The sequence below is a fragment of the Variovorax boronicumulans genome (assembly GCF_019352895.1).
GTDB lineage: Bacteria > Pseudomonadota > Gammaproteobacteria > Burkholderiales > Burkholderiaceae_C > Variovorax > Variovorax boronicumulans_A.
Window position 1 is genome coordinate 56445 of record NZ_JAAAFX010000009.1, and the last position, 56115, is coordinate 112559.

Sequence of the window (56115 nt, forward strand, 5' to 3'; positions counted from 1 at the left end):
GCCCGAGCAGGCCGTGCCCATCGCCAACCGCATGGTGGGCGACGGCGTGCGCGCCGTGGTGTCGGCCGGCTTCTCCGGCCCCTCGCGCGCGGCCGCGCCGGTGTTCCAGAAGGCAAAGATTCCCTACATCGCCTCGATCGCCTTCGCGCCCGAGATCACGCGCACCGGCAACTACATGTTCCGCGTGACCAGCGTGGGCGAGGTGCAGGGCCGCGCCGCCGCCAAGCTGGTGGGCGAGGTGCTGCGCAAGAAGCGCACCGTGCTGCTGACCATCAAGACCGACTTCGGCAAGACCCTGGCCGCGGGCTTCAAGGAGGCTGCGCCCAAGTTCGGCGTGCAGCTGCTCAAGGAGTATGAATACGCGCCCAGCGACCGCCAGTTCGGCCCGCTGATCGCGAGCATCAAGGCCGACAACCCCGAGGTCATCTACGCCACCGGCTTCTACTTCACCGCCGGTCCGCTGGTCGCGCAGCTGCGCAGCGCGGGCATCACGGCCGACGTGGTGGGCGCCGAGTCGCTGAGCTCGCAGCAGTACATCGACATCGCGGGCCAGGCCGCCGAAGGCACGGTCATCACCAACGTGATCGACTGGGGCTCGCAGCTGCCCGAGATCGCCGACTTCCTCAAGGCCTACGAGAAGGCGACGAACAGCAAGGCCGAGGCCGCCGCCACGTCGACCCATGCGGCCGTGACCACGCTGGCCGCCGCGATCCGCAAGGCCAAATCGGACGAGCCCGAGAAGATCCGCGCCGCGCTGGAAACCACCGACGTGATGACCGCCATCGGCCGCATCAGCTTCAACAAGCTGCACGAGGTGAAGAAGAACTTCCCGCTGAGCATCGTGCGCAACGGCAAGTGGGAACGCTTCGGCGTGATCGACGACGCCGCGCTGCTGGCGCCGCCCGAGCAATGAGCCTGTTCCTCAACCTCTCGTCGCAGGGGCTGATCAACGGCGCGGTCTACGCGCTGATCGCGATCGGCCTGGCGATGGTGTTCGGGCTGCTGCGCATCCTGCACATCGCGCATGCGGGGCTGTTCGCGCTCGGCGGCTACCTGGGGCTGGTGATCACCAACGCCACCGGCAGCTTCGCGCTCGGGCTGGTGCTGTCGATGGCGCTGGTCGCCATCTGCGGCGTGCTGATGTACCGCCTGTGCTACGAGCCCATCCTCGACCAGCCGCCCTACGTGCCGCTGATCGCCTCGGTCGGCATGTTCCTCGCCATCGAGGAGCTGCTGCGGCTGGTGTTCGGCGACCACGGCCTGTCGTACCACGTGCCGCCGCTGGCCGGTGCCATCGACGTGGGCAGCATGCGCATCAAGTACGCCGAGATCGCGGTGGTGGTGATGGCCTGCGTGCTGCTGGGCGGGCTGGCGCTGTTCGCCACCCGCACGCGCATCGGCATGGCCTGGCGCGCGACCGTCAGCGAGCCGCGCATGGCGGCCTCGTGCGGCGTGAGCCTGCGCCAGGTGCGCTACCTGAACTTCGCCATCGGCTCGGCCTTCGCCGCCGCCGCGGGCGTGATGGTGGGCGTGCTCAACAACCTGGTCGAGCCCTCGATGGGCGCAGTGCCCAGCTACAAGGCGCTGGCCATCATCGTGCTGGGCGGCCTGGGCAACATGGGCGGCACCCTGGTCGCGGCGCTGCTGCTGGGCCTGGTCGAAGCCTTCGGCGCGACCTACCTCTCGAACTACCTCGACCGCGACAGCATCGCGTTCGCGGCCATGCTGTGCGTGCTGCTGATCAAGCCCGAGGGCCTGTTCTCCGGGCCCGCACGCGCCACCGGCGGGCTCGCCAAGACACTGCAATTGAAGGGAGCGGCCAAGTGGGTGCTTACGAAACGTCCATCCTGACGCTGGTGGCGATCAACGTGATCCTCGCGCTGAGCCTGAACCTGATCTCCGGCCTCTGCGGCCAGGTGAGCCTGGGCCACGCCGCCTTCTTCGGCGTCGGCGCCTATGCCACGGCGCTGCTGGCCAAGGCCGGCTTCGGCCTCTGGCTCACGCTGCCGCTGGCGCTGCTGGCGGCGGGGGTCTTCGGGCTGGTCGTGGGCTTCTGCAGCCTGCGGGTGCGCGACGACTTCCTGGCCATCGCGACCATGGCGGCGGGCTTCCTGTTCCTCGGCGTGGTGCGCACCAGCGATGCGCTGGGCGGCGAGCTCGGCATCTCGCAGATCCCCGAGACTGCGCTGGGCGACTTCTTCCCCTACTTCGTGGTGCTGTGCGCCGTGGCCGCGGGCCTGTTCTGCGCCTGGGTCAAGAAGAGCTGGCTGGGCTATGCCTTCGAGGCCGTGGCCGCCGACGAGACGGCCGCGCGCAGCCTGGGCATCGACACGCCGCGCTTCAAGCTGGCGGCCTTCGCGCTCGGCACCGCGCTGGCCGGCGTGGCCGGCTGCCTCTATGCCTACTACCTGGGCACGGTGGGCGCCGAGGCCTTCGGCTTCCCGGTGTCGGTGATGATCCTTGCGATGGTGGTGATCGGCGGCATGGGCTCGATCTGGGGCAGCGTGCTGGCCGCGACCCTGCTCACGCTGATGCCCGAATGGTTCCGCTTCATCAACGACTACAAGCTGCTGGTCTTCGGCCTGCTGCTGTTCATGATGATGCGTTTCGTGCCCGGCGGCCTGTTCCCGCTGGTGCTGCGGCAGGCCGCACGGCTGCGCGGAGGGAAGGCGGCATGAGCACGACGCTTCCTCTTCAAGCCAGGGCCAGCGGCGAGCTGCTGGTGATCGACGACGTGGGCGTGCGCTTCGGCGGCATCGTCGCGGTCGACGGCGTGTCCTTCGAGGTGCGCGACGGCGAACTGCTGGGCCTGCTGGGCCCCAACGGCGCGGGCAAGACCACACTGCTGCGGCTGATCTCCGGCGTGGTCGATCCGACCGCGGGCGCGGTGCGCTTTCGCGGCGAGACGCTCAACGGCCTCAATGCCGCCAAGCGGGCGCAGCGCGGCATCGCGCTGTCGCACCAGATCGTGCGGCCCTTCCGCAACATGACGCTGCTGGAGAACGTGGTGCTCGCGGCCGGCTCGGCCATCACCCGCACGCCCTGGCGCGCGCTGGCCACGCTCGACCGCCGCCCGCTGCGCGACGAAGCGATGCGCTACCTCGAGATGGTGGGCATCGCCGCGCTGGCCGACAAGCTGCCCACCGCGCAGCCGCTGGGCGTGCTCAAGCGGCTCGAGGTGGCGCGCGCGCTGGCCACGCGGCCGCAACTGCTGCTGCTGGACGAGCCGCTGGCCGGGCTGGGCCACGGCGAGGCGCTGCGCCTGGCCGACCTGATCCGCTCGCTCAACCAGGGCGGCGTGACCATCGTGCTGATCGAGCACAACCTGGCCGAGGTGATGCGGATCTGTCCGCGCATCGTGGTGCTGAACAACGGCCGGAAGATGGCCGACGGGCCCGCGGCCGAGGTCATGGCCGACCCGGCCGTGATCGAGGCCTACCTGGGCGAAGGAGCCGCACTTGCTGAACATTGACAACCTCTCCTGCGGCTACGGCTCGGCCGTGGTGCTGCACGGGCTGAACCTGCAGGTCAACGCGTCCGAGGTGGTCGCGCTGATCGGCCCCAACGGCGCGGGCAAGACCTCGACGCTGCAATGCATCGCGGGCCATGTGCGCGCGCAGTCGGGCACGGTGCGCTTCAATGGCAAGGACCTGGCGCCGCTGCCGCCGCAGAAGCGCGTGCTCGAAGGCATCGCGCTGTCGCCCGAGGGCCGCAAGCTGTTCGGCGACATGACGGTGCGCGAGAACCTGGTGGTGGGCGGCTACAGCCGGCCGCGCGAGGCCACCGCGCGCAACATCGAACGCGTGCTCGACCTGTTCCCCCGCCTGGGCGAGCGCTTCGATTCGCTGGGCCGCACGCTGTCGGGCGGCGAGCAGCAGATGGTGGCGATCGGCCGCGCGCTGATGGCCGAGCCCAAACTGCTCTTGATCGACGAACTGTCGCTGGGCCTGATGCCCAAGAACGTCGACATCTGCTACCAGGCGCTGCAGAAGCTGCGCGGCGAGGGCATCGCGGTGCTGCTGGTCGAGCAGAACCTGTCGAAGGCGCTGGCTTTCTCCGACCGCGCCTATGTGCTGGATTCGGGCCGCCTCGTGTGGTCGGGCACCTCGGAGGCCGCGCGCGCGCGGCGCGACCTGGTCGAGTCCATCCTGGGCCACGCCGCCAGCGCGGACCCCGCACCTGCATCCCACGAGGAACTGACTTCATGACGACGAACCACGCCATCGATGCGCTCTACGTGCGCTACCAGGTCCGCGACCTGGCCGTGATGGAGAGCTTCCTGCGCGACTTCGGCATGGTGCCGGCCGCGGCCGGCGACGGCCATCGCCTGTTCATGCGCGGCACCGGCGAGGCGCCCTTCGTCTACGAGGCGGTGCGGGGGGACGACAACCGCTTCCTGGGCGCGGGCTTCAGCGTGGCCGATGTCGCCACGCTCGAGCGGCTCGCGGCCCTGCCGGGCTCGGGCCCGGTCGAGTCCGCGGCCGAGGTGCCCGGCGGCGGCCAGCGGGTGCGCATGCGCATGCCCGACGGCTTCGAGATCGACGCGGTGCACGGTGCCACGCCCGCCGCGCCGCTGCCGGTGCGCGACGTGATCCCGCTCAACACGGTGCAGGCCAAGCCGCGCGTGAACACCGCCGTGCGCATCGCGCGCCAGATCTCGCCGGTCAAGCGCCTGGGGCACTTCGTGCTGCACGTGAGCGACCACCAGGGCTCGGTGGCCTGGCTGCAGCAGCGCTTCGGGCTGATCGCCTCGGACTACCTGGCGATTCCCGACGCCCCGGCGCAGCCCATCGGCACCTTCCTGCGCGTGGACCACGGCGACGCGCTGGTCGACCACCACTGCATGCTGGTGCTGGGCACCGACCGGCCCGGCGTGCACCACTGCTCCTTCGAGGTGAGCGACCTCGATGCGGTGATGTCCGCGCACGACTTCCTGCTGGAGCGCGGCTACACGCTGGACTGCGGCGTGGGCCGGCACCTGCTGGGCAGCCAGATCTTCGACTACTGGCGCGACCCCTTCGGCTTCCGCATCGAGCACTACACCGACGGCGACGTGGTCAACGGCACGCACGTGCCCACCATCTTCGCCGGCACCGCCGACCAGACCACGCAGTGGGGCGCCAAGCCGCCCGCCGATTTCTTCGAGTGATCCGCCCGGATCCTTTCGCAACCGAGCCACACACAACACACACATGGCCATTCAACAAATCATCAGCCCCGAGGTCACGGAGCCCGCACCGGGCACCTGGTCGAACTGCCTGCGCGTGGGCGACACGGTCTACATCGCGGGCCTCACCGCACGCGACAAGCATCTCGCGCCGACCGGCGGCGGCGAGTACGCCCAGGCAAGGCTGATCTTCGAACGCATCCAGCACCTGGTCACCGCCGCCGGCGGGTCCATGCAGGACGTGGTCAAGATCAACATGTACCTGACCCGCATCGAGCACCGCGAAGAGGTCTGGCGCGCGCGCCGCGAGTTCTTCCAGGGCGCATTCCCGGTCGCCACGCTGGTCGAGGTGAGTTCGCTGGCGCAGCCCGAGATCCTGGTCGAGATCGAGGCGGTCGCGGTGCTCAATCAAGGCGGCCGCCCGGCCCAGCAGGTGGGAGGTGGCGCATGACCGGCTTCGTCCTGCCCGCACCCGCGATCACCTCGGTGCCGGTGGCCGGTGGCCGCGGCGCCTTCCCGGTGCGGCGCGTCTACTGCGTCGGGCGCAACTATGCGGACCACGCGCTCGAGATGGGCGTGGACCCGCGCGCCGAGCCGCCCTTCTTCTTCTGCAAGCCCACCGACACCGTGGTGTCGAACCCCACGGGCGCGGTGCCCGTGCCGTATCCGCCGCAGACGCAGAACCTGCACCACGAGGTCGAGCTGGTGGTGGCGATCGGCAAGGGCGGCGCGAACATCGCCGTCGAGGATGCGGCCTCGCACATCTGGGGCCACGCGATCGGCATCGACATGACGCGGCGCGACCTGCAGCTGGCGATGCGCAAGAGCGGCAAGTCCTGGGAGATCGGCAAGACCTTCGAGCGCTGCGCGCCGGTCGGCCCGATCGTGCCGCTGGACCAGACCGGCGAGCTCACGCAGGGCGCGATCGCGCTCACGGTGAACGGCGCGCCGCGCCAGGCCAGCGACCTGTCGAAGCTGATCTGGTCGACGCGCGAGATCATCGCCGCGCTGTCGCGCTACTTCACGCTGGCGCCCGGCGACCTGATCTTCACCGGCACGCCCGAAGGCGTGGGCGCCGTGGTCGAGGGCGACCTGCTGGAGGCCAGCGTCGCCGGCCTGGGCACGCTGCAGGTGCGCATCGCGGCGCCGGCCGAAGGGGCGCAGCCATGAGCGCCTCGCCTTACACCCTGAGCGCCGACACCCGGGCCAAGCTGGTGCAGGTCGGCAGCGCCAACGTGGCGAACGCGCTGCTCAAGCGCGGCTTTCGCAACGTCTACCTGCTGGGCCTGCACCCGCTCTCGCCCGAGCAGCCGCAACTGGTGGGCCCGGCCTACACGCTGCGCTTCATGCCGGCGCGCGAGGACATCGACACCATGGCCAACTACGGCCGCAACGACAACCTGCACCGGCGCGCGGTGGAGGAGTGCCCGGTCGACCATGTGCTGGTGATCGACACCGGCGGCTGCGTGCGCTCGGCCGCGGCCGGCGACCTGATGGCCGCGCGCATGCGCCAGCGCGGCGTGGCCGGCGTGGTCACCGACGGCGGCTACCGCGACACGCCCGCGATCCGCAAGACCGGCCTGCCGGCCTACCAGCGCCAGTCGGCGCCGCCGGCCACTCCCATCGCCATGCACCCGGTCGAGCTCAACGGCCCGGTGGGTTGCGCGGGCGTGGCGATCTACCCCGGCGACGTGCTGGTGGGCGATGGCGAAGGCGTGGTGGTGATCCCGCAGCACCTGGTCGAGGAGGTCGCGGCCGAGGCGCTGGACGCGGTCGAGTATGAGGCCTTCGCCGAGCAGCAGATCGCCGGCGGCCGCTCGATCTTCGGACTGTTTCCGGCGACCCCGGAAAGCCGCAAGGAATACGACGGCTGGGTCGCGGCCGGCCGTCCCCCCCTGGAGCACACGCCATGAACCCGGTCCCGAACGAAGCCCTGATGAAGACACTGGAGCTGCTGATCCGCACGCAGGATCTCGACGCCGCGCAGTGGATCGACTTTCCCGCGTACGGCTTTCGCCAGTACTTCCTGTGGAAGAACGCCGAGACCGGCGCCAGCATCGCACTGCTCGAGTACGAGAAGGGCGGGCGCATCCCGGTCAAGCACTCGCATGCGTCCAACCAGTTCATGTACTGCCTCGAAGGCCGCTACGAGTACACCGACAGCCAGCTCACGCTGACCGCGGGCTCGTTCTACATGAACCCCAAGGACCATCCCCACGGCCCCACGCTGGCGCACGAACGCAGCGTGCTGATCGAGATCTACGACGGGCCGCACTACTACGAGAAGCCCGTGTTCCACACCGATGAAAGCATCGGCGCTTTCCTGTCCAAGTCCTGAGTTTTCGCATCCAGAGTCCTCCCATGTTCGACACCCAAGAAGTCCTTTCCGAATTCCACATCCAGCCGGTCCACGGCGGCGCCTGCACCGGCACCGGCGGCTGGAGCGCCACCGAGGGCCGCAAGGCCTTCGAGGCGGTCAACCCTGCCGACGGCACCGTCACGGCCCGCGTGGCCGGCGCCACCGCGCAGGACTACGAGGCCGTGATGGCCGCGGCCGTGGCCACCCACCAGCGCTGGCGCATGGTGCCCGCGCCCCGGCGCGGCGAGCTGGTCGCGCGCATCGGCGAACTCGCGGCCCAGCACCACGAGGGCCTGGCGGCGGTGGTGGCGCTCGACACCGGCAAGTCGCTGATGGAAGCCCGCAGCGAGGTGCGCGAACTGATCGATATGGCGGCGCTCGCGGCCGGCCAGTCGCGCATGCTCTACGGCTTCACGCAGCAGTCGCAGCGCGCCAAGCACCGCATGTACGACCAGTGGCTGCCGCTGGGCGTGGTGGGCGTGATCTCGGCCTACAACTTCCCGGCTGCGGTCTGGGCGCAGAACGGTTTCCTCGCGGCCATCGGCGGCAACACCGTGGTCTGGAAGCCCAGCCCCAAGGTGCCGCTGACCGCGCTGGCGCTGCAGCACCTCTCGAACCAGGCGATGCAGGAGCTGGGCTTCGAAGGCGTGTTCACGCTCTTCATCCCCGACGACAACGCCGTGGCCGAGCGCCTGGTGGCCGACCCGCGCGTGGCGCTGATCTCCTTCACCGGCTCGAGCGGCGTGGGCCGCAAGGTGGCGAACATCGTGGGCGCGGCGCTGGGCCGACGCTACATGCTCGAGTGCTCGGGCAACAACGGCTGCATCGTCGACGAGACGGCCGATCTCAAGCTGGCCGCGCGCAGCATCACCTTCGGCGCGGTCGGCACCACCGGCCAGCGCTGCACCAGCACGCGCCGCGTGATCGTGCAGCGCACGGTGGCCGACGAACTGGTGCAGCTGCTCAAGCAGTCCTTCGCGCAGATCAAGGTCGGCGACCCGCGCGAGCCCGGCACCGTGATCGGCCCGCTGGTCGACGCACCGGCCATCGGCCACTACGAGGACGCGATCGCGCAGGCGGTGGCGCTGGGCGGCCAGGTGGTCTACGGCGGCAGGCGCATCGACCGGCCGGGCCACTACGTCGAGCCCACGCTGATCACGCAGACGCAGCCCGAGTGGCCCTGCGTGCAGCACGAGACCTTCGCGCCCATCGTCTACGTGATGACCTACGACACGCTCGAGGAAGCGATCACGATCCACAACGGCGTGCCGCAGGGCCTGGCCTCGGGCATCCACAGCTCGAACCTGGGCAACATCGAACTGTTCCTGTCGGCGCAGGGCAGCGACTGCGGCATCGCCAAGGTGAACATGGGCACCACCGGCGCCGACATCGGCGCGGCCTTCGGCGGCGAGAAGGAAACCGGCGGCGGCCGCACCGCGGGCTCCGATGCCTGGAAGGGCTACATGCGGCGCCAGAGCGTGTGCATCAATTGGGGCGGCGAGTCGCCCTGGGACCAGCGCATCGCACTGTAGGGGTCAGGGCTTCAGGGCGCCGTGCGCGGCGCCCCCAGGATCGCCGAGACCTTGTCGGCGGCGTTCTTCAGGGCGTCGACCGTCGCAGGGTTCGCCTGGGCCGGCAGGAAATGGATCGAGCCCACGATGGCCAGCGCGCCGAAGAGCTCGCCGCCGCTGTGGAAGATCGGTGCGGCCAGCGCGTTCACGCCCATGAACACCTCTTCGGGCGCCTCGGCCCAGCGGCGCTTGCGCACGATGTCGATCTCCGCGCGCAGGCGGTCCGCATCGACGATCGTGTGCGGCGTGGCGGCGGCCAGCGGATGCGTCAGCAGGCGCTCCAGCAGCGCCGGCGCGCCGAAGGCCAGCACGATCTTGCCCTGCGCCACGGTGTGCAGCTTGTACTCGGTGCCCGAGCTCAGCAGGATCTCGAGCTGGCTGTGCCCGCGCACCAGGTCGAGCACCACCACGTGGTTGTCGGTGAAGGTGGTGATGACGATGGTCTGCCCCACCTGGTCGCGCAGCTCCTCCATGACCGGGCGCGCGAGGCTGACCACATCGAACTGCCGCACCAGCTTCTGGCCCAGCAGGAACAGCCGCCAGCCCACGCTGTAGCGGCTGCTGCGGGCGTTCTGGATCACATAGCCCTCCTGGCGCAGCGAACTCAGGTGCCGGTGCACGCGTGCCTTGGGCATGCCGAGCCGCTCGGCCAGCTGCGTCACGCCCAGCTCGGCATTGGCCTCGGCCATCACCTCGAGGATGCGCAGCGAGATGACGGAGGTCGACGAGCTGTTGCCGTCCTGCGGCCCTTCCTCCCGGGTCCCTTCGTCCGTTCCGGTGAGGGGGGCGGTGGGGGCGGCGGGCAGGGAAGAGGGGTTCGATGGCATAGGAAAGGTCAGTCGTGTCGTGGGGCGCCGGGGCGCTCGAGCCGCAGGAAGCGCTCTGCATACACATGGTACTTCTGGGTGTTGGGCTGGCCGGCGTCTTCCGGCCGCACGAAGCGGATCGAGCTGCGCCCGCGGCAGGCCTGCGGGAGGATAAAGCAGCGGATGAAGGTGGTCGCGCTGTCCTGGGTCGTGGGCGCCAGCACCGGCGCATGGCCCAGCTCGAACCAGGCGTCGCCGGGCCCGTGGACCTGCGTCGTCCCCTGGGTCTCGATGGTGATCTCGCCGTCGAGGCAGCAGCGGATGCCCGGCCCCTGGTGGACGTGGGTCAGCGCCACGCCGCCGGGCGGAAAGGCCACGCGGTCGCAGCGCATGAGCCAGTCGAAGCCGCTGTCCAGCTCGATCGCCTGCTCCAGCTTGCAGACCGAGCGCGTCGCCGGTGCGGAACGCAGGGTGCCCGCTTGCGCCGCGTCGTGCGGCACCAGTTCCCAACGCCAGAGCACCACCTCCGACTCGCCGGCCAGCAGCGCGAGCGCGTCGTCGCCGACCCAGGCCGTGTCGTGCACCACATGCTGCGCGCCGGTGGCGAACTCGACGGCGAGCTGGCCTTCGACCACATAGATCGCCCGCGAGAGGGCGGGCAGGTAGACCGGGGCGTGGCGGGCGGGGATGCGGTCTTCCAGAAGGCGCAGCTTGAATCGATGCATGGGAACTCCAAGGTTTGAAGCCTGTAGTATCGATAAACGATACACGCATGTCTATTAGTGGTTAATACTGAGACGAAATCTCTTGGTGATCCATAAGATTCGTTCTTCGATACGAATGTATCTTTCATGAAGACGCGTGGCCGCAGCGTTTGCGGCCCTCCAGGAGACCTCCCATGAGCATGGCGACCGCCGGCACCGACCCGGCAACGACGACAACCCCGAACGCGCGCTGGTACGTGGGGCGCACCAAGGCGCAGTGGCAGACCTTCGGCTCCGCCTATGTGGGCTGGATGCTGGACATCATGGATCTGATGCTGTTCGCGATGATGATCAAGTACATCAGCGCCGACCTGGCCTTCGACAAGGGCGTGGCGGGGCTGATCGCCTCGATGACGCTGCTGGCCACCGCGGTCGGCGGCCTGGTCTTCGGATTCCTGGCGGACCGCCTGGGCCGCACCCGCTCGATGGTGCTGAGCATCCTGTGCTATTCGCTCGGCACCGCGTTGTGCGGCTTCTCGCAGACCGTGACGCAGCTGCTGATCTTCCGTTTCATCCTCGGCCTCGGGGTGGGCGGCGAGTGGTCGGCGGGCGCGACGCTGATCACCGAGACCTGGCCGGCCGAGCACCGCGGCAAGGTGATGGCCTGGGTGCAGAGCGCGTTCGCGCTGGGCTACGCGCTGGCGGCGCTGATCGCGGCGCTGGTGCTGCCTTACTTCGGCTGGCGCTGGGCCTTCGCGGTCGGCCTGCTGCCGGCGATGTTCGCGTTCTGGGTGCGGCGCCACACGCCGGAATCCTCGATCTGGCTGGAACAGAAGCGACGCCTGTCCGTGGGCGAGACCTTCTCGGTGCTGTTCGGGAACCACCTGCGGCCCACGCTCGTGTGCCTGGCATTTACCTCGGCGGCGATGTGCGGCTACTGGGGCCTGTTCACCTGGGTGCCGACCTACCTCGCGACGCCGGTGGCGCAGGGCGGGCCGGGCTTCGACCTGCTCAAGTCGACCACCTGGATCGTCGTGATGCAGGCCGGCGCGGCCCTGGGTTTCATCGTGTTCGGCTACTTCGCCGACGCCATCGGCCGCCGGCGCTCGTTCATCCTGTTCTTCCTGGCCTCGGCGGTCGCGGTACCGCTCTACGTGGCGATCACGTCGCCGACGCTGCTGCTGCTGTTCGGCCCGGTCGTGGCCTTCTTCGGCACCGGCTTCTACAGCGGCTTCGCGCCGACCTTCGCCGAGCTGTTCCCGACGCAGGTCCGCGCCACGGCGCAGGGCTTCATCTACAACACCGGCCGCGCCACCAGCGCGCTGGCCCCCGCCGCGGTCGGCTTCCTCTCGCAGGGCAACGGCGTGAGCAGCGCGCTGGCCGCCACGGCCGGCTTCTTCGCCCTGGCCGCGGTGATCGTGTTCTTCTTCGTGCCCGAGACCAGGAGCGAGGCGCTGCGCTGAGGCGCAGGGTCCGAACCGAAGGCCGGCGCCTCGGCGCTGATCGACTTCCCGGCCTGAGTTCTGGTGAGGCCCGGCCTCAACCCTCTTCTTCGTACCAGCGGTCCTTGCCCAGCATCACGCGGTGATGCCCCTGGCCGGCCGGCATCATCGGGAAGCAGTTCTCCTGCGCCGCCACCTGCACGTCGAGGAAGAAGGGGCCGTCGTGGGCCATGCATTCGGCCAGTGCCGCATCGAGCTCGGCCGGGTCGGCGACGCGCCGCGCGCCCCAGCCGAAGGCGCGCGCCAGCGCCACGAAATCGGGCAGCGCCTCGTTCCAGCTGTGGCTCAGCCGGTTGCCGTGGTTGAGCTCCTGCCACTGGCGCACCATGCCCATGTAGCCGTTGTTCGACAGCACCAGCTTGACCGGCGCGCGGTGCTGCATCGCGGTCGACAGCTCCTGGATGTTCATCAGCACCGAGGCGTCGCCGCTCACGCAGACCGCGAGCGCGGCCGGGTGCGCGACCTGCGCGCCGATGATCGCCGGCAGGCCGTAGCCCATGGTGCCGGCGCCGCCCGAGGTGAGCCAGCGACGCGGGCGGTCGAAGCGCAGGTACTGCGCGGCCCACATCTGGTGCTGGCCGACGTCGGTCGAGACGATCGCATCGCGCCCGCCCACGGCCTGCTGCAGCGAGCGCATGAGCTGCTGCGGCAGGATCACGTCGGTGCGCGGCGCGAAGTCCAGGCAGCGCTTCGCACGCCAGCGCTCGACGCGCTGCCACCAGGGCGCGAGCCGCTCGGCCGGCAGATCCTGCAGCACGGGCAGGACCCGCAGCGCCTCGAGCACGGCGGCGCAGTCGCCGACCATCGCCACGTCGACCTTCACCACCTTGTTGATGCTGGCCGGGTCGATGTCGATGTGGATCTTGCGTGCGTGCGGGCAGAACTCGTCGAGCTTGCCGGTCACGCGGTCGTCGAAGCGCGCGCCCACGCAGACCACCAGGTCGGCGTCGTGCATGGTCAGGTTGGCCTCGAGCGTGCCGTGCATGCCCAGCATGCCAACGAAGCGCGGGTCGGACGCGGGGAACGCGCCCAGGCCCATCAGCGTCAGCGTGCAGGGCGCGTTGAGCTGGCGCACCAGCAGCGTGAAGGCCTCGCAGGCCGCGGGCCCGGAGTTGATCAGCCCGCCGCCGCCGTAGAACACCGGCCGGCGCGCGCTGGCGAGCAGGTCGGCCGCGCGCTGCAGGCTGCCGGGTGGCGGTGTCGAAGGGGCCGCACGCGACAGGCGGCGCGGCATGGCTTCAGGCTCGCCGCCGCGCAGGCGCGCGGACTGCACGTCCTTGGGCACGTCGAGCAGCACCGGGCCGGGCCGGCCGCCGGTGGCGATCGCGAAGGCGCGGCGCACCGCGGCCGGGATCGCGTCGGCCTCGCGCGGCTGGAAGTTCCACTTGGTCACGGGCCGGGTCATGCCCAGCGCGTCGCTCTCCTGGAAGGCGTCGGTGCCGATGGACGCCGTCGCGACCTGGCCGCTGATGCACAGCACCGGCACCGAATCGCTCATCGCATCGAGCAGGCCGCTGATGGTGTTGGCCACGCCCGGGCCCGAGGTGACCAGCACCACGCCCACGCGGCCGGTGGTGCGGGCATAGCCCTCGGCCGCATGCACCGCCGCCTGCTCGTGGCGCACCAGCACATGGCGCAGCCGCGGCTCGCCGTGCAGCGCGTCGTAGAGCGGCAGCGCGGCGCCGCCGGGGTAGCCGAAGATCGTGTCCACACCGCATTCGATCAGCGTGGCCAGCAGGGCCTGCGCGCCGTTGCGCACGATGGCGTCCGGTTCGGCGGCAACGGCGGCAGCGACGGGCTGCGGGGGCAGGGTAGCGGGATCGCGTTCGAGGGCTGTGGTGTTCATCCCTCGATTCTTCGGCATATGCCGCAGAATATGCTTCCTGTTTTCGCCTTCTGGAGCGGCTAACTTGAAGAATCAACGTTCAAAAGAGAAATCCTCCGAAGGATCTTTCGACAAGATCGACATGGCGATCCTTCGCATCCTGCTGCAGGACTCGCGCCGCACGCTGCAGGAGATCGGCACCGAGGTCGGGCTGTCGGCCACCAGCTGCTGGAGCCGGATCAAGCGGCTGGAGAGCGAGGGCGTGATCAAGCGCTACACCATCGACGTCGACCCGGGCAGCCTGGGCTACCACGACTCGGTGATCGTGCAGGTCACGCTCGAGAGCCACACCGACGAGATGCTCTACGAGTTCGGCCGGGTGCTGGCCACCATCCCCGAGATCCAGGAGGCCTACCTGGTCTCGGGCGACTACGACTACTACGTGCGCATCGCGGTGCGCGACACGCGCGACTACGAGCGGCTGCTGCGCGAGAAGCTCTACAAGATCCCCGGCATCCGCCACAGCAAGTCGAGCTTCGTGCTGCGCGTGCTCAAGGAGGCGACGGTGCCGCTGGCGGGGCTGTGAGCGAGGAAGGGCCGCGTCGTGCGCGGCACCTTCGGATCACATCTTCTGCGGCCGCCCCATGTCCGGCTGCGCGTAGTCGCACACGCCCTGCGGGAAGATCCGCGCCAGCCACGCCTTCTCCTCGGCGCTGAACGGATCGGCCGCGCTGCCCGGGGTCTGGCCGTAGGTGCCGTCGGCCAGGGCCGTGGCGATCGGCTTGGGCCGGCACTTGAACATGTCGCCGCGGTAGGAATCGCCGGCCACCATGCGCGGGCTGGTGTTGACCTTGAAGCTCTGCGTGCAGGCGCCGGGGCGCGCCGTGTCCAGGATGCCGCCCCAGACCTGCGTGCCGGCCGCGATGGTCTGGCCGGTGGCGTTGAAGCACTGGTCGACGAAACGCGAGGGCTGGGCGCCGCCCGTGAGGTAGGCGTCGAGCACCGAGAGCGCGTCGGTCGCGCGCGTCGCCACGCCGACCTGGCTGGTCTCGCCGGTGAACCAGATCACCTGGTTGGCGGTGTTGCCGCCGGCGGCCTGCAGGCGCGCGCGCGCCGAGAAGGACTGGCGCGAGTTGTGCATGTCCAGCACGTCTTCCTTCCAGGGGCGCAGGTCGATCAGCGGGATCGCCAGCGACTTGCCGGTGAACACCTGGCCCGCCGAGTAGGCGAGGTTCATCGCGCGCACGTCGCCGCTGCGCCGCGGCGCGGGCGTGCCGGCGGCGGTGCGGCAGTCGGCGCTGCGCTGCATGTTGCGGCTGTCGAAGGGGTCGGCCGGCGGCATCGCCCAATCGACGAACGCGTCCTGCTCCTTCCAGCTGCCCACGCAGGCGTTGATGCGCAAGAACTCCTGCGTGTCGATGTCGCCGCTCTTGAGCGCCTGCAGGCCGTACTGCACGCCCACGTTGTCGATCGGGATCGGCGCGAAGCCGCGCGCGTCGGTGCCGTAGATGTTGGCCAGGTCGTTCCAGTGCGTCCACTTCACGTTGGCGAAGGCGTCGGGCCATCCCAGCGACGCCGCCGTGCTCTTGAAGGCCGGATCGCTGAAGACCGGGTTGAACACGCCGGGGCCGGCCTTGCCCCAGCCTTCGATGCACTCGGAAGAACCGTTGCCGCCCAGAAAGCTGTTGCGCCGCGTGTCGCTGGTGGCCAGGCCCTCGATCAGCGTGCGGTCGCTCCACTTGGCCCAGCGCGAGCCGGGGTTGAGCGTGACCTCGTCCTTGAAGTACTGCTCGAGCAGCGAGCAGTCGGACACGTAGGGCACCTGCGTCACCATGTCCGGATAGGACTGGATCGGCACGCCCGCGTCGAACAGGCCCTGCGGCCGGTTCTGCGCGAACATGTACTGCTGCACCGCGCCGCCCGAGATGCCCATCGCGACGGTGTACCGGGGCTTGCCGTAGGTCTGGACGAAATGCTCCTTGACCATGACCGCCGTCTCCTCGGCCAGCCGCAGGTTGTAGTGCACGCCGGTCTCGTTGCCCGACGAGGACACGATCGCATAGCCCTGCTCCAGCAGGCGCGGCATCATCGGCTTCTCCTCACCCCAGAGGCCGCCGAACCACATGGCCTTGCCCTGCTGGTGGCCGACGCCCACGCCGCCGCGCATCCAGTAGACGAGCTTCTGGTTCCAGGCGCCGTTGTTGAGTTCTTCGGGCCGGGCGCTGCTCTCGGCGAAGGGCGCCAGGATGGCCGTGCTGTAGGCGAAGCGGTTGATGGTGCCGGCCTCGACGCGCACCACGAAAGGCAGGTCGGCGCCGTTCACGCGCACACGCTGCATGTCGGCCGGGGGCGTGACGAACTGGGTGGCCGGGTCGAAGGGCTTGAAGTCGCTGCCCGTGTAGTAGAAGTAGCGCAGCTGCGTCTTCACGCCGCATTCCTTGCTGTAGCCCCGCAGCGGGCTGCTTGTGTCGCCGGGGATCTGATAGACCGGCATCCCGATGCCGTCGTGGTTGTCGACCTCGGGCGCGCCCAGGTTCGAGGCCTGCGTGAGGCACATGAACGCAGGCTGCTGCGGTCCGCTGAACGCCGTCTCGCCCGAAGGGCCGATGTCGCCGACCCAGAACTTCAGGCCGGCCAGCGAGACCTCGGGCTTGGGCGTGCCGGGATCGGTACCGGGGTCGACGGGCGTGCTGCCGTCGCCGCCACCGGCCGTGGGTGGGGTGGTGGTCGGTGGCGTGGTGCCGGGCGTGCCCGGTGCGCTGTTGCCGCTCCCGCCGCCGCATGCGACCAGCAGCGCCGTGGCCAGCGCCACGCCGATCCAGGCCGAAGCCTGCTTGTGTCTCTCGTTCATGTGTGTCTCCTGCTCGCGGATGTGCGCCGGTGGCGCGCCGCTTGTTGATGCGCATGCCGCACGGCCTGCGCATGCGGGTCGTGGGCTTCAGCATCGTAGGGAGGCGGTGCCGCACCGAACAGTCAGAACACAGGGCAATGGCTGTCAGATAAACGGGCGGCGCGAGGCGGCCCAGCGGCCGCGTCGTTCCCTACTGCAGCTTGAGCCCGATCTTCGCGATCAGCTTCTTGTAGAAGTCGCTGTCGCTGACCATCTGCGCCTTGAAGGCCGTGTTGTCGGCGTAGGAGTAGCCGAGGTTGAGCTTCTGCAGGCTCTCGATGAAGGCCGGGTCCTTGGCGGTCTTCTCGGCCGCGACCTTGAGGATCTCGATGACCTCGGGCGGCGTGCCCTTGGGGGCGGCCAGCCCGCGCCAGGCGCCCAGCGACACGTCGATGCCGCGCTCCTTGAGCGTGGGCGTGCTCTCGAAGCCCTTGAGGCGCTGGTCCGACATCACGGCCAGCATCTTGAGCTTGCCCGCGGCAAGGTGCACGCCCACCTCGGCCGGGCTCACGGCCACCGCGTCGATGTGGCCGCCCAGCAGCGCGAGCACCGCGGGCGCCGCGCCCTGGTAGGGAACCTGGTTGAACTTGACCTGCGCCTGGTCCTCCAGCGCCGAGGCCGTGAGGTTCCAGATCGAACCGTTGCCCGCGTTGCCCATGCGCATTTCGCCGGGCGTCTTCTTCGAGGCGGCGAGGAATTCCTCGATGGTGTTCCAGGGCGCGTCGGCGCGCACCGTGATCGCGGACGGGTCGAAGTTCAGCCGTGCAATGGGCGTCAGCGCATCGTGGGTGAACTTCACCAGGCCCAGGCTGTTCAGGAAGGTGAGCTCCACCGTGACCAGCGCGAGCTTGTAGCCGTCGGGCTTGCTGTTGATCACGTCGGTCCAGCCGATCGAGCCGCTCGCGCCGGGCTTGTTGTTCACCACGATGCTCTGCTTGAGGTACTTGCGAGAGACGTCGGCGAAGGCGCGCGCCAGCGCATCGGTGCCGCCACCCGCCGCATAGGGCACGATCAGCTCGATGTTGTGGTCGGGGTAGGCGGCGGCCGGCTGGGCCTGCGCCAGTCCGCTCAGGCCGATGCCGGCCAGCGCCATCAGCGCCATGCGCCGGGTGTTCTTCGAAACCATCGTCGTCTCCTCGGGTTGTTATCGGTTCAGCGGGAAAAGAGGGCGCTCAGGCGGCGCGCTGCAGCGGGATCATGCGGCGGTCGAGCGCGGCCAGCAGGTCCTGCTCGCGCACCTGCACCGCGGCCAGGCTCTTCGCGCGCACATGGCCGTAGCCGCGAATGTCTTCGGGCAGCGAGGCCAGCGCCACGGCGGCGGCGTGGTGGGCCGGGTCCGAGGACGACTGCAGCGTCGACAGCACGCGCTCGATCGTCTGCTCGTAGCGTGCGAGCACGGCGCGTTCGCCGCGTCGCTCCTCGCTGCGCCCGAACAGGTCGAAGCGCGTGCCGCGCAGCGTGCGCAGCCGGGCCAGCACCCGGAACAGCGGCAGCACCCAGGCGCCGAACTCGCGCTTGCGCAGTTCGCCGGTGGCCGGGTCGCGGCGCGACAGCAGTGGCGGCGCGAGGTTGAAGACCAGCCGGTAGTCGCCCTCGAACTGCTGCGCGAGCTTGGCGAGGAAGCCGCTGTGCGCATGCAGGCGCGCGACCTCGTACTCGTCCTTGATCGCCATCAGCTTGAAGTGGCAGCGGGCCACGGCCTCGGTCAGCGCGCTGCCCTGGCCGAAGCGGCCGGCCTCGGCCGCGCGCACGCGCTCGACCAGCGCGGTGTAGCGCGCCGCGTAGGCCGCGTCCTGGTAGTCTGTGAGGAAGCGGGTGCGCAGCGCGATGCTCTCGTCGAGGTTCTTCGCACGCGGTGGCGACACGGCCGCGCCGTCGCTGCCGCGCTTGAGCACCAGCAGGCGCTCGACCGCCTGCGGGTCGACCGCGGTGCGGCGGCCCCAGAGGAAGGCGTCGGCGTTCATGCGCTGGCCGGTGCCGTTGAGTTCGATCGCGGCCGCGATGGCTTCGGCGCCGATCGGAATCAGGCCGCGCTGGTAGGCGAAGCCCAGCATGAACATGTTGGCCGCGATGCTGTCGCCCAGGAGCGCGGTCGCGATGCGGCCCGCGTCGACGAACTCGGCCGCGTCCTCGCCCACCGCGTCGATCACGTTGCCGCGCAGGCCGTCGCGCGGGAACTGCATGTCGGCATGGCGCGAGAACTCGCCCGGCATGAATTCCTTGGTGTTGACCAGCACGCGCGTGCGGCCGCGCCGCGTCGCGGCCAGCGTCTTGGAATTGCCGGCCACGATCACGTCGCAGCCCAGCACCAGGTCGGCGCCGCCCGCGGCGATGCGGATGGTCTTGATGGCCTCGGGCGAGGCGCCGAAGCGCAGGTGGCTCCAGACCGAGCCGCCTTTCTGCGCCAGGCCCGCCATGTCGAGCAGGCCGCAGCCGCGGCCTTCGAGGTGCGCCGCCATGCCGAGGATGGCGCCGATGGTGACCACGCCCGTGCCGCCCATGCCGGTCACGAGGATGCTGTAGACGCGCTCGTCGAGCGAGGGCAGCACGGGTTCGGGCAGCACCGGGAACAGCGTGGTGTCGGCGACCGGCTCGGGCTTGCGCAGCGCGCCGCCCAGCACCGTCACGAAGCTGGGGCAGAAGCCCTTGACGCAGGAATAGTCCTTGTTGCACGAGGACTGGTCGATCTGCCGCTTGCGGCCGAACTCGGTCTCGAGTGGCTGCACCGAGACGCAGTTGGACTTCACGCCGCAGTCGCCGCAGCCCTCGCACACCAGGTCGTTGATCACCAGCCGCTTGGCCGGGTCGGGGAAGGTGCCGCGCTTGCGCCGGCGCCGCTTCTCGGCCGCGCAGGTCTGGTCGTAGATCAGCGCCGTGGTGCCAGGCAGCTCGCGCAGTTCGCGCTGCACCGCGTCGATGTCGTCGCGGTGGTGCACCGTCACGCCGTCGGGCCAGCGCACGTCGGCCGCGTACTTGTCGGGCTCGTCGCTCACGATCACGATGCGGCCCACGCCTTCGGCGCGCACCTGGTGCGCGATCATCGGCACGTCGAGCGGGCCGTCGTGGCGCTGGCCGCCGGTCATGGCGACCGCGTCGTTGAACAGGATCTTGTAGGTGATGTTGGTGCGCGCGGCCACGGCCGCGCGGATCGCAAGCAGGCCCGAATGGAAGTAGGTGCCGTCGCCGAGGTTCTGGAACATGTGGGTGCGCCTGGAGAAGGGCGCCTCGCCGACCCACGACATGCCCTCGGCACCCATCTGCGTGTAGCCCAGGGTCGAGCGGTCCATGCTCTGCGCCATCCAGCTGCAGCCGATGCCGGCGTAGCCCTTGCTGCCGGCGGGCAGCACGGTCGAGGAGCTGTGCGGGCAGCCGCTGCAGAAGTAGAAGCTGCGCGACAGGATGTCGACCACGCCGCGCGGCGCGCGCCAGGCCTTGATCTCCTCCAAGCGGCGGCGCAGGGCCGGGTCGTCTTGCAGTTCGAGCAGCCGCTCGCCGATGGCGATCGCGATCTGGTTGGAGTCCAGCGCCATCTCCGACTGGAACATCACCGCGCCGTGTTCGTCGCGCTTGCCCACGATGGCCGGCGTGTGGGCGCGGCCGTAGAGCTGCTCCTTGAGCTGGAACTCGATCAGGCTGCGCTTCTCCTCGACCACCAGGATCTTCTCGAGCCCGTCGGCGAAGGCCACCGCGCCCTGGGGCTCCAGCGGCCAGGGCATGCCGACCTTGTAGAGCCGCAGCCCCTTGGCCACGGCCGCTGCCTCCGACAGGTCCAGGTCGTCGAGCGCCTGCAGCACGTCGAGGTAGCTCTTGCCGTGCGAGACCACGCCCAGCCGCGCCGAGGCGCTGTCGAGCACGATGCGGTCGATGCCGTTGGCACGCGCGAAGGCGGTCACGGCGCCGAGCTTGTGGCGGTGCAGCCGCGCCTCCTGCGCATGCGGCGTGTCGGGCTGGCGGATGTTCACGCCGTCGGCGGGCAGGTCCACGCCCTGCGGCGCGACGATCTTCACGCGCTCGATGTCGACGTCGATGGACGCGGTGGCCTCGACCGTGTCCTTCACGCACTTGATGCCGACCCAGCAACCGCTGTAGCGCGACATGGCCCAGCCGATCACGCCGTAGTCGAGGATCTCCTGCACGCCGGCCGGGCTCAGCACCGGGATCATCGCGTCGACCATCGCGAACTCGCTCTGATGGCAGGTGGTCGACGATTCGCAGGTGTGGTCGTCGCCCATCAGCACCAGCACGCCGCCGTGGCGCGACGACCCCGCGAGGTTGCCGTGGCGGAAGGCGTCGCCGGTGCGGTCCACGCCTGGGCCCTTGCCGTACCACATGGCGAACACGCCGTCGTGCTTGCCCTCGCCGCCGATCTCGGCCTGTTGCGAGCCCCAGACGGCGGTGGCCGCGAGATCCTCGTTGACACCGGGTACGAACACCACGTTGCGCGCGCCCAGGTGCTTCCTGGCCTTGGCGATCTGTTCGTCGAGCCCGCCCAGCGGCGAGCCGCGGTAGCCGCTGATGTAGCCCGCGGTGTCGAGGCCCGCGCGGCGGTCGCGTTCGTGCTGCGTGAGCGGCAACCGCACCAGCGCCTGGGTGCCGGTGATGAAGATGCGGCCGCGGGTCAGCGTGTACTTGTCGTCGAGCGTGACGGCTTTCAAGGTCATGGCCTGCCTCGGGTGTGGGGTTTCTCGTGGGGGCGAGGCGCATCGGGGCGCGCCTGCGATTCGGCATCCGCAAGCGGTGCCTCCGCAAGTGTCGACACTTTTGCACGACGGCCCACTAGGGAAACTCCGCGCTCGGGCCCGGGCCGGCGCCCTGTGCAGCGCCAACGCGGGCGGCACTCGCTACACTGAGGCGCGATCTGTCGCCTGAGCGACGGCGAACCCGCCTGCAAAGCACAGCTGTCGCCACCATTCCCCTCCTCACGCCGCATGCCTCGAACGCCCCGTCGATCCAGCCCCAGACCGCCGCGCGAGGCCCGCGAGGAGAGCAGCGTGGAGCGGCTCTACCTCGCGCTGCGCGAGCGCTGCATGCGCTACGACTTCAAGCCCGGTGCGCGCATCAACGAACAGGCGCTGGGGCGCGAACTCGGCGTGAGCCGCGCGCCCTTGCGCGAGGCGCTGAACCGGCTGGCCGCCGAAGGCCTGCTCGACTTCGTGATGAACAAGGGCTTCCTGCGCAAGGCCATCAGCGTCGACGAGGTGTTCGACCTCTACCAGGTGCGCATCGCGCTGGAGCGCCGCGCGGTGCTGCTCGCGGTGCAGCGGGCCAGCGACGAGGAGATCGCGGTGCTGGGCATCTATTGGCAGCTGGTGATGGCCGCCTCCGACGACCTGGCGACCGCGGACATGGTGCTGGCCGACGAGGAGTTCCATCGCCATCTCGTGGCCCTGTCGCACAACAAGGAACTGGTGGCCTTCATGGACATCGTCACGCGCCGCATCCATGTGGCGCGGCACGTCGACATCGAGCAGTCGGACTGGAACGACCGCGCTTTCGAGGCCCATGCCCGGATCGTCGCGCTCATCGCGCAACGGGACACCGTGGGCGCGCTGGAGGTGCTCACCGCACACATCGACATGAGCCTGCACCGCGCCGTGCAGATCACGCGCGAGATGGTGGCGCGCTTCTTTCTGGTCGAGGCCGGGGCATCGCGCGGATGAGGCGGCCAGGTTTCGCGGCGGGTGTGTCCCGGGGAGCGCCGCGCGACGTTAGAGTTCAGCCCTTCCTTTCCCTCGCTTCCCGTGCGCGATCGCCGAGTCATGCCAACGTCCCCTCTTTCCGAACCTGAACACGCAAGGCAGGACCTTCGATTGCAGAGCTATCGCATCGCCGTCGGCACCAGCCTGCTGGTCATCCTGTTGCTGGTCGTCTGGCATGGGCTGGGCATGCTTCAGCTGAAGCCCTTGCTGTTGATCCTCGGCGTGATCGTCGGCTGGGTGCTGGTTTTCCACCTGGCCTTCCGCAGCGGGCGCAACCGCAAGCTCGCGGATCCGAGCATGACGGTGGCGCAGATGAGCGCCGCAGCCCTCACGTTGCTGGGCGGCGCGTTCGCGTCGGATGGCGGGCGTGCGATGTTCCTGGTGCTGCTGGCGATGGTCAGCCTGTTCGGTGCGCTGCGGCTGCGCACGCCCGCGCTCATGAGCTATGCGCTGGGCAGCGTCATCGGCTATGCAGCGGTGCTCGGTCTGCTGCACCTGTTCAAGCCGCAGACCCTCGACATGCAGCTCGAGTGGCTGCAGTTGCTGGTCTTCGCGGTCGTGATGCCCTGGTTCGCGATGATGGGCGGCCACATCAGTTCGCTGCGCGAGCAGCTCAAGGCCGCCTTTCGCGCCGTCTCGGAGAGCGAGCGCATGCTGGCAGAGGCGCAGCGGCTGGCCCATTTCGGCAGCTGGAGCTTCGACCCCGTGACCCGCGAGGCCGCCTGGTCGGAGGAGACCTTTCGCATCTTCGGCCTCGACCGGGACGACCGCGGCATGGCCGGTGCGGATTTCCGCTCTCTGGTCCACGAAGAGGACCGCGAACGCTACATGCGCCTGATCGACCGCGCGCTGGGGGAGGGCAAGGAGTTCGATACCGAGTACCGCATCTCGCTGCCCTCGGGGGCCGTGCGCTGGGTTCACGCGCTGGCGCAACCGTCGGCCAGCGCGGAGGGCGGCGGCAACCTGCTGCGCGGCACCGTGATGGACATCACGCAGCGCAAGGCCTCGGAAGACCAGATTCGCCGGCTGGCGCACTTCGATGCGCTGACCGGGCTGCCCAACCGCAACCTGCTGATGCAGCTGCTGCGCCACGCGGTGGGCAAGGCGCAGCGGGGATCGCCGCTCGCGCTGCTGTTCATCGACCTGGACGGTTTCAAGGCCGTCAACGATTCGCTGGGCCACGAGGTGGGCGATGCGCTGCTCGCGGCCTTTGCGCAGCGGCTGGGCCGCAGCCTGCGCATGTCGGACACGGCGGCGCGGCTGGGGGGAGACGAGTTCGTGGTGATCGTCGACGACTTCGCCAGCCGGGCCGACGTCGAAACCGTCGCGCAGCGCATCCTGCTCGCCGCCTCGACGCGCTTCAAGGTGCTCGAACACGACTGCGCGATCTCGGCCAGCATCGGCATTGCGCTGTACGGACCGAAGTGCGCGGACGTGAACGCACTGATCAAGAACGCCGACCTGACGATGTACATGGCCAAGCGCGCGGGCCGCAACGTCTACCGTTTCTGGTCGGACGACCTGGTCGCGCAGGACTGAACCGCAGACCACCGCCGGGACGTGTGCAGTAATGCACGCTCAGACGCCCCGGAGGTCCAATTCGGAAATGTAGCAAAAGGTATTCATTGTAGTAAAATGACCTACATGAATACCGAACGCGACAACTTCTACGACTGGGCCAAGGACAAGACCGACAGCACCCGTTTCTCGACGTTGAGCCCTTCGATCCTCCCGGCGCGCCGCGCGGCGCCCTCCCGCTCGCCCTGGGTACGCCTGGCCGTGATCGCCGTCGTAGTGATCGCATCGAGCGCGGCGTACCACTTCTTCCTGAGCTAGTCCGCGCTCACTTTCTGGAAAATTGCTGTCGCGCCGCGCGCGTGATGGCTGCCACGCACGGGTGCGTGATGCGGCGCTCCACCGAGATGCCGAAGAACTCCTCGACCAGTTCCGAGGCCCGGCCCAGCACCTTCACGCCGTACTGCGCACAGGTCTCGTCCTCGAGCACCGTCGGTGCCATGAACACGCCGCGCCCCTCGCCGCCGAAGGCCTTGAGCAGCGCGGCATCGTCGAACTCGCCGATCAGCCGGGGCCGCAGCGCATGCTCGGCGAGCCAGAGGTCGAGCCGCTGGCGCATCGCCGAGGCCGAACCCGGGATCAGCATCGGCGCACCGTCCAGGCATTGGGGGTAGCTGCCTTCCAGTGAGGCATGCAGGGCCGGCGTGGCGAAGAAGGTCATGGCGGTGGTGCCCAGCGTGTGGTTGAAGGCCTTCACGCTGGTCTGCTTGCCCATGGCCTCGTTGGCGATCACCAGGTCGAGGCGTTGCACCGAGAGCTGGCCCAGCAGGTCCCTGAAATGGCCCTCGTGGCAGATCAGCCGGACCTGCTCGGGGATGGCCAGGGCCGGTTCGAGCAGCCGGTAGGCGATCGCCTTGGGCACCGCGTCCGCGATGCCGACCCGGAAATTCAGCGTGCGGACCCCCGAGCGCTTGTTGCCCACCGCGGCCTCGAGTTCTGCGCCCAACGAGAAGATTTGGTCGGCATAACTGAGCGCCGTGCGTCCTTCTGGCGTTAATTCGACGCCGCGGCCACTTTTCTGGAACAAATGGCAGCCCAGCGACTCTTCCAGTAACTTGATCTGCGTGGACAGGGTTTGCGGCGTGATGTGCAGCTGCTCCCCGGCCCGTACGATGCCGCCGGCTTTGGCGGCCGCCCAGAAGTAGTAGAGGTGCTTGAAATTCATGGTGTCGCTTCCATATTAAACAAATAACGAAGGAACGATGCCGAAAATACGACTTTTCTCGAAGGCTCGAACGCCCTAGAGTGCAAAGCGACGCTTCCCCCTTTTTCGCCCGCGTGCTTTCAACAAGGACATCCATGAACGAGACGATCTCCCGCTACGGTGCCTACGGCGTACCGACCACCTCCGCGCAACGCAACCAGGTCCTGCGCAACACCTACTGGCTGCTGGCCCTGTCGATGGTGCCCACGGTATTGGGCGCCTGGCTGGGCGTGGCCACCGGCATCACGCGCGCCATGTCCCCGGGCATCGGCATGATCGTGTTCCTGGGCGGCGCCTTCGGCTTCATGTTCGCCATCGAGAAGACCAAGAACTCGGCCGCCGGCGTGCCGGTGCTGCTGGCCTTCACCTTCTTCATGGGCCTGATGCTTTCGCGCCTGGTCGGCACGGTGCTGGGCCTGTCCAACGGCGCCAGCCTGGTGATGACCGCCTTCGCCGGCACTGGCGCGGTCTTCCTGGGCATGGCGACGCTGTCGTCGGTGATCCAGCGTGACCTGTCGGCCATGGGCAAGTGGCTCTTCATCGGCGTGATCCTGCTGCTGGTGGCCGGCATCGCCAATTTCTTCATCCAGTCGAGCGCGCTGATGATCACGCTGTCGGTGCTCGCCATCGGCATCTTCTCGGCCTTCATCCTGCACGACCTCAAGCGCGTGAAGGACGGCCACGAGACCAACTACATCTCGGCCACGCTGGGCGTCTACCTCAGCATCTACAACGTCTTCCAGTCGCTGCTGGCCCTGCTCGGCCTGGCCGGCGGCCGCGACGAGTGAACGTTCCAGGCATTCAAGTTCATTGAACAGAACCACGACAACTAAACCCAGGAGAACACCATGCGCCTCAGCACCAAAGGACGTCTCGCCGTCGTCGCCATGATCGACGTGGCACTGCACCGCAAGGTCGGCCCCATCTCGCTGGCCGTGCTCAGCCGCCGGCAGCGCATTTCCTTGTCTTATCTCGAGCAGATGTTCGCCGACCTGCGCCGGCACGGGCTGGTGGCGTCCACCCGCGGTCCGGGCGGCGGCTACGGCCTGGGCCGCGAGGCGTCGTCCATCACGGTGGCCGACATCCTGTTCGCGGTCGACGGCCCCTCGGTCGAGAGCCGCGCGTCGGCCGTGCAGCCCGACGACCTGCAGCGCTGCGCCACGCCGGAGCTGTGGGATTCGCTGAGCCGCAAGGTGGTGGAGTTCCTCGACTCGGTCCACCTGCAGAAGCTGGTCGACGACCAGATCGCGCTGGGCGTGCAGATGCACGCCGAACCGCTCAAGCGACCGGAGCCGGTGCGCACGGTGGTCAAGCCGTCGCGCCCCAACGCGCCCAATTCGGTGTTCGAACTGGCGCGCTTCGGCATCGCCAGCTGAAGCGGTCCGCGGGGCGCCAGGCCCCGCATTTCTCCTTGCTTTCCGTCAGAACTCGTAGGTCGCCGACACCCAGAGCCGGCGGCCTTCGTCGTTGTTGACGTAGGGGCTGCCGTAGGTGGGCGCTGCCTGGCCCGGCACCGCATAGCCGCGGTAGTCGATGAAGTTCTTGTTCAGCAGGTTGTAGACCGCCGCGCTGATCACCCATTGCTTGTTGACCTGGTAGGCCCCGCCGATGTGCAGCAGGCCGTAGCCCTTGTAGTCGCCCAGTGCGCTCTTGGCGGCGATGGTGGCGGCCGTGGTGCCCGGGTCGCGGAAGCGGTCGCTGCGGACCTCGGCGCGCAGCCAGCCCGACCAGGCGCCGCCCGGCTGCCAGTGCAGGCTGGCGTTGAAGGCGTGCTTGGGCGTGTCGGTCAGCGGCTTGCCCTGGTTCGGGCCGCTCTTCTGTTCGCTGCGCGTGTAGGTGTAGTTCAGCCGCGTCGACCAGGCCGCATCCAGCGGGATCCGCGTGGCGAACTCCAGGCCCTGCGTCACGGCTTCGTCCACGTTGATGCTCTGGCCGAAGGTGTCGACCGCCGGCCAGTTGCCGAAGCTCACGCAGCCGGGACGGTTGAGCGCCGGCCGGTAGCCGCAGTTCGGCAGGCCCGGGCCGCTGGTGATCTTGTCCTTGAACTGGTTGTGGAACAGCGCGGCGCTGGCGGTGAAGCCGGCCAGGTTGTCGTAGTAGGTGCCGATCTCGGTCGTGGTGCTGGTCTCGGGCTTGAGGTCGGGCGAACCGATCAGCGGCGTGCGGCCCTGGTTGCCGAAGCCGTTGATGCCGGGCGCGAGCTGTTCCACGCGCGGCGTCTTGTAGCCGTTGCTCACACCGCCCTTGAAGGTCCAGTTCGGCGTGGCGTTCCAGACGCCGTAGATGCGCGGGCTGAGCTTGCCGCCGAACAGGCTGTGCTCGTCGTAGCGCGCGCCGAAGGTCAGGCCGAAGCTGTCGACGATGCGCCATTCGTCCTCGAGGAACAGCGCCTTCTGCGTGAAGCTGAAGGTCTGCGGCGCGACGCCGTCCTTCATCTCCGCTTCCCACCACTGGCCGCCCACGGTGACCAGATGGCGGCCCAGCGCGGTGACCAGCTTGCTGTCGAGCACGCGGCTCTCGACTTCCAGCGTGCGCGGCGAACCGGCCACGGCGCCCGGCGTGCCCGGCGGGATCGTGCGGCCGACGGTCTCGGTGCGGTTGACCATGTAGCTGGTGTCCCAGCGGCCGAAGCTGTAGCGGCCGGCGTGGGCCAGCGTGATCTGGTCGCGGTCGTACTTCTGCTCGGGCGCATAGCCGCCGGTGCCCAGGGTGCCGAGCTGGCCGCGCGCGTTGTCGTAGGTCTGGCGGCCGGTGTCGAGGTCCAGGCTCAGGTCGTGGTCGCGCGTGGGCGTGAGCGTGAGCCTGGCGCCGAAGTTCTCGATGTCCGACTTGACCGGGTTGGCGCCCATGACCGGCGCGACCTCGGCACCCAGCTGGTTGAGGTAGCTGATGTCGGCGGCCTGGCGCTTGAACTTGGCGCCGCGCACGGCCAGGCCCAGCAGGTCCTGCTGGATCGGGCCGCTCAGGTAGAACTTGCCCGAGCGGGTGTCGCCGAAGTCCGAGCTCTCCTGCAGCGTGTAGTCGGCCGAGACCGAGCCGGCCCATTGCTTGCCGACCTTGCGCGTGATGATGTTGATCACGCCGCCCATCGCATCGGAACCGTAGAGCGTGGACATCGGGCCGCGGATGACCTCGATGCGCTCGATCGCCGACACCGGCGGCATGAAGCTGGTCTGCGTCTCGGTGAAGCCGTTGGGCGTGACGTTGCCGGCGGCGTTCTGGCGCCGGCCGTCGATCAGCACCAGCGTGTAGTCGCTGGGCATGCCGCGGATGCTGATGTTCAGGCCCCCGGTCTTGCCGGCGGCCGCGCCCACGTCCACGCCTTCGACGTCCTGCAGCGCCTCGGCCAGGCTGTTGAAGCGCTTCTGCTGCAGCTCGGCGCGATTGATCACCGTGATGGAGGCGGGCGCATCCTTGATGTCCTGCTCGGAACCGGAGGCCGTGACCACCACCTCGCGGAGGTCGGTAGCGCCCGACTGGGCGAAGGCGGGGGTGGCGAAGAGGCTGGCGGCGCACAGGGCGACGGCGGACAGGCGCGGCAAGGCTGCGCCGGGATGGGCTTGAGGCATCCGGGGGAACTCCAGAAAAGACGACGGGAAATAACCGGGAACGTCGCTTCTGGAGGTGTTTTTGTCTTGCGCGCTGACCGAACTTGCAACAAGTGTATTGCAAATGCGAACTAGTTCGTTTCTCGTGTATCACGCCGGGCTGAACTTTCAGGCGTCCACGGCCTCACACTCGGCCCCTCGCATCTCACGCTGGACCTCTTCCCTTGGCTGTCTTTCCCCCTGTTCGCTTCCTCGTGGGCGCCGCCGTGATCCTCGGTGCCAGCACCCTCGCGTCGGCCCAGTCCCTGCCCGAGGGCGTGCGCCTGGGCATGTCGGCCGAAGCGCTGCGCGATGCCGTGCCCGATGCGCAACGTGTCGCGCGCCCGCAACGTTTGCCGGGCGGGCTGGCCGGCCTCTGGCGCGGCGCACCCAGCCTCATCGGCGGGCTGGCCTTCGACCCGACCTTCTTCTTTTCCGCGGGGGCGCTGCAGCGCGTCGAATGGCTGGCCGCGGCCGACAGCCTGCCCGACCGGGGCGATGCCGCCTTCAGCGCCTTGCTCGACTGGGGCCGGGCCCGCTTCGGCACCGAGACGGCGGCACGCGACCCCGGCAGCCGCTATGCCAGCTGGGCCACCGAGGACACCGACGTCTACCTGCAGCGCGCCGACGGCGCCGGCCATGCCACCGTGCGGCTGGTCTACAAGACGCGCGTGCGCAAGGACGGGAGCGAACTCTGAGGGCCTGGCCTCAGCCCTCGTTGAGCATGCCGCGTTCCTCGATGAAGGCCACCACCTCGGCCACGCCGGTGTGGGTCTTGAGGTTGGTCATCACATAGGGGCGCTGCTTGCGCATGCGCTTCGTGTCGGCCTCCATCACGCCCAGGTCGGCCCCCACGTAGGGCGCGAGGTCGGTCTTGTTGATCACGAACAGGTCGCTCTTGGTGATGCCGGGCCCGCCCTTGCGCGGGATCTTCTCGCCGGCCGCCACGTCGATCACGTAGATCGTCAGGTCGCTGAGCTCGGGGCTGAAGGTCGCGGCCAGGTTGTCGCCGCCGCTCTCGATGAACACCACGTCGGCGTCGGGAAAGTCGACCAGCATGCGGTCGATGGCCTCGAGGTTGATCGAGGCGTCCTCGCGGATCGCGGTGTGCGGGCAGCCGCCCGTCTCCACGCCCATGATGCGTTCGGCCGGCAGCGCGCCCGACACCGTCAGCAGGCGCTGGTCTTCCTTGGTGTAGATGTCGTTGGTGATCGCGACCAGGTCGTACTTGTCGCGCATCGCCTTGCAGAGCATCTCGAGCAGCGTGGTCTTGCCGGAGCCGACCGGGCCGCCGATGCCCACGCGCAGCGGGGGCAGTTTCTTGGTGCGATGGGCGATGTGGTGGAGGGCGGAGGACATGGCGGGTCTCGTTCTGGAAGTCAGCTTCTGAAAAGGCGGGAGTATTGGTTTTCGTGGCGGGCGGAATAGATCGCCAGCATCGGCGAGAAGGCCTGGCGCGCGTCGTCGTCGAGCGCGATGGCATGGTCGATGGCAGTGGGAATCTCCTGCGCCAGCCGCCCCAGCATGCGCTGGCCCGCGCTCTGGCCCAGCGGCACCGACTTCACCGCGGCGCCGATCATGTTCTCGGCCCAGCCGAAGGCGAAGGCCAGGCAGCCGTCGCGCAGGCTGGCCTGCGTGCGTGCCGCCGCGAAGGCGAAGGCGACCGGATAGGTGATTGCCAGGCCTTCGAACTGCGCCGCCACGTCGTCGTGCTGCAGCTTGAGCCATTCGACGAAGGAGCGGCCCATCTGCTCGGTCTGCAGCAGGAACTCGGTCGATTCGCGCGTCTGCAGCACCCAGGCATTGAGCGCTGCGATGCGCGCCGCGTCGGCCCTGCGCCAGGCCGCGATCGCCTGGGCGACCACGGCCAGGTCGCCGCGCGCGAGGCCCAGGTGCAGCTGGTCGGCGATCCAGTCGGAGGCCCGTGCCTCGCTGTCCAGTCCGGCCCATTCCACGCCGGCCTCGAGCCCCTCGGAATAGGAGAAGCCACCGATCGGCAGGGCCGGCGAGGCCAGCCAGATCAGCTGCAGGAGGCTGGCGGCGGGCATCGCGCCCGCGGTGTCGGTCATCAGTGCGTGTGGTCGTGGTCGTGGCCGTGCGAGTGGCCATGGTCGTGGTCGTGCCCGCCCGCATAGGCGTCCGGGTGCAGCACCGGACCCACGGGCGCCTTGCCGTGGGCATGGCCATGGTCATGGCTGCCACCATGCGCGCCGCCATGGTCGCCATAGGCACCGCCCTCGGGCTCGAAGGCTTCCTCGGCCTCGCGCACGATCAGGTGCATCGAGCGCAGCATCGCGGCCAGCACGTGGTCGGGCTCGATCTTGAGGTGGTCGGGCTGCAGCTCGATCGGCACATGCCGGTTGCCCAGGTGGTAGGCCGCGCGCGTCAGGTCGAAGGCCGTGCCGTGCTGGGTGCAGTGCGTGATGACCAGCACCGGTTGCGGCGCGGCGATCACCTTGATCAGCGACCCGTCTTCCGCCACCAGCACGTCGCCCCCGCGCACGGCCGTGCCGCGCGGCAGGAACACGCCGATGCGGCGGCCCTGCGAATCGACGGTGTCGAAGCGGCTCTTCTGGCGCACGTCCCAGTCGAGTTCGATGGTGGCGGCGCGCTTGAGCAGCACGGCGGCGAGGCCGCCGCCCTGGGGCATGAGTTTGTTGGCGTTGAGCATGGCTGGCTGACGCGGAGCGCGTCCGTGAAAAGAAAGGAGTTCTTGAAGAATACCCAGCCTGTCAAGCCCGCGTGCGTTGTGCGCTCAGAACAGGAAATACCGCTGCGTCATCGGCAGCGAGGTCGCCGGCTCGCACACCAGCAGCTGGCCGTCGGCGCGCACCGCATAGGTCTGGGCATCGATCTCCATCCTGGGCGTGTAGCCGTTGTGCACCATGTGCTGCTTGCGCACGCCGCGCACGTTCTTCACTGCGCTCAACGTCTTCTGCAGGCCGAAGCGTTCGCCGATGCCGGCGGCCAGGCCGGCCTGCGAGACGAAGGTGAGCGAGCTCTTGTGCAGCGAGCGGCCGTAGGCGCCGAACATCGGGCGGTAGTGCACCGGCTGCGGCGTGGGGATCGAGGCGCTCGGGTCGCCCATCGCGGCCATGGCGATGCTGCCGCCCTTGATGATCGTGAAGGGCTTGACGCCGAAGAAGGCCGGCTTCCACACCACCAGGTCGGCCCACTTGCCGACCTCGATGCTGCCCACCTCGTGCGCGATGCCGTGCGCGAGCGCCGGGTTGATCGTGTACTTGGCGATGTAGCGGCGGGCGCGGAAGTTGTCATTCCGGGAGCTCTCCTGCGCAGCAGGACCGAAAGCTCCCCTCTCCCCCCCGGGGAGAGGGGCTGGGGGTGAGGGCGGCGCCAACCAGCCGCGCTGCTGCTTCATCTTGTGCGCCGTCTGCCAGGTGCGGATGATCACCTCGCCCACGCGACCCATGGCCTGGCTGTCGGAGCTGAACATGCTGATCGCGCCCAGGTCGTGCAGGATGTCCTCGGCCGCGATGGTCTCCTTGCGGATGCGCGATTCGGCAAAGGCCAGGTCCTCGGCGATGCCCGCGTCGAGGTGGTGGCACACCATGAGCATGTCGACGTGTTCGTCGAGCGTGTTCACCGTGTAGGGCATCGTGGGGTTGGTGGAGGAGGGCAGGAAGTTGTCCTCGCCCACCACGCGCAGGATGTCGGGCGCATGGCCACCGCCCGCGCCTTCGGTGTGGAAGGCGCAGATGCCGCGACCCTTCACGGCCGCGATGGTGTTCTCGACGAAGCCCGATTCGTTCAGCGTGTCGGAGTGGATCGCCACCTGCGTGTCGGTGGCGTCGGCCACGTCCAGGCAGTTGCTGATGGCCGCCGGCGTGGTGCCCCAGTCCTCGTGCAGCTTGAGGCCGATCACGCCGGCATCGATCTGCTCGTGCAGCGCGGCCGGCAAGCTGGCGTTGCCCTTGCCCAGGAAGCCCAGGTTCATCGGGAACGCGTCGGCCGCCTGCAGCATGCGCTCGATGTGCCAGGGGCCCGGCGTGGCCGTGGTGGCGAAGGTGCCGGTGGCCGGGCCGGTGCCGCCGCCGAGCATGGTGGTCACGCCGGAGCTCAGCGCTTCCTCGATCTGCTGCGGGCAGATGAAGTGGATGTGGCTGTCGATGCCGCCCGCGGTGACGATGTTGCCTTCGCAGCTGATCACCTCGGTGCCGGGGCCGATCACGATGTCGACGCCCGGCTGCACGTCGGGGTTGCCGGCCTTGCCGATCGCCACGATGCGCCCGCCCTTCAGGCCGATGTCGGCCTTGACGATGCCCCAGTGGTCGAGGATCAGCGCGTTGGTCATCACGGTGTCGACCGCGCCACCGGCCGTAGGTCCGCTGCCCTTGCCGTCGCGGGTGCGCTGCGACTGCGCCATGCCGTCGCGGATCGTCTTGCCGCCGCCGAACTTCACCTCTTCGCCGTAGCCGCCGGCGCGCAGCGTGTAGTCGGCCTCGACCTCGATCACGATGTCGGTGTCGGCCAGCCGCACCCGGTCGCCCACGGTGGGGCCGAAGATTTCCGCATAGGCGCGGCGTCCGATCGTAGCCATCAGAGTTTCCCTTGCACCAGGCCGCGAAAGCCGTAGACGATGCGGTCGCCCGCGAGATCACAGAGCTCGACCGTGCGTTGCTGGCCGGGCTCGAAGCGCACGGCCGTGCCCGAGGCGATGTTCAGCCGCATGCCGTGCGCGGCCGCGCGGTCGAAGCCCAGCGCGCCGTTGACTTCGGCGAAGTGGTAGTGCGAGCCGACCTGGATCGGCCGGTCGGCGGTGTTCTGCACCACCATCGTGAGCGTGCGCCGTCCCGGGTTGAGCACATGCTCGCCCTCGTCGGTGAAGAGTTCGCCGGGGATCACGGGCCGGGCCTCAGGCGAGCTGCGCCAGCAGCGCGGCGCCGAACAGCGCGACGGCCGCGCCGGCCACGCGCGGCAGCCAGGCGCCGCGCTGGCGCAGGGTCCAGCCGACGGCGATGCCGGCGGTGTGCAGCAGCGCGGTGGCCAGCACCATGCCGGCGATCGCCAAGCCGGCGCCGTGGTCGCCCGCCAGCTCGTAGCCGTGGGCCACGCCGTGGAACACCGCGAACACGCCGACCACCACCGCGGCCACCGGCCCCGGCAGCCGCAGCCGCGTGGCCACCAGCAGGCCGATCACCAGCAGCGAGGCCGCGATCATCGGCTCGACCGCAGGCACCTGCACGCCCGCAAGGCCGAGCAGCGCGCCGGCCAGCAGCATGCCGGCGAAGCCCAGCGGGGCCCAGAGCAGGTCGCGCCCCGTGCGGGCGATCAGCGCGCTCCAGAGACCGACCGCGACCATGGCCGCCAGGTGGTCCAGGCCGGTGAAGGGATGCACGAAGCCCTGCACGAAACCGATGTCGTGATGGGCCCCGCCGTCGACGCCGACGTGGGCCGAGGCCAGCAGCGGCAGCAGGCCGAGCGCGGTAATGGCGAGGGAAGGGAAGGATGAAGAACGCGTCAGGCGCATGGGAAGTCTCCGCTCGGAAATGAGAAAGAAGAAAAAGGGGGCTAGAACGTGTGAAGGAACCGTCGCGAGCGCCCCGAGCCTGCATTGAGGAGCGGAGCCGCACTTGCGTGCGGTGAGCACCGCAGATGCGGGATCGGGGTGTGCAGCAGGTTCATTCACATGTTCTTCAGACGATCGGCTGGTGGACCGTCACCAGCTTGGTGCCGTCCGGGAAGGTGGCCTCGACCTGGATGTCCGGGATCATCTCGGCCACGCCGTCCATCACGTCGGCGCGGGTGAGCACGCTGCGGCCTTCGCTCATCAGCGCGGCCACGCTCTTGCCGTCGCGCGCGCCTTCCATGACCGCGGCCGAGATCAGCGCGACCGCCTCGGGATAGTTGAGCTTGAGCCCGCGGGCCTGGCGGCGCTCGGCGAGCAGTGCGGCCGTGAAGATCAGCAGCTTGTCTTTTTCGCGTGGCGTGAGTTCCATGGGACAGAAAAGGATGCGTGGAGGCCCCGGGGGGCCTGAAGAGGGGAATATGCAACAGTCGTGCCGTGGCACGGAAGATGCACCGAAAAGGTGTGACCGACGCCCCCCCGCCACCCACGCCTCCCTCGCCCGACGACGCGCCGCAGCGCATCGTCAAGGTGCGGCGCGACTACAACAGTTGGGTGGCCAGCGAGACGCTCGAGGACTATGCGCTGCGCTACACGCCGCAGCGCTTTCGCAAGATGTCCGAATGGCGGGTCGCGAACACGGCCTTCGGCGGCGCCGCTTCGTTCCTGATCCTGGAAGCGGTCGGGGCCACGCTGCTGGTGCAGTACGGCTTCCTCAATGCCTTCTGGGCGGTGCTGGCGACCGGGCTGATCATCTTCCTGGCCGGCCTGCCGATCAGCGTGTATGCCGCGCGCTACGGCGTCGACATGGACCTGCTCACGCGCGGCGCGGGCTTCGGCTACATCGGCTCGACGCTCACCTCGCTGATCTACGCCTCCTTCACCTTCATCTTCTTCGCGCTCGAGGCGGCCGTGATGGCCTATGCGCTCGAACTGGCGCTGGGCATCCCGCCGGCCTGGGGCTACCTGGTGTGTGCGCTGGTCGTGATCCCGCTGGTGACGCACGGCGTGTCGGCCATCAGCCGGCTCCAGGTCTGGACCCAGCCGCTGTGGCTGCTGATGCTGGTGGTGCCCTTCGCCTACGTGATCGTGCGCGACCCTGGTGCGTTTTCCGGCTTGACGCACTATGACGGCGCCTCGGGGCGTGCCGGCGGCTTCAATCTGCACCTCTTCGGTGCCGCGCTCACGGTGGGCATCGCGCTGATCACGCAGCTGGGCGAGCAGGCCGACTACCTGCGCTTCATGCCCGTGCGCACGGCGGCCAACCGGGGCCGCTGGTGGGGCGGCGTGCTGATGGGCGGGCCGGGATGGGTGGTGATGGGCGTGCTCAAGATGCTGGGCGGGATGATGCTGGCGTACCTGGCCATCGGCCACATGGTGCCGCCCGAGCGCGCGGTCGATCCCAACCAGATGTACCTCGCGGCCTTCGAGTACGTGTTCCCGAACTACGGCTGGGCCGTCGCCGCGACCGCGCTGTTCGTGGTGGTGTCCCAGCTCAAGATCAACGTCACCAACGCCTACGCGGGCTCGCTGGCCTGGAGCAACTTCTTCTCGCGCGTCACGCACAGCCATCCGGGCCGGGTGGTGTGGGTGGTGTTCAACGCGCTGATCGCCTTCATGCTGATGGAGATGAACGTGTTCGAGGCGCTGGGCGACGTGCTGGGCCTCTACGCCAACATCGCCATCGCCTGGATGATGGCGGTGGTGGCCGATCTGGTCATCAACAAGCCGCTGGGCCTGTCGCCGCCGGGCATCGAGTTCAAGCGCGCCCACCTGTGGGACATCAACCCGGTGGGCGTGGGCGCGATGGCGCTGGCCTCGGCGCTGTCGATCGCCGCGCACCTGGGCGCCTTCGGCCCGCTGGCGCAGGCCTTTTCGGCCGTGATCGCGATGGGCACGGCGCTGCTCACGGCGCCGCTGATCGCCTGGGCCACGCAGGGCCGCTACTACCTGGCGCGCGGGCCGGCCTTCGACGCCCGCACGCAGGTGCGCTGGGCCCGTGTCGAACGATCGCCGGCCGCGGCGGCCGACAACGCGTACCAGCGCCTGCGCACCCAGCGCTGCGTGATCTGCGAGCGCGAATACGAGGCGCCCGACATGGCCCACTGCCCCGCCTACCAGGGCGCGATCTGCTCGCTGTGCTGCACGCTCGATGCGCGCTGCGGCGACCTCTGCAAGCCGCAGGCGAGCCTGTCGACGCAGTGGTCGGGGGCGCTGCGCTGGCTGCTGCCGCGGCGCGTCTGGCCCTACCTCGACACCGGCCTGGGCCACTTCCTGCTGCTCACGCTGATCATCGTGCCGCTGCTGGCCACGGTGTTCGGGGTGCTCTACCAGCAGGAACTGCGCGCGCTGGGCGACAGCGCGCTGGGCATGCTGCCGCCCGGCGATGCGGCCATGGCGATCCTCAAGGCGCAGCAGGCCTCGCTGCGCTCGGGCTTCCTCAAGAGCTACATGGCGCTGCTGCTGATCGCCGGCATCGTGGCCTGGTGGCTGGTGCTGGCGCACCAGAGCCGCAAGGTGGCGCAGGAGGAATCCAACCGCCAGACCCGCCTGCTGATGCACGAGATCGAGCGGCACAAGGAGACCGACCGCGCGCTGCAGGCCGCCAAGCAGAGCGCCGACGACGCGCGCGAGCAGGCCGACCACGCCAACCAGGCCAAGAGCCGCTACATCAGCGCGATCAGCCACGAGCTGCGCACGCCGCTCAACTCGATCCTCGGCTATGCGCAGCTGATGGGCCAGGATGCCTCGGTGCCGCCGCACCGGCAGCAGGCCGTGGCCGTGATCCAGCGCGGCGGCGAGCACCTGCTGTCGCTGATCGAGGGCACGCTGGACATCGCCCACATCGAGGCCGGCAAGCTCACGCTGCAGGCCCGGCCCATGCCCTTCGCCGCCGCCATGCGCGAACTGGCCGACATGTTCGAGCTCCAGGCTTCCGAGAAGGGCCTGGCCTTCCGCTTCGAGCCCGCGGGCGACGTGCCCGAGGTGGTGCGCGCCGACGAGCGCCGGGTGCGCCAGATCCTGATCAACCTGCTGGGCAATGCGATCAAGTTCACCGCGCGCGGCGAGGTCGTGCTGCGGCTGCGCTACGCGCGCGAGTTCGCGGCGCTGGAGATCGAGGACACCGGGCCCGGCATGTCGGCCGCCGAGATCGAGCGCATCTTCGAGCCCTTCGCGCGCGGCGACGCGGGCGGCACCGCGACGCGCACCGGTGCCCCGGGCGCGGGCCTGGGTCTGACCATCGCCAAGATGCTGACCGACCTGATGGGCGGCGAGATGTCGGTGCAGAGCACGCCCGGCCAGGGCTCGGTGTTCCGCGTGCGGCTGTTCCTGCCGCGCGTGCATGCCGCGCCGATCGCTGCAGGGCGCACGCCCGCGCCGTTGCCGGGCCCGGCGCGGCCGCGGCGCGGCTATGCCGGCGTGCGCCGGCGCGTGCTGGTGGTCGACAACGAGGAGGCCGACCGCGAGCTGCTGGTGCAGGTGCTCGCACCGCTGGGCTTCGAGCTGCGGACGGCGGCCAGCGGGCACGATGCACTCGACCTGATCGCCGCCGGCTTCCGGCCCGACGCGATGTTCGTCGACCTCGCGATGCCCGGCATCGACGGCTGGGAGACGCTGCGCCGCAGCCGCCAGTTCGACACCACGCTGGCACCGCGCTGCATGGCCATCGTCTCGGCCAACGCCTTCGACAAGCGGCTGGACAACGACGTGGGCATTGCACCCGAGGATTTCTTCGTCAAGCCGGTGCGCCACAGCGAGCTGCTCGACTGGCTCGAACGCAAGCTGGGCCTCGAGTGGACGGCCGTGGCCGCGGCGTGCGAGGCGCATGCCGCCGCCGCCCCGGCCCAGGTGCGGCCCACGGCAGAACGCCTGCACGCACTTCAGGATGCCATCGGGCTGGGTTATTTTCGGGGGATCATGAACCAGCTCGACGAGATCGACGCCGCGCAGCCCGAGTGCGCCGCCTGGACCGCGGCCCAGCGGGCCCTGGCGCGCCAGTTCCGCTTCGACGCGATGGACGGCGGCGCGCCGCCGCAGCCGGAGGGCGCGCGATGAACGACCCCAAGGCGCGCGACTTCGCCGGCAACAGCGACCTGGTGCTGATCGTCGACGACGTGCCCGACAACCTCGCGGTGCTGCACGACGCGCTCGACGAATCGGGCTACACCGTGCTGGTCGCGACCAGCGGCGAGCAGGCGCTGCAGCGCGCGGCGCAGGCCCGCCCCGACATCGTGCTGCTCGACGCGATGATGCCGGGCATGGACGGCTTCGAGGTCGCGCGCCGGCTCAAGGCCGATGCGGCCACGGCCCACATCCCGATCGTCTTCATGACCGGGCTCACCGAGACCGAGCACCTGGTGGCCGCGCTCGAGGCCGGTGGCGTCGACTACGTGACCAAGCCGATCAAGCCCAAGGAAGTGCTGGCGCGCATGAACGTGCACCTGCAGGGCGCGCGCCGCGCGCGGCAGGAGGCGCAGCAGGCCGGGCAGGCGCGCAACGCGCTCGACGCCTTCGGCTACGCCAGCATAACGGTGCGGCTGCCCGAGGGGCGTGTGATCTGGCAGACCGCGCTGGCGCGCGACCTGCTGCTGCGCTACTGCGGCACCAGCGCGCCGCAGGCGCCGCCGACCGTGCTCGCGTGGCTGGCGCGCCACCTGCCCGATGCGCAGCAGCGGCAGATCGAGCCGCCCGCGCTGTCGATCGTGCTCGGGCCGTCCACCTTGAACCTGCGCCTGCACCAGCAGACCGGCCACGACGACGACGGCGACGACTGGCTGATCATCATGCGCGAGCTCTCCGACACCTCGGTGATCGAGGCCATGAGCCTGAGCCTCAAGCTCACGGCGCGAGAGGCCGAGGTGCTGTACTGGGTGGTCAAGGGCAAGACCAACCGCGACATCGGCGAGATCGTGGGCAGCAGCCCCGCCACGGTGAAGAAGCACCTGGAGCGGGTCTATGTGAAGCTGGGCGTGGAGACCCGCACGGCGGCCGCGGGCGTGGCGATCAAGCGGCTGCGCGAGTTGCAGCCGCAGTTCGAGATCTGAAGCCGTGCGCGCGCTGCGCTGGGCCCCGGTGCTGGGCCTGTTCGCCTCCGGAGGTGCCTGGGCCGGCGGTCATTTCGACGTGGACGATGCCGGCACGCTGGCGCCCGGCCGGTGCCAGTACGAGGCCTGGCTGAGCCGCAGCCCGGGCGATGCCTCAGCCGCCGACAACAACCTGCATCTGGGGCCGGCCTGCCGGGTCGGCCCGGTGGAGCTGGGCTTCAACATCGACCGCTTCGCGCTGCGTGGCGAGCGTGCCGCGTTGCTGCTCGGGCCGCAGCTCAAGTGGACCTTCCTGGGCGACGACCCGCAGGCGCGCTGGAGCGCGGCGCTGTCGGTGACGCTCGGTGTCGATGCGGTGCATGGCGGCCGGGCCGGCGGGCAGTTCGTGGTGCCCGTGACCTGGGCGCTCAGCCAGCGCCTGCAGGTCCATGCCAACCTGGGCGCGGACTGGAGCACCGGCGACAGCGAGCGCTCGGTGCGCAAGGGCCTGGCGCTGGAATGGGCGCTGGGCGATGCGCTGTCGCTGATCGCGGAGCGCAACCGGGCCAGCGGCCTCTGGGCCTCCCGCCTGGGGGCACGCATCAACCTCACGCCGACCACCAGTGTCGACCTGGGCTTCATGCGCCTGGGCCCGGAGCGGCTGCGCACGCTCACGCTGGGGCTGAACCGGGAGTTCAGCCGCCACTGACCGACGCGCGGGGTGCGCGTCGAACAGGAAGGATCAGGACGCGACGGGCGAAGCGGCCACCAGGTGCTCGGTCAGGAACCAGACCTGCAGCTCGTTGGTGCGCAGCACGTTGCTCACGAACACGTCGTTGCTGCCGTCGTCGCCAGCCTCGTCGACCTTCTTGGCCGCCTTGCGGGCCTCGACGATGATCAGCTCGTGCGCTTCGGCCAGCCGGCGGATCTGCACGGCGGCAGGCTCGCGGCCGCGCGGCGGGCGGGCGATCTTGGTGGTCTCGGCGATGTCGGGTGCCATGGCCAGCGCGATGCCGCCCAGCAGCTGGATGCGTTCGGCCAGGATGTCGACCAGCAGCACCTGCGCTTCGAAATGCTGGTCGTACATCAGGTGCAGCTGGTTGAAGGTCGGGCCCACCACCTGCCAGTGGTGCTTCTTGTACATGTCGCGCAGCGTGATCGTGTCCGCCAGGCACTGGTTGAGCAGCGCCACGCTCTCCTTGCAGACCTTTTCCGAAAGGCCGTTGGGCAGCTTGACGATCTCGCCGAACTTCTGCGTCTCGTGGCTCTGCTGGTCGAGGTCGGGCTGCACCGCCTTCTGCTTGGCGGTCATGGGGGCGGTCTTGTCGTTGTCTTGGGTGGCCATCACTGAACTCCGTGATTGAAAGAAAGGGGAGGGAGGGGAAAGCCTCTTTCTATCGATCACGGAAGTCCGGCCGCGTAGGCCGGCGTGCCATTTCCGTGCAGAAGATCGGCTGGCATCCTGCCGGCCCCGGGCGCTCACTCGATCTTCACGCCCGCGTCGTTGACCACCTTGGTCCACTTGGGGATTTCCTTCTGCAGCAGCTGGCCGAAGGCCTCCGGGGTGCTGGCCACCACCTCCACGCCCTGGTCGCGGAACTGCTTGACCACCTCGGGGTCCTTGAGGATCGCGACGATGTCCTTGTTGGCCCGGTCGACCATGGCCTTGGGCACGCCGGCCGGCATCTGCATGCCGAACCAGACGATCACCTCGTAGCCCGGCACGCCGGCGGCCTGCACCGTGGGCGTGTCGGGCAGCAGCGCGGCGCGCTCGGTGCCGGTCACGGCGATCGGCTTCAGCTTGCCGGCCTTGATCTGCTGCATCAGGTTGGGCACGTTGTCGAACAGCACGTCGATCTCGCCGCCGAGCATGGCCATCACCGCGGGCGCGCTGCCCTTGTAGGGCACGTGGGTCATCTTGGTGCCCGTCATGCTCATGAACAGCTCCATCGACAGGTGGTTCGACGAGCCCGAACCGGTCGAGCCGTAGTTGAGCTTGCCCGGGTTCTTCTTCGCGAAGTCGATCAGTTCCTTGAGGTTGCTCACGCCCGGCAGGTCGGGGCGGATCACCAGCGCGTTCTGCGTGTAGCCGGCCCACACCAGCGGCTGGAAGTCGGCCGTCGCGTTGTAGGGCAGCTTGGCGCCGTAGAGCGCGGGCAGCGCCGAGAAGGGCAGCGGCGTGATCAGCATGGTGTAGCCGTCGGCCGGTGCCTTGGCCGCCAGGTTGTTGCCCAGCACCGTGTTGCCACCCGGCCGGTTGTCCACCACCACCGACTGCTTCCACACCTTCGACAGGCGGTCGCCGACGGTGCGCGCCAGCGTGTCGTTGAAGCCGCCGGGCGTGTAGGGCACGATGATGCGCGCGGGCTTGCTCGGGTAGTCGTCGGCGCTCGCGGTGCCGACGAGCATGAGGCCCGTGAGGCCCAGGCACAGCGGCGCCAGCAGGCGCAGCAGGGTTCGTTTCGTGAAGGTCATGGCGTGTCTCCGTTTTTTTCGTTTGGGTGGGCAGTCTCAGAACTTCACGACATAGCCGGGTCCGTCGACCATCGGGTACTTGTCGAAGATGCTTTCGTCGACCTCGATGCCCAGGCCATGGCCCTGGGGTGGTTCGACGCAGCCGTCGGCACCGATCGCGAAGGTGCTGCCGAACATGTCGCGGAAGGGGTTGAACTTCGACACGCAGGCCTCGAAGTAGCCCGCGTTCTCGGTGGCCGCGAGGAAGTGCAGCGTGGCCGCGTGGTTGAGGCCGGTGGCCGAGCTGTGGGCATGCACCGGGATGCGGAAGGCCGAGGCCATGGCCGCGATGCGCACGCCCTCGGTGATGCCGCCGCTCTTCGACAGGTCGGGCTGCCAGACCTGCACCGCGCCCGCGTCCAGCATCTGGCCGAACTCGAAACGGGTGAAGTGGTTCTCGCCGGCCGCGATCGGCACCAGCGGCGTGATCTTCGCGGCCTCGCGGTAGGAGGCGAAGTCGTTGCAGGCGAAGGGCTCCTCCAGCCAGCCGGCCTGGATGTCGGCCAGCGCCGGCAGCACGCGGCGCACGTCGGCGATGGTGTAGGCGGTGTTGGCGTCGGTCAGGATGTCGATCTCCTCGCCCAGCACCTCGCGCACCTTGCGCACGCGGGCGATGTCGTTCTTCACCGTGTCGCCGATGCGCAGCTTGACGGCCTTGTAGCCCTGCTCGACATACGACTGCGCTTCTTCGGCCATGGCTTCGGCCGGCTGGTAGCCCAGCGCGATGCCGCCCGCGTAGGCCGGGATGCGGCGGTGCGAGCCGCCCAGCAGTTCATACAAGGGCATCTTGGCCGCCTTGCCGCGGATGTCCCACAGCGCCATGTCGATGCCCGACAGCGCCAGGCAGGTGCCCGCACCCAGGCCGTGGCTCGACAGCTGCATGCGGTGCACGCGCTGCCAGGCGCCCACCACGTCGGTCGCGTTCATGCCGACCAGGAGCGGCTGCAGCGTGTTGTGCACCAGCGCCACGATCGCGCCGGGGCTGCGGCCCGGGTGCGCCTCGCCGTAGCCGGTGATGCCTTCGGAGGTCTCGACGCGGATGATGATGCAGTCGCGCTTGAGCGTGCTGCCGATGCCCATGGTCACGGTCTTGCCTTCGGGCAGGCGGTAGGACAGCGGCACGGCGGTGATGCGGGTGATCTTCAAGGGGTGTCTCCTGGTGGGCGTGGAAGGGTGGGGAACGATGCGGTCAGGCGCTCGCCGCGTGCGGCCGGGCGAAGACCTCGGGATTGACGATATGAGGGGGCTGCTCGCCGCGCAGCAGCACGGCGGCCAGCGTGTCGACGGCCAGCAGGCCCATGGCGCGCTCGGCCTCCTGCGTGAGGCCCGCGAGGTGCGGCGTGAGCAGCACGCCCGGGTGGCGGCGCAGCGCGCTGTCGGCGGGCAGCGGCTGGGTCTCGAACACGTCGAGCACCGCGCCCGCGAGCCGGCCTTCGGTCAGTGCCGCGGCCAGGTCGTCCTCGCGCAGCACCGGTCCGCGTCCCACGTTGACCAGCACCGCGCCGGGCCGGGCGTGCGCGAGCACGGCTGCGTTGACCAGGCCGCGCGTCTGCGGCGTGAGCGGGCAGGCGATCACCACCACGTCGCTGGCCGCGAACAGGGCCTCGATCGACAGCGTGGCGATGCCGGCCGGCACCTTCGACGGCGTGCCGGTGCAGACCGCGAGCGCCATGCCGAAGCCCTGCGTGGCGATGGCGCCGATGCGCTGGCCGATCGCGCCGTAGCCGACCAGGCCCAGCGTGCGGCCCCGCAGTTCATGGGTCCGCGCGCCGGCTTGCGTGCGGGCCGCCCAGTCGCCGGCGCGCACGCTGGCGTCGAAGGCGGCGAGCTGCCGGCTGTGCCCCAGCAGCGCCGCGAACACGTACTCGGCCACCGCGTTGGCATTGACGGCCGGCGTGTTGCCCACCGGAATGCCGTTCGCCGTGGCGCGCTCGACCGGGATGAAGTCCAGTCCCACGCCCTGGCGCATCACGCAGCGCAGCGCGTTCGGGCCGTCGAAGAGATCGGCGGGCAGCAGGCGGCGCACCACCAGGCCCTGCGCCTGTGGCACCGCTTCGCGCAACGCCGTGTCGCTCTGCGCGCGCGAGAGGCCCTCGGGCAGTTGCGCGACCTCGGCCCAGGTGGCCAGACGGGCATGCGCATCGGGATGCAGCGGATCGGTCAGCAGAACACGGGGGAGGGTCATGGCGCGGCGATCGTTGACGGTCGAACCTCGACGCGAGCGCCCGCCACGGCCACATCGTGCCGTTGCCTGTCTCAGTCGTTCAAGGTACGTTGCCGTTGAAGTTGTGTGATGAATCTATCACACAACTTTGCGCCGGATGACCGGGTTTCTGCGGAGGCTTAGCGTGGGGCCGAACTGGCGCGTGGGGCCTCGCCCAGCTTCACGCGCGCCACGCGCTGCGCGGCGGCACGGCTGTCGCCGGTCCAGAAATCCTTGCCCGCCTGCTCGATGCGCTCGCCGGTGTTGCGCATGTGCAGGAAGGCCGCGGTGCGCGCCGCCGCCGGGTCGCGCGCCTTGATCGCAGCGCAGATCGCCTCGTGCTCGGCCAGCACCTGGGCCGCGAGCTCGGGGCGCCGCGCTTCGTTGGTGCGGGTCAGGCGGATCGCGTCGTGGAGCGCGCGCGTGAGCATGCCCAGCAGCTCGGTGTAGTGCGGGTTGTGCGCCGCGTGCGAGATCGCGATGTGGAAGGCCAGGTCTTCGGCCACGCCGTCGCCGCCGTCCTTGACCGCGCGGGCGATGGCGCGCAGCGCCTGCTGGATCAGCGTCATCTCGGCGCCGCTGCGGCGCTCGGCGGCCAGCGCCGCCATCTCGGCCTCGATGCCCCGGCGCAGCTCGAGGATGCGCAGCACGCCTTCGGCCGGATTCTGGTGCGGCTGGCCGAGGCGGAAGGCGTCCGACACCTTGGGGTCGCGCACCACGGTGCCGCTGCCCTGCCGCGTCTCGACCAGGCCTTCGGACTTGAGGCGCGAGATCGCCTCGCGCACCACGGTGCGGCTCACGCCGTACTGCTCGGTCATCGACTGCTCGGTCGGCAGGCGGGTGTTCACGGGGTACACGCGCGAGCGGATATCGGCGGCGATGAGGCCTGTCACGCGATCGGCCAGTGTGCCTTCCGCAGGTTGGCGCGCGCTTGGATCGTCGGTGGAGGAGAAGGCCATGGGGTCGTCGTTGGAATGGGCGTTTCTGAAGCGTCGAAGAATACCACTGCGAACTCCTCGCTTGACAAAGTGATATGACGTATTTGTAATACGACTGGAGACAACAAGTTGCATCGCAACGATGCATGAAAACCCTGAGAGCCCATGACCCCTGACGACCGTCCCCGTGCCTTTCTGTGCCGCCGCTTCACGCCCGCCGTCGAGACCGCACTGCACGCACGCTTCGTGCTGCAGGTGAACGAGGACGACGCCATCCTGCCCTCCGCCGAGATCGCGCGCCGCGCGCACGGCAGCGAAGTGCTGTTCGTCAGCGCCACCGAGGCGGTCGACGCGGCCGTGATCGCGCAGCTCGCGCCCACGCTGCGCACCATCGCGACCTTGTCTGTCGGCCATGACCACATCGACCTGGCCGCGGCGCGCAAGGCCGGCGTGCAGGTGCTGCACACGCCCGACGTGCTCAGCGACGCCTGCGCCGAGATCGCGCTGATGCTGCTGCTCAACGCCTGCCGCCGCGGCTTCGAGGCCGACCGCCTGGTGCGCAGCGGCGCCTGGGCCGGCTGGGCGCCCACGCAGCTGCTGGGCATGGGCCTGGTCGGGCGCCGGCTGGGCATCTTCGGCATGGGCCGCATCGGCCGCGCGATCGCGGTGCGCGCGCGGGCCTTCGGCCTGCAGATCCACTATCACAACCGCAGCCGGCTCGGCGCCGCGCAGGAAGAGGGCGCGACATACCACGCCACGCTCGACGGCCTGCTCGCGGCCAGCGACATCCTGATGGTCGCGGCGCCGGGTGCGCCGTCATTGCGCGGCACCTTCGATGCGCAACGGCTGGCGCTGCTGCCCGAAGGCGCGGTGGTGGTCAACATCTCGCGCGGCGACCTGATCGACGACGCGGCGCTGATCGCCGCGCTGCGAAGCGGCCGGGTGCGCGGCGCCGGCCTCGACGTGTTCGCCAACGAGCCGAACGTGCATCCGGGCTACCGCACGCTCGACAACGTGTTCCTCTCGCCGCACATCGGCAGCGCCACGCACGAGACGCGCGACGCCATGGGCTGGCTGCTGATCCGCGGCGTCGAAGCCCTGGCGCGCGGCGAGACGCCCGACAACCTGCTTTCCTGAACCCCACCCTCACACGCTCACATCTTCACCATGAAACTCCAGCACCCCGAACTGTTCCGCCAGCAATGCCACATCGGCGGCCGTTGGGTTGATGCCTCCGACGGCGCGACCCTGAAAGTCACCAACCCGGCCGACGACAGCGTGCTCGGCAGCGTGCCGCGCCTGACCGCGGCCGACGTGCGCGGCGCCATCGATGCGGCCAACGCCGCGCTGCCCGGCTGGCGCGACACCAGCGCCAAGGAGCGCTCGCGGCTGATGCGTCGCTGGTTCGACCTGTGCATGGCGCACCAGGACGACCTCGCGATGCTGCTCACGCTCGAGCAGGGCAAGCCGCTGGCCGAGGCCAAGGGCGAGATCGCCTACGGCTCGAGCTTCATCGAGTGGTTCGCCGAAGAGGCCAAGCGCGTCTACGGCGACATCATCCCGGCCGCCTCGCTCGACCGCCGCATCGTGGTGCTCAAGCAGCCCGTCGGCGTGGTCGCCGCCATCACGCCCTGGAACTTCCCCAACGCGATGATCACGCGCAAGGCCGGCGCCGCGCTCGCCGCCGGCTGCACCATCGTGATCAAGCCGGCCTCGGCCACGCCGTACTCGGCGCTGGCGCTGGCGCAGCTCGCGGCCGAGGCGGGCATTCCGGCCGGCGTGCTCAACGTGGTGACGGGTTCGGCCTCCACTGTGGGCGGCGAGCTCACCGGCTCTTCGGTGGTGCGCAAGCTCTCCTTCACCGGCTCGACCGAGGTCGGCAAGCAGCTGATGGCGCAGTGCGCGGCCACGGTCAAGAAGGTCTCGATGGAACTGGGCGGCAACGCCCCCTTCATCGTGTTCGACGACGCCGACCTCGACGCGGCCGTGGCCGGCGTGATGGCTTCGAAGTTCCGCAACGCGGGCCAGACCTGCGTGTGCGCCAACCGGATCTTCGTGCAGGCCGGCATCTGCGACCGCTTCACCGAGAAGCTGCGCCAGACCGTCGAGGCGCAGGTGGTCGGCAACGGCCTCGAGCCGGGCGTGAACCTGGGCCCGCTGATCGACGACGCGGCCGTGGCCAAGGTGCGCGAGCACATCGACGACGCGGTGGCGCTGGGCGCGCGCATCGTCACCGGCGGCCAGGCGCATGCGCTGGGCGGGCGCTTCTTCACGCCGACCATCCTGTCGGACGTGTCGCCGAAATCCAAGCTGATGCAGGAAGAGACCTTCGGCCCGGTGGCGCCGCTGATCCGCTTCGAGACCGACGACGAGGCCGTGGCCATGGCCAACGACACGCCCTTCGGCCTGGCCGCGTATTTCTACACCCAGGACTACGCGCGCGCATGGCAGGTGGCGGAGGCGCTGGAGGTTGGTATCGTCGGGCTCAACGAAGGGCTGATCTCGACCGAGCTCGCACCCTTCGGCGGCATCAAGGAATCGGGCGTCGGGCGCGAAGGCTCCAAGTACGGCATCGACGACTATGTCGAAATCAAGTACGTGTGCGCGGGCGGCCTCGGCCGGCCGGCGCGCGCCAAGGCATGAACACAGCACTGAATTTTTCGCAGGAGAAAGCAATGAACAACAAGAAGATCGGCCTGATCGGCGTCGGCATGATGGGCCACGGGATCGCCAGCAACATCGTCAAGCACGGCCATGCGCTGGCGGTGCTCGAGCACGCGGGCAACCAGCCGCTCGACACCCTCAAGGCCGCGGGCGTGACCACCTTCCAGACCGCGCGCGAACTGGCCGCGGCGGTCGACGTGCTGCTGCTGTGCGTCACCGGCTCACCCCAGGTCGAGGCGGTGCTGCTGGGCGAGAGCGGCGTGCTCCAGGGCCTGCGCAAGGGCACGGTGATCATCGACTGCTCGACCGCCATCCCGGCCTCGACCGAGCGGCTGGCCCAGGTGGTGGCCGAAGCCGGCGGCCGCTTCATGGACTCGGCCATGACGCGCACGCCCAAGGAAGCCGCCGAAGGCCGGCTCAACCTGCTGGTGGGCGCCGACGACGCGCTGTTCGCCGAATGCCGGCCGCTGCTGGCCTGCTTCGCCGAGAACATCACGCATGCGGGCGGCGTCGGCGCCGGCCACCGCATGAAGCTGCTGCACAACTACGTGTCGCTGGGCTCGGTCGCGCTGATCGCCGAGGCCGCGGCCTGCGCTGAACGCGCGGGCGTGGCGCCCGAGGTCTTCGTCGACGTGCTGAGCAAGGGCGGCGGCGGCGGCACCGCGCTGGAACGCCTCAAGCCCTTCCTGCTGGCCCAGGACCCGAACGGCCTGCGCTTCGCGATGTCGAACGCGCTCAAGGACATGGGCTACTACACCACGATGGCCAGCGACAGCCATTCGGCCCGCGCGATTGCCGAAGGCGTGCGCCAGACCTTCGAGGGCGCGGTGAACGGCAGCGATCCGCAGACGCTGGTGCCGGAATTGGTCGCGGTGCTTGCCAAACGCGGCGACGGAGACTGACTCTCCCCCAGGCTGCGGCGCACTGCGTGTCGCCTCCTCCCTCCCCCTTCCGGGGGCGACACCAGCGGCCCGGCAAAGCCGGTTCCGCGGTGTCCCACGAACAAGAAAGCCGCCCTCGGGCGGCTTTCTACTTTCAGGGATGAGCGCCTATTCCTCTACAAAGGCCTCTTCGCGCTTGGCCTTCACCGCCGGCAGCAGCACGATCACCAGCAGCAGCAGCGCGGCCGCCAGCAGGCCCGCCGAGATCGGCCGCATGACGAACACGCTCCAGTCGCCGCGCGACAGCAGCAGCGCACGGCGCAGGTTCTCTTCCATCATCGGGCCCAGGATGAAGCCCAGCAGCAGCGGCGCGGGTTCGCACTTGAGCTTGAGGAAGGCATAGCCCACGATGCCGAAGATCGCGACCATCCAGACGTCGAAGGTGTTGTTGTTCTCCGAGTACACGCCCACCGCGCAGAACAGCACGATCGCCGGGAACAGCCACTTGTAGGGAATGGTCAGCAGCTTGATCCAGATGCCGATCATCGGCAGGTTCAGCACGATCAGCATCAGGTTGCCGATCCACATCGAGGCGATCAGGCCCCAGAACAGTTCCGGGTTGGCGGTCATCACCTGCGGGCCCGGCTGGATGTTGTGGATGGTCATGGCACCCACCATCAGCGCCATCACGGCGTTGGGCGGGATGCCCAGCGTCAGCAGCGGGATGAACGACGTTTGCGCACCGGCGTTGTTGGCCGACTCGGGGCCCGCCACGCCACGGATGTTGCCCTGGCCGAAAGGCACTTCGCCCTTCTTGAGCTTCATCTTCTTCTCGATGGTGTAGGCCGCGAAGGCCGACAGCAGCGCACCGCCGCCGGGCAGGATGCCCAGGGCCGAACCGAGGGCGGTGCCGCGCAGCACCGCGGGCGTCATGTCCTTGAAGTCCTGCTTGGTGGGCCACAGGCCCTTCACCTTGGCGGTGAACACTTCGCGCTCGTGCTCCGGCACGGCCAGGTTGGCGATGATTTCGCCGTAGCCGAACACGCCCATGGCGATGGCGATGAAGCCGATGCCGTCGGTCAGCTCAGGGATGTCGAAGCTGTAGCGCGCCACGCCCGAGTTCACGTCGGTGCCGACCAGGCCCAGGGCCAGGCCGAACAGGATCATGGTGATGGCCTTGAGCAGCGAGCCCGAGGCCAGCACCACGGCGCCGATCAGGCCCAGGATCATCAGCGAGAAGTATTCGGCGGGACCGAACTTGAAGGCCAGTTCGGTCAGCGGCGGCGCGAAGGCCGCGAGGATCAGCGTGCCCACGCAACCGGCGAAGAAGGAGCCCAGGCCGGCCGCAGCGAGCGCGGGCCCGGCCCTGCCTTTTCTGGCCATCTGGTAGCCGTCGATCACGGTCACCACCGAGGACGATTCGCCCGGCAGGTTGACCAGGATGGCGGTGGTGGAGCCACCGTACTGCGCGCCGTAGTAGATGCCGGCCAGCATGATCAGCGCGGCCACGGGAGGCAGCGCGTAGGTGGCGGGCAGCAGCATCGCGATGGTCGCGACCGGGCCGATGCCGGGGAGCACGCCGATCAGCGTGCCCAGCAGGCAGCCGACGAAGGCGTAGACGAGGTTCTGCGCCGTGAAGGCGACGCCGAAACCAATCGAGAGATTCGTGATCAGGTCCATGAGTGCTTGTGTCTCGTTGTGGTGTGCGTGCTCAGCCGATGAACGTGGGCCAGACCGGGAACTGCAGCTTCAGCGCGACCACGAAGGCGAGGTAGCTGCCGACCGCGAGGATGGTCGCCAGCACGGCGACGCCCTTGAAGCTGAACTGGTCGCCCGCAAGGCTGGCGATGAAGGTCAGCGCGTAGATCGCGACGATCAGGCCCATCGGCGGCAGGCCGATGCTCGGCAGGCCGCCCAGCAGCACGCCGAAGATCAGGTTGGCGCCGATCACGAAGCCCAGCGGTCGCCAGGCGATGCTGCCGATGGGTTCACCGTCCTCGGTCTCGATGATCAGGGCCTTGAGCGCGATCAGCGACCCCATGATGGCCATGAGGATGCCGACGATCAGCGGGAAGTAGCCCGGGCCCATGCGGGCGCCGGAGCCCACGTTGTACGTGGTGGCGCCCCAGGCGAACGCCACGCCGAAGGCGCTGAACAGCACGCCCGAGTAGAAGTCTCTCTGACTTTTGATCTTCAACCTTGTCTCCTTAGATGCAATGAATCGCGACGGCGCGCGAAGGCGCCGCGACGGGCACGGGAAGTGCGCAGGCGATGGTAGGAAGACAGAGGCCGCGCGTGCATGACGAACACATTGCCGTTTGGCAATGTGGGCCGTCGAAGGGGCGGGGGACGCCGAGGTGGCGTCCAAAAAAAAGACCGGCACGGCGGGAAGCCGTGCCGGTCGCGCGGAAGGCGCAGGCGCCTATTCGCTCAGCGAGGTGCTGCGCAGTGCCGCGTCGCCCGCGATCTCGGCTTCGGAGAACGGCACCTTGAGCCACTGGCCCGCGCTGTAGGCCCGCGTGTAGTCGCCGTTGTGCGCAGAGGCCGGGTCGTCCGACAGCGAGAAGGTCAGGAAGGTGCGGGCGTCGACGCCGCCTTCGGGGAAGCGCACCACCTGCATGTAGCTGTTGCCGTTGGGATTGGCGTCCATGCTGTAGCCGCCCTTGTCGAGCCGGTTCTCCGAGCAGGCGATGGTGAAGTAGCCCGGGCCGCCGCAACCGCCGTACAGCGGGATCTTCTGGCCGCCGCGGGTGGCGAACAGCACGTCGCCGCGCTGCGCGTCCAACGCATAGCCGCTGGCCTCGACGCGCGCGATGGCGGCGCCGAAAGCCTGCTGCAGGCCGGGCGCGGCCGCGATGTCGAGATCGCGCGGGGTGTTGACCGCATCCTTGGCATCGAAGGGCACCTTGTAGAGCGTGGCGGCCGGCAGCAGCGCGGCGCGATTCCAGAACTCGTCCCACACATGGGCGCCGCGCGAAGCGACGGTGCCGGTGTTGTCCCAGTTGCGCAGCGCGGCGCAGGCCGGGCCGGTGTCGACGTCGCGGCCGATGCTCTCCTTGGTCTGCGGGTCCGTCGCGACCGTGATCTTCGGCGTGGCGCATACCAGGTCCAGCGCATCGTTCTTGAACAGCTCGGCCGTCAGCACGCGGCTGTTGAGCACCATGCGCTGCACGATGTCGCTGGTGGCCCGGTTGCCGCCGTAGCGGTCGGTGCCCGCCAGGCGCTCCTGCGCCAGCCGGTTGCCCATGCGCGTGCGGAAGCTCACGGCCTCGATGCCGGCCGGACCCATGATGTCGGGGTAGCCGGTCAACGGCGCCTTGGGCTGGGCCAGCCAGTAGCTGTCGTTCATGTTCGACACGTAGTCGTCGCGCTGCAGGCTGGGCATGCGCGAGGCGCCGATCGCGCCTTTCTGCGCCGAGTCGGCGTCGGTCTGCCAGTCGCAGTAGCCGCGCGAGCCGTCGAAGATCGGCACCCGCGGCAGGCTGGCGCGCAGCGACAGGCCGGTGGGCGTGGTGCAGCTCGCGGTCTGGGCCGGCGACACGTTGGGCACCGCGCCGATGTCGGCGTACCAGGCCTGGGCCGCGCCGCGGCCGACGGCCACGGTGTTGACCCAGGGAATGGCCGCTTCCTCGCGCTGGATGGCGATGAACTCGTCGAGCGACTTCGCCTGGTTCCAGCGCAGCCAGTTGCGGAAGGTGCGGTAGTTCTCGCCGTTGATGTCGCGCATCGCGAAGGCCGTGGTCTGGTTCCAGGCCAGCGCCGGGTTCAGCAGGCCGAGGTTGACCATCGGGCCGTATTCCGACTTGTAGAGCGTGCGCGTCACGGGCGACACGCCGCCGTCGTTCTGCTTGACGTTCACCGTGATGGCGGTGGCCTGCATCTTCACGGCCACGCCGTCACGCAGGTAGCTGGTGGGGTTGCCGGATGCCAGCTTCAGTTCGAAGAAGCCGAAGCGGCGCGCGGTCGACACCGTGTGGCTCCAGGCCACGTTGTCGTTGAAGCCGATCAGCATCACCGGGATGCCGAGGAAGGAGGTGCCGCTCACGTTGAGCTGGCCCGGGATGGTGAGCTGCGCCTGGTAGAAGCGGTCGGGCCCGCGCCAGTACCAGTGTGGGTTGCCGAACAGCAGCGGGCTGCTGTCGCCGGTGGCCAGGGTGCCGAAGCCGATCATGTTGCTGCCCACGCCTTCGTGGCTGCCCACCTGAAGTTCGGGCAGCTGCATCTTCGCGGACGCGAACTGCGTTGCCGCCTTGCGCGCGCTGAGCTGCGTGGGGCCGCTCGCCGCAGGTGCGAGTGCGCCGGCGATGTGGGGCAGGAAGTTGCTGTAGCCGCCCGCGAGGTTGGCCGCGTACATGCGGCGGTAGATGTCGTCGGTGCTCACGGGCCGCACCCAGGTCTCGTTGGCGCAGGCCGCATTGGCGCCGGCCTTGGCCTTGACGTCGCGTACATAGCGGTTGTAGCCCGCGGCGAAGCCGGTCACGAGCTGCTTGAGGTTGTCGGGCTGGGCCGCGATCATCTTCTGCACCACGTCGTCGGAAATCACGTGGCGATGGAAGAAATCGGAGTCGATGTTCTTCGGCCGGCCGATGGTGCTGCTGGCCAGCAGTTGCGCGTCGGCGCCGAAGAACTGCGAGCGCTCGCCGCGGAAGGTGAGGAAGCCGTCGGCCATGGTGCAGAGGTTGTCCTCGGCCTGCGCGTAGCCGTAGCCATAGCCCGCGCCGGCCCAGGTGTCGGCCTTGATGTGCGGCACGCCCATGGCGGTGCGGCGGATCTCGGCCTTGTAGGTGGCGGTGGGGGGCGTTCCGGGGTCGGGCGGCGGCGAGATGTCGCCGCCGCTGCCGCCGCCGCAGGCGCTGAGCAATGCGGTTGCCGCGAGCGCGACGATGGAAAGCGGCAGGGCGCCGCGCGAGGGTTGGACTCGTCTCATGATCTTGTGTCTCCGGTGATGGCTCTGTCATCAGAGCCATGCGCAGCTTAGGGAGACAAGGCGGCCGCGACTTGTACGGAGCCGCTGAAGTGAGGGGCTGCCGGGCCCGGACTCAGGCGCAGGCGGCGGTGCGCCCCCAGGCATGCGAGGCATGCGCGTCGGCCGTCACCTGCACCTGGTTGGCGAGGAAGGACGGCGCGAGGCCGAAATAGCGCTGGAAGGTGCGGCTCATGTGGGCCGCGTCGGTGAAGCCGCTGTTGAGCGCCACGTCGGTGAGCTTGCGAGGCCGGGTGAACTGCTGGACCGTGAGGCGCACCTTGGTCCACAGCGCATAGCGCTTGATCGACACGCCCACCTGCGCCGCGAACAGGTGCGTGAGCCGGTCGGGCGACAGGCAGGCCAGGGCCGACAGTTCGCGCAGCGGGATCTGGCCGGCGTGGCTGCGGATGGCTTCGATCACGCGCGTCACGCGCGGATCGAGGCGCGCGGAGAGCAGCGGGCTCTCGGTGATCGACGCGATCATGCCGTTGCTCAGCGCCTGCACCCGCTCATCGGGCAGGGCGCCGTATTGCACCGGTTCGAAGTCGTCGCGCAGGCGGCCGAAGCGGCGCGCATCCAGCGGCTGGATGCCCTGGCCGCCCATGCGCGTGGCCAGCATGCGGTAGGCGTTGCCGGCCGGGTCGAGGTTGAGCGACAGCAGGCCGCAGCCTTCGACGTCGAGCCGGCGCGACACGTGCGGCGCGATCAGCGCGGCGGTGCAGCGCACGCGCGTGCCGTCGATGCCTTCCAGCGTGAAGGGGTGTCCGCTCACCGAGGCCAGCAGGGTGGCCGACGAGCGCGCCGTCAGGCCCGAATGAATGGCTGGCGTGACATAGAGAAAGCTGTCGTCCCACAGGTGCAGGAAGTTCGGGGGTGTGCCCATCCTCGTGACTCTTGTCTTGTTGTGTTGTCTCCAGCGGCGATCCTAGGGCAAGGCTGCCCGTTCGCTCAGAGGGATTCCACGCAGGCCGGCCGCCCGCCCGCCCGCCTCAGTCGTGGTGCGCGGGCAGCTCGACCGTGGCACGCAGCCCCGGCGCGGCGTCGGCCAGTTCGAGCCGGCCACCGTGCAGCGCGATCACGGCCTGCACGCTGGCCAGGCCCAGGCCGTGGCCGGGCAGGCGGCGGTCCAGCCGGTGGAAGCGCTGGCCGATGCGCGGCAGCTCGGCCGCCGGGATGCCGGGGCCGTCGTCCTGCACCGTGAGCAGCGCCAGGCCGTGCGCGGTGCGGGTGCCGATGCGCACGATGGCGCCGGCGCCCGCGTACTTGAGCGCGTTGTCGACCAGGTTCGCGACTGCGCCGGCCAGCAGGTCGCGGTCGCCCAGCACCGTGGCCGGATCGGCCGGCTCGCGCTGCAGGCTGGCGCCCTGCGCCTCGGCCACCGCGTCGTAGAGTTCCATCACGTCGTCGGCGATGCGCTGCAGGTCGACCGGGCCGAAGTGCTGGCGCCGCGCGCCGGCCTCGGCCTCGGCGATCTGCAGCAGCTTCTCGAACACCAGCGTGAGCTCTTCGACTTCCTGCATCGCGGCGGCGATGGCCTGCGTTCGCTCCTGCGGCGAGGCCTCGTCGCGCTGGGCCGCATGCAGCCGCGCGAGGATGCGCATCAGCGGCGTGCGCAGGTTGTGCGCGATGGTGTTCGAGACGTGGCGCACGCCGTCCATCAGCGACTGGATGCGGTCGAGCATGGCGTTGATGTCGCGGCTGAGCAGCGCGAACTCGTCGTCCTCGGGGCCGATCTCCACGCGCTCCTCCAGTTCGCCCGCGGCGATGCGCGCGGCCGTGCGGCGCACGTTGCCCACGCTGCGTTCGAGCTCCTGGCGGAACACGAAGGTGCCGCCGATCAGCAGCAGCACCGCCACGATGCCGGCCGCCGCGCTGGCGCTGGCGATCAGCGATTCGATGGCTTCCTGGTCGCGCAGGTCGTGGCCCACCACCAGCATGCCGCCGTCGGGCAGTGCGCGGGCCAGCAGGTAGCCGGTCACCAGCCGGTCCGCGCGCCGCACGCGCCGCTGCGAGGGGCCGCCGGCGAAGGGCGCGCCCTCGGGGGCGGCATCGAGGTTGCCGGCCAGCACGCGGCCCTCGGGGTCGGCCAGCAGGTAGATCTCGTTGTCCGAATCGCGGCCGTCGCCCAGCGAGCGCGAGACCTCCGCGGCCACGGCCGCGTAGCCCCCGTCGGCGAAGCGGGCTTCGAGCTGCTGCGTGGCGCCCGTGACCTGGCGCGCCATGCGCTGGTGCAGCACGCCCACGGTCTGCAGGTAGACGATGGCCAGCGCGGCCAGCATGGTGATGGCCACCAGCAGGCCGTAGTAGAAGGCCAGCCGGAAGCCGACCGAGCGCCACAGCCGCTGCAGGCCCGCGATCATTCGCCGGAAGCGACCGAAGGGGCCGAGGCCACCGGTTCGACGCCCATGCGGTAGCCGATGCCGCGCACGGTGTGGATCAGCGGGACCGCGCC

General features: G+C 69.4%; 51 protein-coding genes (2 of these 51 running past the window's edge). 25 read left to right on the forward strand and 26 right to left on the reverse strand.

Going from position 1 to position 56115, the window contains the following annotated elements; all coding sequences use genetic code 11:
• The 11 genes in view from K0H49_RS19530 to K0H49_RS19580 are tightly spaced (at most 43 nt apart) and all read left to right on the forward strand, a layout consistent with a single transcriptional unit that may run on beyond the window.
• A protein-coding gene (locus tag K0H49_RS19530) for an ABC transporter substrate-binding protein (protein WP_219216006.1) crosses the window boundary here: on the forward strand, positions 1-913 show its 3' portion. The gene continues 248 nt to the left of window position 1, outside the view; the window shows 913 of its 1161 coding nt (coding positions 249-1161); the start codon falls outside the window, past its left edge; its stop codon occupies positions 911-913.
• Entirely contained in the window at positions 910-1851 is a 942-nt protein-coding gene (locus tag K0H49_RS19535) for a branched-chain amino acid ABC transporter permease (RefSeq protein ID WP_219216008.1), read from the forward strand. Before K0H49_RS19530 ends, K0H49_RS19535 begins: the two co-directional genes overlap by 4 nt.
• Positions 1824-2678 carry a branched-chain amino acid ABC transporter permease gene (locus tag K0H49_RS19540; protein WP_374122384.1) on the forward strand — a complete coding sequence of 285 codons (855 nt, stop codon included), beginning with the start codon at positions 1824-1826 and terminating at the stop codon, positions 2676-2678. The genes K0H49_RS19535 and K0H49_RS19540 overlap by 28 nt, the downstream gene beginning before the upstream one ends.
• Positions 2675-3472, forward strand: a complete 798-nt coding sequence (locus K0H49_RS19545; protein ID WP_219216010.1) for an ABC transporter ATP-binding protein — start codon at positions 2675-2677, stop codon at positions 3470-3472. Before K0H49_RS19540 ends, K0H49_RS19545 begins: the two co-directional genes overlap by 4 nt.
• Complete coding sequence (locus K0H49_RS19550) at positions 3459-4208, forward strand: ABC transporter ATP-binding protein (protein ID WP_219216012.1); 750 nt, start codon at positions 3459-3461, stop codon at positions 4206-4208. Before K0H49_RS19545 ends, K0H49_RS19550 begins: the two co-directional genes overlap by 14 nt.
• On the forward strand, positions 4205-5149 hold the full coding sequence (locus K0H49_RS19555; protein WP_219216015.1) for a VOC family protein: 945 nt from the start codon (positions 4205-4207) through the stop codon (positions 5147-5149). The genes K0H49_RS19550 and K0H49_RS19555 overlap by 4 nt, the downstream gene beginning before the upstream one ends.
• A 43-nt stretch (positions 5150-5192) precedes the next feature.
• Positions 5193-5618 carry a RidA family protein gene (locus K0H49_RS19560; RefSeq protein WP_219216017.1) on the forward strand — a complete coding sequence of 142 codons (426 nt, stop codon included), beginning with the start codon at positions 5193-5195 and terminating at the stop codon, positions 5616-5618.
• Positions 5615-6337 (forward strand): fumarylacetoacetate hydrolase family protein, encoded by a 723-nt coding sequence (locus K0H49_RS19565; protein WP_219216018.1) that lies wholly within the window; start codon positions 5615-5617, stop codon positions 6335-6337. Before K0H49_RS19560 ends, K0H49_RS19565 begins: the two co-directional genes overlap by 4 nt.
• Positions 6334-7080 carry a ribonuclease activity regulator RraA gene (locus K0H49_RS19570; protein WP_219216020.1) on the forward strand — a complete coding sequence of 249 codons (747 nt, stop codon included), beginning with the start codon at positions 6334-6336 and terminating at the stop codon, positions 7078-7080. Before K0H49_RS19565 ends, K0H49_RS19570 begins: the two co-directional genes overlap by 4 nt.
• Complete coding sequence (locus K0H49_RS19575; protein ID WP_219216022.1) at positions 7077-7505, forward strand: cupin domain-containing protein; 429 nt, start codon at positions 7077-7079, stop codon at positions 7503-7505. Before K0H49_RS19570 ends, K0H49_RS19575 begins: the two co-directional genes overlap by 4 nt.
• Before the next feature lie 23 nt (positions 7506-7528).
• Positions 7529-9058, forward strand: a complete 1530-nt coding sequence (locus tag K0H49_RS19580; protein WP_219216024.1) for an aldehyde dehydrogenase family protein — start codon at positions 7529-7531, stop codon at positions 9056-9058.
• 11 nt (positions 9059-9069) lie between these two features.
• Here the strand turns inward: K0H49_RS19580 and K0H49_RS19585 are convergent, their stop codons facing one another.
• Both K0H49_RS19585 and K0H49_RS19590 read right to left on the reverse strand, forming a co-directional pair.
• Entirely contained in the window at positions 9070-9924 is an 855-nt protein-coding gene (locus K0H49_RS19585) for an IclR family transcriptional regulator (RefSeq protein ID WP_219216026.1), read from the reverse strand.
• Between the two features lie 8 nt (positions 9925-9932).
• Positions 9933-10628 carry a cupin domain-containing protein gene (locus tag K0H49_RS19590; RefSeq protein WP_219216027.1) on the reverse strand — a complete coding sequence of 232 codons (696 nt, stop codon included), beginning with the start codon at positions 10626-10628 and terminating at the stop codon, positions 9933-9935.
• Between the two features lie 173 nt (positions 10629-10801).
• Here K0H49_RS19590 and K0H49_RS19595 point away from each other — a divergent pair, with 173 nt between their 5' ends.
• Positions 10802-12070 (forward strand): MFS transporter, encoded by a 1269-nt coding sequence (locus K0H49_RS19595; RefSeq protein WP_257625027.1) that lies wholly within the window; start codon positions 10802-10804, stop codon positions 12068-12070.
• 76 nt (positions 12071-12146) lie between these two features.
• Here the strand turns inward: K0H49_RS19595 and ilvB are convergent, their stop codons facing one another.
• A complete protein-coding gene (gene ilvB / locus K0H49_RS19600) occupies positions 12147-13955 on the reverse strand; it encodes a biosynthetic-type acetolactate synthase large subunit (protein ID WP_219216029.1) in 1809 nt (602 codons plus the stop codon).
• Positions 13956-14076: 121 nt separating this feature from the next.
• Between ilvB and K0H49_RS19605 the strand changes: the two genes are divergently transcribed.
• Complete coding sequence (locus K0H49_RS19605; protein WP_183025354.1) at positions 14077-14520, forward strand: Lrp/AsnC family transcriptional regulator; 444 nt, start codon at positions 14077-14079, stop codon at positions 14518-14520.
• Positions 14521-14556: 36 nt separating this feature from the next.
• Here K0H49_RS19605 and K0H49_RS19610 read toward each other — a convergent pair whose 3' ends face one another.
• From K0H49_RS19610 to K0H49_RS19620, 3 genes are all read right to left on the reverse strand, one after another.
• Positions 14557-16785 carry a DUF6351 family protein gene (locus K0H49_RS19610; protein ID WP_219216032.1) on the reverse strand — a complete coding sequence of 743 codons (2229 nt, stop codon included), beginning with the start codon at positions 16783-16785 and terminating at the stop codon, positions 14557-14559.
• Positions 16786-16975: 190 nt separating this feature from the next.
• Positions 16976-17950, reverse strand: coding sequence for a tripartite tricarboxylate transporter substrate binding protein (locus K0H49_RS19615; protein ID WP_219216033.1), 975 nt, complete (start codon positions 17948-17950; stop codon positions 16976-16978).
• Between the two features lie 46 nt (positions 17951-17996).
• Positions 17997-21485, reverse strand: a complete 3489-nt coding sequence (locus tag K0H49_RS19620; protein ID WP_219216035.1) for an indolepyruvate ferredoxin oxidoreductase family protein — start codon at positions 21483-21485, stop codon at positions 17997-17999.
• A 330-nt stretch (positions 21486-21815) separates the two neighbouring features.
• On the opposite strand from K0H49_RS19620, the gene K0H49_RS19625 reads away from it, so the two are divergent.
• From K0H49_RS19625 to K0H49_RS19635, 3 genes are all read left to right on the forward strand, one after another.
• Positions 21816-22484, forward strand: coding sequence for a GntR family transcriptional regulator (locus K0H49_RS19625; RefSeq protein ID WP_374122385.1), 669 nt, complete (start codon positions 21816-21818; stop codon positions 22482-22484).
• A 150-nt stretch (positions 22485-22634) separates the two neighbouring features.
• A complete protein-coding gene (locus K0H49_RS19630) occupies positions 22635-24062 on the forward strand; it encodes a diguanylate cyclase domain-containing protein (RefSeq protein WP_219216039.1) in 1428 nt (475 codons plus the stop codon).
• 105 nt (positions 24063-24167) lie between these two features.
• Positions 24168-24359 carry a hypothetical protein gene (locus tag K0H49_RS19635; protein ID WP_219216041.1) on the forward strand — a complete coding sequence of 64 codons (192 nt, stop codon included), beginning with the start codon at positions 24168-24170 and terminating at the stop codon, positions 24357-24359.
• 7 nt (positions 24360-24366) lie between these two features.
• Here K0H49_RS19635 and nhaR read toward each other — a convergent pair whose 3' ends face one another.
• Positions 24367-25263, reverse strand: a complete 897-nt coding sequence (gene nhaR / locus K0H49_RS19640) for a transcriptional activator NhaR (RefSeq protein WP_219216042.1) — start codon at positions 25261-25263, stop codon at positions 24367-24369.
• A 134-nt stretch (positions 25264-25397) separates the two neighbouring features.
• Between nhaR and K0H49_RS19645 the strand changes: the two genes are divergently transcribed.
• Together K0H49_RS19645 and K0H49_RS19650 are read left to right on the forward strand one after the other, a co-directional pair.
• A complete protein-coding gene (locus K0H49_RS19645; protein ID WP_219216044.1) occupies positions 25398-26090 on the forward strand; it encodes a Bax inhibitor-1/YccA family protein in 693 nt (230 codons plus the stop codon).
• A 60-nt stretch (positions 26091-26150) separates the two neighbouring features.
• The gene (locus K0H49_RS19650; protein ID WP_219216047.1) at positions 26151-26678 is read left to right on the forward strand and encodes an Rrf2 family transcriptional regulator; all 528 of its coding nucleotides are present in this window, start codon (positions 26151-26153) and stop codon (positions 26676-26678) included.
• A 45-nt stretch (positions 26679-26723) separates the two neighbouring features.
• On the opposite strand, the gene K0H49_RS19655 is transcribed toward K0H49_RS19650, so the two are convergent.
• Entirely contained in the window at positions 26724-28871 is a 2148-nt protein-coding gene (locus K0H49_RS19655) for a TonB-dependent receptor domain-containing protein (protein ID WP_219216048.1), read from the reverse strand.
• Positions 28872-29074: 203 nt separating this feature from the next.
• Between K0H49_RS19655 and K0H49_RS19660 the strand changes: the two genes are divergently transcribed.
• Positions 29075-29587 carry a hypothetical protein gene (locus K0H49_RS19660; RefSeq protein WP_257625028.1) on the forward strand — a complete coding sequence of 171 codons (513 nt, stop codon included), beginning with the start codon at positions 29075-29077 and terminating at the stop codon, positions 29585-29587.
• A 10-nt stretch (positions 29588-29597) separates the two neighbouring features.
• Here the strand turns inward: K0H49_RS19660 and ureG are convergent, their stop codons facing one another.
• From ureG to K0H49_RS19695, 7 genes are all read right to left on the reverse strand, one after another.
• Complete coding sequence (gene ureG, locus K0H49_RS19665; protein ID WP_219216050.1) at positions 29598-30248, reverse strand: urease accessory protein UreG; 651 nt, start codon at positions 30246-30248, stop codon at positions 29598-29600.
• A gap of 20 nt (positions 30249-30268) precedes the next feature.
• Complete coding sequence (locus tag K0H49_RS19670) at positions 30269-30958, reverse strand: urease accessory protein UreF (RefSeq protein ID WP_374122386.1); 690 nt, start codon at positions 30956-30958, stop codon at positions 30269-30271.
• Positions 30958-31560, reverse strand: coding sequence for an urease accessory protein UreE (ureE, locus tag K0H49_RS19675; RefSeq protein WP_219216052.1), 603 nt, complete (start codon positions 31558-31560; stop codon positions 30958-30960). Before ureE ends, K0H49_RS19670 begins: the two co-directional genes overlap by 1 nt.
• Positions 31561-31644: 84 nt before the next feature.
• Entirely contained in the window at positions 31645-33447 is a 1803-nt protein-coding gene (locus tag K0H49_RS19680) for an urease subunit alpha (RefSeq protein ID WP_219216054.1), read from the reverse strand.
• A complete protein-coding gene (locus K0H49_RS19685; RefSeq protein WP_219216056.1) occupies positions 33447-33752 on the reverse strand; it encodes an urease subunit beta in 306 nt (101 codons plus the stop codon). Before K0H49_RS19685 ends, K0H49_RS19680 begins: the two co-directional genes overlap by 1 nt.
• 10 nt (positions 33753-33762) lie before the next feature.
• On the reverse strand, positions 33763-34377 hold the full coding sequence (locus K0H49_RS19690) for a HupE/UreJ family protein (RefSeq protein WP_219216058.1): 615 nt from the start codon (positions 34375-34377) through the stop codon (positions 33763-33765).
• A 166-nt stretch (positions 34378-34543) separates the two neighbouring features.
• Positions 34544-34846, reverse strand: coding sequence for an urease subunit gamma (locus K0H49_RS19695; RefSeq protein ID WP_183025330.1), 303 nt, complete (start codon positions 34844-34846; stop codon positions 34544-34546).
• A 77-nt stretch (positions 34847-34923) separates the two neighbouring features.
• Between K0H49_RS19695 and K0H49_RS19700 the strand changes: the two genes are divergently transcribed.
• From K0H49_RS19700 to K0H49_RS19710, 3 genes are read left to right on the forward strand one after another with little or no spacing between them, the layout of a single operon-like run.
• Positions 34924-38529, forward strand: coding sequence for an ATP-binding protein (locus K0H49_RS19700; RefSeq protein ID WP_219216059.1), 3606 nt, complete (start codon positions 34924-34926; stop codon positions 38527-38529).
• Complete coding sequence (locus tag K0H49_RS19705) at positions 38526-39518, forward strand: response regulator (RefSeq protein WP_219216061.1); 993 nt, start codon at positions 38526-38528, stop codon at positions 39516-39518. Before K0H49_RS19700 ends, K0H49_RS19705 begins: the two co-directional genes overlap by 4 nt.
• 4 nt (positions 39519-39522) lie before the next feature.
• Complete coding sequence (locus K0H49_RS19710) at positions 39523-40206, forward strand: transporter (protein WP_374122387.1); 684 nt, start codon at positions 39523-39525, stop codon at positions 40204-40206.
• 33 nt (positions 40207-40239) lie between these two features.
• Here the strand turns inward: K0H49_RS19710 and K0H49_RS19715 are convergent, their stop codons facing one another.
• From K0H49_RS19715 to K0H49_RS19735, 5 genes are all read right to left on the reverse strand, one after another.
• A complete protein-coding gene (locus K0H49_RS19715; protein ID WP_219216063.1) occupies positions 40240-40842 on the reverse strand; it encodes a Dps family protein in 603 nt (200 codons plus the stop codon).
• Between the two features lie 134 nt (positions 40843-40976).
• The gene (locus K0H49_RS19720) at positions 40977-41972 is read right to left on the reverse strand and encodes a tripartite tricarboxylate transporter substrate binding protein (RefSeq protein ID WP_219216065.1); all 996 of its coding nucleotides are present in this window, start codon (positions 41970-41972) and stop codon (positions 40977-40979) included.
• 36 nt (positions 41973-42008) lie between these two features.
• Positions 42009-43157, reverse strand: coding sequence for a mandelate racemase/muconate lactonizing enzyme family protein (locus K0H49_RS19725; RefSeq protein WP_219216067.1), 1149 nt, complete (start codon positions 43155-43157; stop codon positions 42009-42011).
• 43 nt (positions 43158-43200) lie between these two features.
• On the reverse strand, positions 43201-44196 hold the full coding sequence (locus K0H49_RS19730) for an NAD(P)-dependent oxidoreductase (RefSeq protein ID WP_219216070.1): 996 nt from the start codon (positions 44194-44196) through the stop codon (positions 43201-43203).
• A gap of 158 nt (positions 44197-44354) precedes the next feature.
• Positions 44355-45173, reverse strand: a complete 819-nt coding sequence (locus K0H49_RS19735) for a FadR/GntR family transcriptional regulator (RefSeq protein WP_219216072.1) — start codon at positions 45171-45173, stop codon at positions 44355-44357.
• 144 nt (positions 45174-45317) lie between these two features.
• On the opposite strand from K0H49_RS19735, the gene K0H49_RS19740 reads away from it, so the two are divergent.
• The 3 genes from K0H49_RS19740 to K0H49_RS19750 are packed head-to-tail and all read left to right on the forward strand — an operon-like array spanning position 45318 to position 48718.
• Complete coding sequence (locus tag K0H49_RS19740) at positions 45318-46289, forward strand: 2-hydroxyacid dehydrogenase (protein WP_219216074.1); 972 nt, start codon at positions 45318-45320, stop codon at positions 46287-46289.
• Positions 46290-46319: 30 nt separating this feature from the next.
• On the forward strand, positions 46320-47795 hold the full coding sequence (locus K0H49_RS19745) for an NAD-dependent succinate-semialdehyde dehydrogenase (protein WP_219216076.1): 1476 nt from the start codon (positions 46320-46322) through the stop codon (positions 47793-47795).
• A 32-nt stretch (positions 47796-47827) separates the two neighbouring features.
• Positions 47828-48718 carry an NAD(P)-dependent oxidoreductase gene (locus K0H49_RS19750; RefSeq protein WP_257625029.1) on the forward strand — a complete coding sequence of 297 codons (891 nt, stop codon included), beginning with the start codon at positions 47828-47830 and terminating at the stop codon, positions 48716-48718.
• Positions 48719-48865: 147 nt separating this feature from the next.
• On the opposite strand, the gene K0H49_RS19755 is transcribed toward K0H49_RS19750, so the two are convergent.
• The 6 genes from K0H49_RS19755 to K0H49_RS19780 all read right to left on the reverse strand — a co-directional run.
• Positions 48866-50377 (reverse strand): tripartite tricarboxylate transporter permease, encoded by a 1512-nt coding sequence (locus tag K0H49_RS19755; RefSeq protein WP_219216081.1) that lies wholly within the window; start codon positions 50375-50377, stop codon positions 48866-48868.
• Between the two features lie 31 nt (positions 50378-50408).
• Positions 50409-50894 (reverse strand): tripartite tricarboxylate transporter TctB family protein, encoded by a 486-nt coding sequence (locus K0H49_RS19760; RefSeq protein ID WP_219216083.1) that lies wholly within the window; start codon positions 50892-50894, stop codon positions 50409-50411.
• 225 nt (positions 50895-51119) lie between these two features.
• The gene (locus K0H49_RS19765) at positions 51120-53624 is read right to left on the reverse strand and encodes a penicillin acylase family protein (RefSeq protein WP_219216085.1); all 2505 of its coding nucleotides are present in this window, start codon (positions 53622-53624) and stop codon (positions 51120-51122) included.
• A 112-nt stretch (positions 53625-53736) separates the two neighbouring features.
• Positions 53737-54546, reverse strand: a complete 810-nt coding sequence (locus K0H49_RS19770; RefSeq protein WP_219216087.1) for a helix-turn-helix domain-containing protein — start codon at positions 54544-54546, stop codon at positions 53737-53739.
• 106 nt (positions 54547-54652) lie between these two features.
• Positions 54653-56023 (reverse strand): sensor histidine kinase, encoded by a 1371-nt coding sequence (locus K0H49_RS19775; RefSeq protein ID WP_219216089.1) that lies wholly within the window; start codon positions 56021-56023, stop codon positions 54653-54655.
• A protein-coding gene (locus K0H49_RS19780; RefSeq protein WP_219219010.1) for a response regulator transcription factor crosses the window boundary here: on the reverse strand, positions 56020-56115 show its final stretch. It continues 621 nt past the right edge of the window; only the last 96 of its 717 coding nucleotides appear in the window; its start codon lies beyond the right edge, outside the window; the stop codon is at positions 56020-56022. The genes K0H49_RS19775 and K0H49_RS19780 overlap by 4 nt, the downstream gene beginning before the upstream one ends.

What these genes read in the sequence shown, in the direction of transcription:
- K0H49_RS19620 (WP_219216035.1), bottom strand. Translation starts at nt 21,485, where the DNA reads ATGACCTTGAAAGCCGTCACGCTCGACGACAAGTACACGCTGACCCGC.
- K0H49_RS19740 (WP_219216074.1), top strand. Translation starts at nt 45,318, where the DNA reads ATGACCCCTGACGACCGTCCCCGTGCCTTTCTGTGCCGCCGCTTCACG.
- K0H49_RS19765 (WP_219216085.1), bottom strand. Translation starts at nt 53,624, where the DNA reads ATGAGACGAGTCCAACCCTCGCGCGGCGCCCTGCCGCTTTCCATCGTC.
- K0H49_RS19715 (WP_219216063.1), bottom strand. Translation starts at nt 40,842, where the DNA reads ATGGCCACCCAAGACAACGACAAGACCGCCCCCATGACCGCCAAGCAG.
- K0H49_RS19555 (WP_219216015.1), top strand. Translation starts at nt 4,205, where the DNA reads ATGACGACGAACCACGCCATCGATGCGCTCTACGTGCGCTACCAGGTC.
- K0H49_RS19595 (WP_257625027.1), top strand. Translation starts at nt 10,802, where the DNA reads ATGAGCATGGCGACCGCCGGCACCGACCCGGCAACGACGACAACCCCG.
- K0H49_RS19585 (WP_219216026.1), bottom strand. Translation starts at nt 9,924, where the DNA reads ATGCCATCGAACCCCTCTTCCCTGCCCGCCGCCCCCACCGCCCCCCTC.
- K0H49_RS19545 (WP_219216010.1), top strand. Translation starts at nt 2,675, where the DNA reads ATGAGCACGACGCTTCCTCTTCAAGCCAGGGCCAGCGGCGAGCTGCTG.
- K0H49_RS19610 (WP_219216032.1), bottom strand. Translation starts at nt 16,785, where the DNA reads ATGAACGAGAGACACAAGCAGGCTTCGGCCTGGATCGGCGTGGCGCTG.
- K0H49_RS19635 (WP_219216041.1), top strand. Translation starts at nt 24,168, where the DNA reads ATGAATACCGAACGCGACAACTTCTACGACTGGGCCAAGGACAAGACC.
- K0H49_RS19775 (WP_219216089.1), bottom strand. Translation starts at nt 56,023, where the DNA reads ATGATCGCGGGCCTGCAGCGGCTGTGGCGCTCGGTCGGCTTCCGGCTG.
- nhaR (WP_219216042.1), bottom strand. Translation starts at nt 25,263, where the DNA reads ATGAATTTCAAGCACCTCTACTACTTCTGGGCGGCCGCCAAAGCCGGC.
- K0H49_RS19695 (WP_183025330.1), bottom strand. Translation starts at nt 34,846, where the DNA reads ATGGAACTCACGCCACGCGAAAAAGACAAGCTGCTGATCTTCACGGCC.
- K0H49_RS19750 (WP_257625029.1), top strand. Translation starts at nt 47,828, where the DNA reads ATGAACAACAAGAAGATCGGCCTGATCGGCGTCGGCATGATGGGCCAC.
- K0H49_RS19705 (WP_219216061.1), top strand. Translation starts at nt 38,526, where the DNA reads ATGAACGACCCCAAGGCGCGCGACTTCGCCGGCAACAGCGACCTGGTG.
- K0H49_RS19745 (WP_219216076.1), top strand. Translation starts at nt 46,320, where the DNA reads ATGAAACTCCAGCACCCCGAACTGTTCCGCCAGCAATGCCACATCGGC.
- K0H49_RS19535 (WP_219216008.1), top strand. Translation starts at nt 910, where the DNA reads ATGAGCCTGTTCCTCAACCTCTCGTCGCAGGGGCTGATCAACGGCGCG.
- K0H49_RS19570 (WP_219216020.1), top strand. Translation starts at nt 6,334, where the DNA reads ATGAGCGCCTCGCCTTACACCCTGAGCGCCGACACCCGGGCCAAGCTG.
- K0H49_RS19605 (WP_183025354.1), top strand. Translation starts at nt 14,077, where the DNA reads ATGGCGATCCTTCGCATCCTGCTGCAGGACTCGCGCCGCACGCTGCAG.
- ureG (WP_219216050.1), bottom strand. Translation starts at nt 30,248, where the DNA reads ATGTCCTCCGCCCTCCACCACATCGCCCATCGCACCAAGAAACTGCCC.
- K0H49_RS19615 (WP_219216033.1), bottom strand. Translation starts at nt 17,950, where the DNA reads ATGGTTTCGAAGAACACCCGGCGCATGGCGCTGATGGCGCTGGCCGGC.
- K0H49_RS19670 (WP_374122386.1), bottom strand. Translation starts at nt 30,958, where the DNA reads ATGACCGACACCGCGGGCGCGATGCCCGCCGCCAGCCTCCTGCAGCTG.
- K0H49_RS19560 (WP_219216017.1), top strand. Translation starts at nt 5,193, where the DNA reads ATGGCCATTCAACAAATCATCAGCCCCGAGGTCACGGAGCCCGCACCG.
- K0H49_RS19590 (WP_219216027.1), bottom strand. Translation starts at nt 10,628, where the DNA reads ATGCATCGATTCAAGCTGCGCCTTCTGGAAGACCGCATCCCCGCCCGC.
- K0H49_RS19690 (WP_219216058.1), bottom strand. Translation starts at nt 34,377, where the DNA reads ATGCGCCTGACGCGTTCTTCATCCTTCCCTTCCCTCGCCATTACCGCG.
- K0H49_RS19720 (WP_219216065.1), bottom strand. Translation starts at nt 41,972, where the DNA reads ATGACCTTCACGAAACGAACCCTGCTGCGCCTGCTGGCGCCGCTGTGC.
- K0H49_RS19700 (WP_219216059.1), top strand. Translation starts at nt 34,924, where the DNA reads ATGCACCGAAAAGGTGTGACCGACGCCCCCCCGCCACCCACGCCTCCC.
- K0H49_RS19770 (WP_219216087.1), bottom strand. Translation starts at nt 54,546, where the DNA reads ATGGGCACACCCCCGAACTTCCTGCACCTGTGGGACGACAGCTTTCTC.
- ureE (WP_219216052.1), bottom strand. Translation starts at nt 31,560, where the DNA reads ATGCTCAACGCCAACAAACTCATGCCCCAGGGCGGCGGCCTCGCCGCC.
- ilvB (WP_219216029.1), bottom strand. Translation starts at nt 13,955, where the DNA reads ATGAACACCACAGCCCTCGAACGCGATCCCGCTACCCTGCCCCCGCAG.
- K0H49_RS19755 (WP_219216081.1), bottom strand. Translation starts at nt 50,377, where the DNA reads ATGGACCTGATCACGAATCTCTCGATTGGTTTCGGCGTCGCCTTCACG.
- K0H49_RS19655 (WP_219216048.1), bottom strand. Translation starts at nt 28,871, where the DNA reads ATGCCTCAAGCCCATCCCGGCGCAGCCTTGCCGCGCCTGTCCGCCGTC.
- K0H49_RS19730 (WP_219216070.1), bottom strand. Translation starts at nt 44,196, where the DNA reads ATGACCCTCCCCCGTGTTCTGCTGACCGATCCGCTGCATCCCGATGCG.
- K0H49_RS19645 (WP_219216044.1), top strand. Translation starts at nt 25,398, where the DNA reads ATGAACGAGACGATCTCCCGCTACGGTGCCTACGGCGTACCGACCACC.
- K0H49_RS19680 (WP_219216054.1), bottom strand. Translation starts at nt 33,447, where the DNA reads ATGGCTACGATCGGACGCCGCGCCTATGCGGAAATCTTCGGCCCCACC.
- K0H49_RS19735 (WP_219216072.1), bottom strand. Translation starts at nt 45,173, where the DNA reads ATGGCCTTCTCCTCCACCGACGATCCAAGCGCGCGCCAACCTGCGGAA.
- K0H49_RS19565 (WP_219216018.1), top strand. Translation starts at nt 5,615, where the DNA reads ATGACCGGCTTCGTCCTGCCCGCACCCGCGATCACCTCGGTGCCGGTG.
- K0H49_RS19575 (WP_219216022.1), top strand. Translation starts at nt 7,077, where the DNA reads ATGAACCCGGTCCCGAACGAAGCCCTGATGAAGACACTGGAGCTGCTG.
- K0H49_RS19650 (WP_219216047.1), top strand. Translation starts at nt 26,151, where the DNA reads ATGCGCCTCAGCACCAAAGGACGTCTCGCCGTCGTCGCCATGATCGAC.
- K0H49_RS19580 (WP_219216024.1), top strand. Translation starts at nt 7,529, where the DNA reads ATGTTCGACACCCAAGAAGTCCTTTCCGAATTCCACATCCAGCCGGTC.